Consider the following 57,671-nt stretch of genomic DNA (forward strand, 5'->3'; position numbering starts at 1 on the left):
TCTCTTAATGATCTTCTCGATGCTTCGTCAGCATCAAGCTAGGTCGGCTATATTACGCTTTATTTCTAAAGTGTCAACTGGTAATTTAAATTATTTTAAACTTTCTTTCTAAAACCCAACTCAATCATTCTTAACCAAGTCATTGTTTTATCAGAAGTTTTAATCTTCATCACCGCCGATGGATGTGCATTATAGGGCAAATATTTTACCTTGCAAGACTTTTTGCAAAAGAAATATATCAGGTGTTTATTTTTTGTTCATTTTTGCTTTTTCTACACACATTTTGAGCACATTTGCTTTAATACATCGTTTCAATTAACTGTTACTATACACCCATCGGCGATATAACAGCTTTTGCTTACTCAGATTTAAGCGCTAGGATTCTTTATGTATCAACAAAAATATCTTTGGGTGTGCCTTGTTTCTTTAGGATTCATCACCTCAACACATGCGACAATGCCTTCTACTGAAGAAGTTGCTCAAGAAGAAACTACTGAAGTTATTGCGGCAGATTCATCTTCTGAAACTAAAAGTAGTCGTTTGAATGCGCTTAAAGAATTAAAAAATGTAAAAGCCAAAGATTTAAAAGTGAATGCAAATGCTGCACAACCCGATGAAGTCAAAGACCCACTGCAACCTTTGAACCGTCAGATTTATGCATTCAACGATATGTTAGATCGTAATATCGCGCGTCCACTTGCGGTTCAATATACAAAGAAAGTCCCTGGTGAAGTGCGCGGTTCATATCGTCAATTTCGTAAAAACTTGGGTGAACCATGGAATGCGGTTAACCAATTGATTCAAGGTCGTCCTTTACGTGCCGCTAAAACTTTAGGTCGTTTTAGTTTAAATACGATTACCACTTTAGGCATGGCTGACCCTGCACGTCGTTTAGGTTTAGACACAGAAGAAGAAAATTTTGGTACAACCTTGGGCTACTACGGTGTCCCTTCAGGGCCTTATGTTATGTTACCATTTTACGGCCCAAGTACTTTCCGTGATGGTTTTGGCACACTTGTAGATGGTCAGGCGCGTCCACAAAAATACATTTTAGATGGCAATGACCGTTTATATTGGTCGGAGCAAGTTATGCGCGGCCTAGATACACGCTCGCAACTCTTGGATGTAGAACAAGTATTACAGGGCGATAAATATGCCGCGATTCGGGATATTTACTTGCAACGTAAAAACTTTGAAATTGCGGAAAAGAAAGGACTCGATGCCGACAGTATTTCGTTTGTAGATGATGAAACCGAAGAACTTTTTGATGATCAAGAAGAAATAAACCTGCCTGAAGAAAGCAAAGAATAATTTGTAAAACATTTTACTCAAGGTGAGTTTTTACTTTCCTTGAGTATTCAGGCATTGTTATAGTAACGCTTTGTTTAGGTTCAGGGTCAACACAAAACTCTATGTATTTCATTCAACCCACACGTGATATTCCATATCTAGAACAGGTGCTCGACACACTTCCTAGTGTGCAAATGATTCACATAGATGACATCAGCTTGTATGACCCAACCATTATTGCAATTGCCGATGTGCAAGATTATTTAACACATCAATGGAATTTACCCACGATTGTATTGGCCTTTGAAGATGAAGGCACAGCATTGGTGCAAGCATGGGAACAAGGCGCTTTAGCAGGTTGGTTGTGGAGTCGTTTACCAGAAAATCCACCACAAGCCTTACGCAAAATAGACGCACAATATAAACGCAATCAAGACAGCCGCGACTTACCTTCAGCTGCTGAACTACAAAAAAAATTACTGCCCAATCCTATCGAACTGTGCAACTACCGTGTAGATACGTTATTTAAGCCTTCGGCTTATTTGTCAGGCGATTGGTTTGATTACTGGAAAATCAGTGATAAAGAAATCATGTTCTATTTAGCCGATGTCTCTGGGCATGGTGTAACTAGTAGTTTACTAACGTCTTGGATGGCTGCATTTCATGGTCGCTCCAAAACACCACGCGAACTGATTAAGAAGCTGAACGGTATGCTGGTTCAAGAAAATATTGAAAAGCATATCACCATGATTAGTGGGATTTTAAATATTGAAACCCACGAACTGCGTTGGTCGAGTGCGGGGCATTATCCACCTGCCATTATTATCGAACCCAATCAAGCACCTAAAATTTTAAATACCAGTAGTTTTCCTTTGGGACTGACTGAAGATTTAGAAGTTGAGGAATTTGAGTGCGTATTAAATAAACAGGCGCGGTTTATTATCTGCTCCGATGGTGCGTTAGAACCTTATAGTGGTGGTTTGAATGAACAGTTTGAACAATTGGTCTTTCACTTGCAAAATCAATCATTCCAAGCCCCCGATCATGTAGCAGATGATATTGCGATCTTGAGTTTGTGTCGAACAAAATAACCAATAAATCAGCCAGTTAACTTCTCAACCCAAGATATACGACTGTAAGCCACTTGAGTCTATATAGTCGCTATGGGATAATTATCTAATCCTTCTCTGCAAATGGCATTTATATGTCAACAGGTCATGTTGAATATGCAAGTTTGAATGGAACGCATATCTTTAAGCTTTTTGGCGAAGTGCGTGCCCAATCTTGTATTAGTCTAGACAAACTACTCAGTAAAATTGAACAGCAATCTAATGTGGTGGGTGCAATTGTAGATTTAACCCAAACTACATTTATTGACAGTACAGTTTTAGGTGTATTGGCCAAGCTAGGCTTAAAACTGAAACAAATCCATAACATTCAAGCAGTTATGCTATCTACTAATCCAGACATTACTACGCTCGCCAATAGCATGGGCTTAGGACAGGTGTTTGTGATTTTAAATTACTGTGGTGACCCAACTGTCTGCACGCGTGAGCTGGTAGAAGAACACGTCACGCATAGCAATATGCTCACTACGGTATTAGATGCCCATAAAACCCTCATGAAGCTGAATGAAAACAACCAAAATATGTTCGAACCTTTGGTGAAACAGCTACAAAAAGAACAAGATAATCTCGATCAATGTGCTGAGCAAAATCAGCAGAACGCTTGATCTTCACTCAGGAATGCTTTGATGACTTTACTTTCTGTTGCTCAAATGAACTCACAAAATGATATTGAGGAAAACTTCAAAATCATTGAAACATTGATTCAACAAAGTAAAGCCGATGGTGCAGAACTGATCGTTTTTCCAGAAAACTTTGTTTGCTTTGCAGCAGGCAAACAATGCGAAACCGCGGCACAGTTTGAAAGTATTCAACAGCGTTTGGAACAGCTTGCACATCAATATCAAATCTGGATTGTGGCGGGTACATTGCCCTGCCCATATCGCCCTGATGGTTCAACAATTGCAGATGGTCGTGTGCGTACGGTCAGTTTATGTATTAGCCCAGAAAAAACTGAAGCACGTTATGACAAAATTCATTTGTTTGATGTGCAAGTTGGTGACTCTGTTGGTGGTTATCAGGAATCTAAGTTTTTTGAACCCGGCTCTGAAGTCGTTGTGGCGAAAACACCGTTTGGCAACATTGGCTTAATGGTGTGTTATGACTTGCGCTTTCCTGAATTGGCCTTAACTTTACGTGCGCAAGGCGCCAATATTTTAACTGCGCCATCGGCTTTTACTTACACCACAGGTCAAATGCATTGGCAATTGCTCTTGCAGGCGCGTGGCATGGACAGTCAATGTCAGGTTTTAGGTGCAGCCCAACAAGGTTGGCATGGTGAAAAACGTCAGACTTGGGGACATTCAGGCGCTGCCAATTCACGCGGACAGTTATTGTCAATGGTGCAAGACGAAGGTACGCAACTGATTACAGTGCCCTTTGATTTAGATGAACAAAGCAAAATTCGAGAGTCGATGCCGTTAATGCAGCATCGTCGTTTATTGCAATTTTAAAATTGAATTTCAATAAAAAGGGTTGATCAACAATATAGTGATCAACTCTTTGTATTTCTTATCTTAACCTTACTTTTTAGCTATTCAGCCGCTTCATTGGTCACGCGCAGCACTTCTTCCAAAGTGGTTTTACCTGCCAATACCTTACGCAATCCATCTTCACGAATCGAACCTGATTGCTGTCGTGCATAATCTTCCAGTTCATATTCCGCGGCATTGCCATGAATCAAACGGCGCATTGCTTCATCCACAGGGACAATTTCATAAATTGCAGTCCGCCCAGTAAAACCTGTATGTGAGCAATGTTCACAGCCTTTCGGTTGCGGAAGTTTTAAATCGCTTGCATCGGTCACACTTTTAAAGAGTTCTTGTTCAAAGTCATCTGCAGCATGCCATGTGGCGCAGTGCGAACATAAGGTGCGCACTAAACGCTGCGCGATCACCCCAATTAATGAACTTGACAGCAAGAACGGCTCGATGCCCATATCTTTTAAACGGGTGACTGCACCAATGGCCGTATTGGTATGTAGGGTAGACAGTACCAAGTGACCAGTTAAGGAAGCCTGCACTGCAATTTCGGCGGTTTCTAAGTCACGAATCTCCCCCACCATCACCACATCTGGGTCTTGGCGCAGCATGGCTTTTAAAGCACGAGCGAAGGTCATATCCACTTTGGTATTGACCTGTGTTTGCCCAATCCCTTCAAGTTGATATTCAATCGGGTCTTCTGCAGTCAAAATATTTTTAGAACCGTCATTCAGGTCTGACAAAGCTGCATATAAGGTCGTAGTTTTACCCGAACCTGTCGGCCCTGTAACCAAAATAATCCCGTGTGGTCGATGTACCAGTTGCTTTAAGCGCTCATAATCATTTTGCATCAGCCCCAAGTGCGTCATGTTTAAACGACCTGCTTGCTTATCCAGCAAACGCATTACCACCCGCTCACCATGCGAAGATGGCAGCGTTGACACACGTACATCGACCTCACGACCTGCTAGTCTGAGCGAAATACGACCATCTTGAGGGATACGTTTTTCGGCAATATCCAGTTTTGCCATGACTTTAATACGTGACACCAATAAAGGCGCAAGTTCACGGCGCGGTTGCACGATTTCACGCAACTGACCATCGACCCGCAAACGGACTGACAGTTTTTTCTCAAAAGATTCGATATGAATATCCGATGCGCCAACCCGAATCGCTTCAGACAGTAAAGCATTGATTAAACGTACAATCGGTGCATCATCTTCCTGATCCATCAGGTCTTCTGCTTCAGGAACTGAATCTGCCAAACTAAGCAAGTCAGGGTGATCTTCCAATCCCGCAGCGACTTGCTGCGACTCGCCTGTATCACCTGCAAAACTGCTGCTTAATAATTGGTGAAATTCCTGATCGCTACAAAGTTGATGCTGTGCAGGATGCCCCAAAAAACGACGCGCCTCCTGAATGGCAAGCATCGGCGTATTTTCACGACGTACAATAAAGGCATGATCGCCCTCATAACGAATTAACACCCCATGGCGTTTGGCAAAGCTATACGGTATTTGTAATTGTTTCAGTACTTGCATCAGCGATTATAATAATGATGAAAAAATTTAATTTGAGTGTACTCTAAGCGTATGACAGCGTGAAGTCTGTTTTCGCTGATTTATCAAGAAAGGGATAGGCCATTGTCACAAAATCATGAGATTTCAGAAACTGATTCGGCTAAATTAAAATGGTGGGGTGACTATGAGTTTGAGCTCAATCGTCCTAAAACGTGGCAATTTGGCTCACTCTTAGTACGTTTGACCCGTGGTATGCAAGAATGGCGTTTGGAATATTATCGCCCGCAGGTTCAATACGATTATGAACAGCAATGGCATAACATTGATGATCCTGAATTTGCCTTTCCACAACCTGTGAAAATTGAACGCTATATGTTCAAATCTACACAAAGTAAATTACAGCTCATGCCTCGTTTGGCAGACCGTTCAGTGGTGATTAAACCTGTCGATCCAATTTATATTCCTGCGGGGCAACGCGGCACCTTGTATATCAGCACACCGTTGTGGATGTCTGCCTTTGTCGATGGTCAACGTGAACCCATTTTTGATTTGCCGATTATTCGCCCGAAAGATACTTGGTTTGGCCCCAATCATCGTACAGGTGAAATTTGCTATGCCACAGCAGTCGATGGCCGTACCGAATTACATCAATTAAAACCACGTGCATTTCGTGCCGTCACGCCGATTGAATTTCACAACACCAGCAATCAACAATTGCGTTTTGACCGAATGAATGTGCCTGTGCCTGCGCTGCCTTTATTTTTCAGCGAAAGTACAGGTCGTTTATGGACTTCACAAATTAAAGTGATGCATGAAGGTTTAGACCGCCCGCCACGAATTCGGATTGAAAATCGCACCCCGCCACATGCAGGTGAAGTGACCTATTTGCAACCACCGCGTGAAACGGCAGGTGCTTTATTTAATATGTTTGATTCATTTTTCTAAGAGGATGTTATGGCAGATTCCAATATTTCCAAAGAAATCACCAACAGCCTCAAAGGAATTTTTACCAGTATCAATACAGATCGTCTGACCGAAATTTTGGTCGCAATTGTATTGTCTTTGATTGGTTTCTTAATTGCACGTTTTGTTTCCAATACTTTTGTACGCACTATTGGCGCACGTTTTAATGCGCATCAACGCTTAGTTTGGCGACGCGGGATTTTTTACTTTATTTTCCTGCTGTTTGTGATGGCGAGCCTGAAAGAAGCAGGCTTTAAACTCAGCGTGTTTTTAGGTGCAGCGGGTATTTTAACCGTGGCTTTGGGTTTTGCCTCACAAACCTCGGCATCCAATTTAATTAGTGGTATGTTCCTGATTGGCGAAGGTTCTTTTGAAGTGGGCGATACCATTCAAATCACCCTGATTCGCGGACACACCATTGAAGGTGAAGTGATCTCAATTGACTTACTTTCAGTTAAATTGCTGACCCAAGACAATATTTATGTGCGTTTACCCAATGAACAATTGATTCGTGCACCCGTGCATAACTTGTCCAAGTTTCCAATCCGACGTGTGCCCATTACCCTCGCGATTAATTTTCACGAAGATATTATTAAAGTGCGTGAAGTGTTGCTCAGTGTCGCCAATCAATATCCGCTCGTGCTGTCTGACCCTAAACCCGCGGTGACAGTTACAGCTTTCCGTGAATCTTCAATTGAATTGTTGTTTGCGGTGTGGTGTCAGCAAGAAAACTTTTTAAAGGTACGTGATGAAATGCAGGAACGTATCCGTAATGGTTTCCTAGACAACCAAATCGAAATTCCTGTACCCAAAATGGGTTTTGTTGATCATCCTTTATCGCGCCCTTTAAATAATGAAGAACTTGATCAATATGCCAATGCCCAAGCACTGAAACGAGAACCTGACTTAAAGTAATCGTTTCAGTCTTCGACACTTTGCCTCTAACTAAACTTGAGGATCTGCTCAAGCTTTGGAAGACGGCGAAGTGTTGTTTTTTGCGAGATCTGGCTCAGGAATTGGGGCGATATATGCAATCAGTAGCATACCTAAACCTGCAGCAAAGAATGACAGCACGCGCATTAAAGTTCCAATATTAGATAAATCTAAAAGCACCAATTTTAAGGTCACAATCACCAAAATACTGCTGCCTAAAATCCACAAGGCACGTAATTGTTTCAGACTGGCAATCCACATGGCGATACAAGCCAAACTCACCCAAAGCAAGGTCAAACTGAGCTGCACAGTGGCATCTTGCCAAACAGCAATTTGGTTGATTGGCGTTCCCAAATACAGATGTAAGGCACGTAATAGCACATAACTACTTAGCCACAGTAAACTCAAGACCATAATTACCGCTGCCAGGCCTTGGTCTAAATGGGTTTTGCGTTGCAGATTCAACATCCACAAAATAGCCACCAACATGGCTATACTGACCAAATCAAATGGATTCAAAATAGGCAGTACATAGCCGTAAAATGCGTGTTCAGTCAACAGTTGTGAACATAGCATCCACATCAACATGAAGATTAAATTGCTACGCGCATACCAAAATTTGCGCCAATCTGAATCCGGTTGTTGCCACCAACACCACGCCGCAAAGAGCAATGGTAAAATCACCACGCTGCTATACGGATGCTGTGGTAACAGCGTTAAACTCGCCATCGCCAAAATGGGTAACAGTCCTAAACTCAGCCATTCTTTGTCGCTGCGGACAGTCCATAAAGGACGCAACCACAACACACTGAGCACGCCTGCAAACAAGGCAAATAGCAGACGTTCAGTACCCGAAACCCAATGCACCGCTCCATCATAGCTACGGCTGAATAATAAACCTGCTGCAGTGAGCGAAACTGGCGTTAGACCTAACCATTTGGGCAATAGCCATGACCATGTCGCTTGACGAGAAAGTAGTACTTCGTTGATAAGTAAATAAATGACCACCACCGCCAAAAGCGTCTGTACGGTTGCAAGTTCTCCATCAAAGTAATCTAAACCTAACCATAGCCATAAACTGGTTGCAGACAACATCATTAAACACAGTACGCTCGTGGTTGCTGTGCTCAGTTGTTGTCTGAAAGCTGCACGGCTGTTGGAAAACACCACAACCGTGGCATAACTTAGGCTCAGTACCCAATAAATACTGCGCTCGAAATAAGGCAACTCTACTAAATAATACAGCCCAGATAAGCCCGCTACGGCAAACAAACCTAGTGCCAAATAACGGCTAATTTTAGAATATTGAATAAAGGCAAAAATAAACACAGCCACGCCTTGTAATGCCCAACCAATGACACTCCATTGTTCAGGCAGTAAAATAGGTGGAATCAACACACTAAAAATCAGCATCAAACTGAAATAACTTTGTGCAATAAATTGTGTCTGCCGATGCTGTTTGGTCAGCCAATACAAACCTGCAAAAACCACCGCAAATAACAAACTAAAGGCTGCCTGCTCTGCTGTTTCTTCAAAATACATCAGATATAAACAGGCATAACCGACAATGGGTGCGCCAAAAATCAAGGCAAGGTCTAAAATAGGTTTCAGCTGAAACGTGGCGACATCTTCCTGTGCCAAAAGCTGACTAAAGCGAAAACCCAACCAAATAAAAATAGCCGCATGCGCCAAAACTAAAAGCGTTAGCACCTGCCGTTCAAAGATATAACCATGATAAAAGGCATAGCTGCCACCCACCACAACCGTCATTAAAAACGCAATTTGATTTAAATATTTCCACGGACGTAAACTACTTAAAATGGCAACCGAAATATTAATCAGCAAATAATAGGCAATAAATTCAATGGCTGTTGCATTACGAACAGGTAAAGTAAACGGTGCGAAATACGCAATCAGCATTGCCATGAGGGCAAGTTCGACTGATTGTTGTTTTAAACTCAGCCAGAGCGTGAGCAACATCACCACAATAAAACACAGACTGGCGATAGCTAAATTTGGAATGACCAAATTGTAATAGGCAAAAAATAAGGTCAGACACAGCCCAGCCAACCCCAAACCTTGCACACCCAAAGCAAAGCTGCGATTTTTGTTGCGTAACAGATAACCGAATACTGTCACTGCTGCACTCACGCCAGCAACGAACAAAAGTTTCACTGCCAAACTAAATTGCCAATGTTCAGTAGCAAAACGTAGCAGTAACACCACGCCTATGAGTAACACTACAATTGCTGCTTTTAATACAGGATTGCCATGCAACAGCCATGATTGGGCTTGTTGCAATAAACTGTTACTTGATGCACCTGACTCTGTTGCAAAAGGGGCGGCAGACCTTGAGGATTTGGCTAAATCTGGAGCTGAATATTCTTGATGTAGATGCCCTTGATGTGGATGTTCTTGGTCTTGATATGAATCTGGATATGGATAAGAAACTTGAGCTGCTTGTTCCCGAACAGAATTCGGCTCGCTCGATAATGTGGAATCAGATTGAATAGCGATGGTTTCAGGTTGAGAAGCGGTTGATATAACACCATCATCCACATTTGCCTTAACTGATGAAAGACTTGCACCAACTTCAGATGTGTTGGCTAAAATATGCTCTGCGAATTGCGTTTGAGTCTTTCTCTCTTGAGCATTGGTCTTTTGGGGATAGCTCTTTTGAGCATGCGCCTGAAGCTTAGCAGCACTTTGTAATTGCTGTAATTGATACAGTCCTTGCTCCAAACGCTGCAACCATCGCAGCAACATAAAAAACCATGCACTTAAAGCAATCGATGCCAGTAAATACCAATCCAGCAATATCCCTAAAAAAGCAATCAAAGCCGCGATATATAAAGGAGTTTTAGAGCTTTGGCGTTGTACTTGTGACTGTGCATCCACAACCTGTTCCAGTGAGTTCTGCACTCGTCCCACAAAAAACATCACGCTGACCACCGCAGCAACTGCACAGATATAACTCAGCATCGGCACACCGAGCCACCATGCGCCAATTGAAATTATGATTAATAGCATGAACCAAATGATTCGAATTTCATTCTGCTCTGTCTGCATTGCTCTTCATTTTATTGATATTGTCATGGCTCCGATCATACAACAGACAGCACGATTCTGAATCAGGATTCATCAGCAATTCGGTAACTGTGCGTCTGCAACACTTGCCTTAAAAATCAGTTTCTGCGACAACTGCAAAAATCACGTACAATAAACTGCTTATTTGCAGAAGGAATCAATCCATGCCACCATTTGTCTTGGTCGATGGCTCATATTTTCTATTTCGTGCCTTTCACGCACTACCACCATTAACCACGTCAACTGGTTTACATACCAATGCTATTCGTGGCGCGATCTCTGCGATTCAAAAGTTGATGCGTCGTACTCAGCCTACTCACATGGCGGTAATTTTTGATACGCCTGAGCCGACTTTCCGTCACGAACTATCGCCAATTTATAAAGGTGACCGCCCAAGTATGCCTGAGGAACTTTCTCAGCAAATTCCATACTTACATGCTTTAATTCGTGCTTTGGGTATTCCACTTTACATGCTACCAGGCGCAGAAGCCGATGATATTATTGGAACTTTAGCCAAACGTGCCGAAGCCGAAGGACAGCAAGTACTGATTTCTACGGGCGATAAAGACATGGCGCAGTTGGTGACTGAAAAAGTTACCCTTGAAGACAGCTTCAAAGAAAAGCCAATGGATATTCAGGCTGTATTTGACAAGTTTGGCGTATGGCCGCATCAAATTATTGATTATCTGACCCTCATGGGTGATGCTTCTGATGGTATTATGGGCGTGCCCGGCATTGGCGCCAAAACTGCTGCAAAACTACTGGCCGAATATGGCTCGATTGGTGCGATTTTAGAAAATGTCGATCATATTAAAGGCAAAGTCGGACAAAATATTAAAGACAATGCCGATGGCATCGCGCTAGATCATCAACTCGCCAGCATTGTTTGTGACCTTGATCTGAACTTTGGTTATGCCGATCTAAAACTACAAGACCCTAATGTTGAAGCCTTACGCAATTTATATACCGAGCTAGAATTCCGTAATCAATTACAATCGCTCGATCATCCAAATAACCCAAATAACAGCAATTATCAACAAGCTGCAAAAACAGTCGCCGCACCGACAGCCAATGAAATTGAAACTGAAGATCAAGCCACGCAAAGCAGTGTTGATGATCAACTCGGTGCAGCAACATACCACACCATTTTAGATCAGGCGCATTGGGATGCTTTGCTGCAACGCTTGCAAACTGCACAGCGTTTTGCCTTTGATACAGAAACCACCAGTCTGGATTATCGCGTTGCAGAAATTGTTGGTTTTTCTATCGCGTTCGATGCCAAAGATGCCTATTACGTACCTTTGGCGCATGATTATGAGGGCGCACCACAGCAGCTCAACCGTGATCAGGTTTTGGCACAAATCAAACCTATTTTAGAAAATAATGCGGTGGATAAAATTGGGCATCATTTAAAATATGATGCGCATGTGCTTGAAAATCACGGTATTCATTTACAAGGTTGGTATTTCGATACCATGTTGGCATCTTATGTGCTTAACTCTGTCGCAACCCGTCACGGCATGGATGATGTGGCACGCTTATATTTAAGCCACCTGACCACATCTTATGAGCAAATTGCAGGCAAAGGCGTCAAGCAAAAAACTTTCAATCAAATTGAAATTGAAACGGCTGCGCACTACGCTGCAGAAGATGCGCATGTTACGTATCGTTTATATGAAGTGCTGTCTGCGAAGCTACAAAAGCATCCTGAATTGGTCAATATTTTGCACAACATCGAAATGCCTGTGGCGCGTGTGCTGACCAGTATGGAAGAAAATGGCATTCAGCTTGATCTGAAATTTTTAGATCAATTGGGTGTCGATTTTTCCCAAACCATGCAAGATTTGGAAAACCAAATTGTAGAATTGGCAGGTGAAAACTTTAATGTCAGCTCACCGAAACAAGTGGGCGAAATCCTGTTTGATAAACTCGGACTCAAAGGCGGCAAGAAAACCGCAACAGGTCAATACAGTACCAGTGAAAGTGTTTTGGAAAAAATTGAGCATCCGATCAGTAGTTTAATTTTAGACTACCGTGGTTTATCTAAACTCAAAAGCACCTATACCGATGGCTTACTGAAGCAAGCCAACAACGATACGCATCGAGTGCATACCAGTTATCACCAAGCTTTGACTGCAACAGGGCGTTTATCTTCTACTGATCCAAACTTACAAAACATTCCAATTCGTACTGAAATTGGTCGTCAAATTCGTAAAGCCTTTGTCGCACCTGAAGGTCGCGTGTTGTTGGCAGCCGACTACTCGCAAATCGAATTGCGTTTAATGGCACATTTTTCACAAGATGATGCCCTACTCGATGCCTTTAACCATGGACAAGACGTGCACCGCCGTACTGCGGCAGAAGTCTTGGGTATTGCCTTAGAAGACGTAACCTCAGATCAGCGTCGTCAGGCCAAAGCTGTAAACTTCGGTCTGCTCTACGGCATGTCGGAATTTGGCTTAATTCGTCAGCTTGGGTTTACCCGTGAAGAATCACAAAACTACATCAAGCAATACTTCCAGCGTTATCCGGGCATTTATGAATATATGCAACGTACCCGCCAAGTCGCGCTAGAACAAGGTTTTGTAGAAACTATTTTAGGTCGTCGCCTCTATACGCCAGATATTGCTGCACGTAATATGATGGTACGTAAAGCGGCAGAACGTGCGGCAATTAACGCGCCATTACAAGGCTCTGCAGCTGATATTATTAAAATGGCGATGATTGAAGTCGACAAAATGTTACCGCAAGCGCAAGCCAAAATGTTGCTGCAAGTACACGATGAATTGGTATTTGAAGTCGATGCAGATGCGGCAGATGAGCTCGCGCCGAAGTTGGCAGAAGTCATGCAATCTGTGGTGGAAATTTCTGTACCATTGGTGGTGGAAGTCGGAAAAGGCAATAACTGGGATGAAGCGCACTAAAGTCGTTGCGCTCTCTTTTTTCAGCACCTTCCTTCGCCTAGAAGGAGGTCAGGATGCAGGTTATTTGTATTTCTGAAGACTCATTAAGGTCGTCAGCCCAAACTTAAACTACAAAAAAAGGACTCGATTTGAGTCCTTTTTAATGTTTTAGGATAATGCGACTTATAAGCCAGTCAGCAATACAATCGCTACCTGATTCATAATAATTTCAGCGACATATAAAGCCAAAAATGCAATAATTGGCGACAAATCAATCATGCCCATGTTCGGCAATAAACGACGAAATGGTGCTAATAACGGCTCTGCCAACTCTTGAATCACCTCAATATACGGGCCACGAGATTGAGTAAACATCACCACCCAACTCAAAATAATGGTGGCAAAAATCAAATAACGACAGAAACGGATTAAATCCTGAATCATGGTCACAAAAGTCAGAATCAGTAAGTGAATTGGACTATTCGGCATCGCACCATTGAGATACATAACACCAAAAATTTTGAGTAGATACAACACCACCAACAAAGCCAAGGCTGCAGAGTTAACTCGACCTTTGCCAACCGTTGGAAAAATACGTCCAAATACATCTACAATTTTGGTGGCTTTAATGGTTGAAAGCACCACAGGGTTATAAGGACTCACCGCTGCCAATTGCATTAAGAAACGGAAGAATACGAGCAAAATCGCTACGTTAATGATAATGCCAAAAATTAGCGCAGAATTTGCACCCATACTTAAACTTTCCTAAAATTTAAATTCATTGTTTTTCAATAATTAAATACTATCACTCAACTCTTGCGCTAATTCTTGACTACGCGTTTTAGCAGCAGCCAATGCCGCCTGAATATTTTGTGAAATTTGCGCATGATCAAACACTTCAATTGCCGCTTGGGTCGTGCCATTTGGTGAAGTTACATTTTTGCGTAATTCTGCAGGTGTATTCGAGCTGGTAATTGCCATTTGTGCTGCACCCAAAGCAGTTTGTAACGTCAGTGCTGTCGCCACTTTTTCATCTAAACCTAAGTTCTTGCCTGCACGAATCATACTTTCCATCAAATAGAAGAAATATGCTGGCCCTGAACCAGATACTGCAGTCACAGCATCAATTTGCGCCTCAGAGTTTACCCAAATAGTTAAACCTGTCGCTGCCAAAACCTGACTTGCCAATTCACGGTCAGTGCTATTGACCTGTTCGGTTGCATACAAACCATGTGCACCTGTTTGCACCAAAGCAGGCGTATTTGGCATTACCCGCACTACACGTTCTGTACGTAATAACTCAGAAATCGTGGCAATTTCTGCACCTGCAACAATCGAGATCACTAATTTATCTGCAAATTGCCCCTGTAATGGACGTAACACCTGTGCCAAAACTTGTGGTTTTACCGCAAAAACCACAATATCAGCTTCTGCAATCGCAGCTAGATTATCGTCAGTCACATGTACATCTTTTTCTTGCAGAAGCTGACGTACTTGCTCTACAGGGTCTGAAACTGTAATACGTGTTGGCGGTAAACCTCTGGCAATCAAACCGCCAATTAAAGCCTGCGCCATGTTGCCACCGCCAATAAAACTAATATTACAATTCAATACTGCACTCATGATCCACGCTCTTCGTTGAGTTCTTTATTCGTTAAGAGACTAAATTCGGTTGCCATCCATCTGCGACACAATAGTCCGACTGTGCAAGCCAAAAGCCTTTGGGGCTAAAGACGCCTAGCATAACATTATCTAGGCTTAATATTTGAATTGTATGACGTGTCCACGGAAAAATTTGTGCTTCCTGAATGGCTTTTTTCAGCGGCCAAGCCCCTACCCGCCCATATAAATGGATTTTTTCGCCCCCCAAACGTGGGCGTAAAGTCAGGGTTTTATTTAATAAACTTGAACATAAACCAACTTTTGCTGGCTGCAATTGATAACAACCCGACCAAAGCTGAAAAGGCTGATCTGCCTGCAACAATAAATCCTGCTCTACCGCTTCAAAATGTTCCTCAGCTAAATACTCTGCTTTAGGCAAACGAAATAATTGTTGCTGATAACGCAGATAATAATAATCCTGACAATGTAACGCCGCTTGCGCATCAGCTTTGGCCTGAATCACTTCTCGCTGCAAACGCTCGACCATATCAAAACTTGGACGATATTGCGCTTGTCCTTTCATCCATGCCGATAATAGCTGACGTTGTCGTGGCAAAGACAATTGTTGTAACTGAATTAAATTCAACTGCGAGTCTGTGCCACATGCAGCTAAATCCTGCGCCAAAACTTCTGCCAAAATGTTTTCAGTATCTTGCATCAAGTTTGCAGTACGCGTCACAGCTTGCTGCATTTTAGGAAAACGCTGTTGCACGACAGGCCACAATATTTCTCTTGCCCAAGCTCGGTCATAATGCACATCCTGATTGCTTGGGTCTTGCACATAATCGAGCTTTAATTCAGCACTCCATTGGCAAATCTGCTCACGCGAAATATCCAATAACGGACGCCAAATACTGATGTCATCACGCACATCGACAGCTTGCATGGCAGCAAGTCCTTGCACACCTGCGCCTGAAAACAAACGCAGCAATACGGTTTCTGCCTGATCTTGCTGATGATGCGCCAATACTAGAACTTCGTTGCTATCTAAGTGCTGCATATAGGCCTGATAACGCGCCTGACGTGCCTGATTTTCTAAATTACCCTCAGACACACTGACTTTTTGCAGCACACACGGCACATTTAAATTTTGGCAGGTGGCTTGCACCAATGTGCCCCACGCTGCGCTTGGACTTTGCAATTGGTGATCAATATAAATCGCGCGTACTTTTTCAGGGCACAAAAACGACAAAAGATGCAGTAGCAGCATGGAATCCATGCCGCCACTACATCCGATTAAAAATTTTGTCTGTGCAGAAAAAGCCTGTAATTGGCTTAAGACGCTAGACCTAAATTGTCGCTGCCAAACTTCATTAAACGCTGGTAACGTTCTTCGCATCGTTGTGTTGCATCCATCGCTTGCAATTCATCCAAAGCTTCTTTTAACACATTTTTCAGACTGTGCATGACTTGTTCAGGGTTTAAATGCGCACCCTCACCTTCATCAACCACGTATTCTACAATACCAATCTTTTGCAGTTTTTCTGCAGTCAATGCCAATGCTTCACTGGCTTGTTCGGCTTTTTCTGCAGTTTTCCACAGAATAGACGCACAGCCTTCTGGCGAAATAACAGAGTAAATACTGTGTGACAACATCACCACACGGTCAGCCACACCAATACCCAACGCACCGCCTGAACCACCTTCGCCCAATACTGTAGCAATTACAGGTACTTTTAAGTTCGACAGTTGTGCCAAGCTGGTCGCAATCGCTTCTGCCTGACCACGTTCCTCTGCACCTACACCTGGGTATGCACCCATGGTATCAACAAAAGTGAAAACTGGCAGATTAAAACGCTCTGCCATATCCATAAGACGCTGTGCCTTACGGTAGCCTTCTGGATTACACATCCCGAAGTTGTGTTGTAATTTTTCGCGGGTACTGCGACCACGATGTTGACCTATCACCATGACAGGCTGACCATCAAAGCGTGCCAATCCACCGATCATTGCACCATCATCACCAAATAAACGATCGCCATGTAAGGCATCAAATTCAGTGAAAATTTCACCCACATAGTCTAGAAATTGCGGACGTTCAGGATGACGTGCAATTTGCACGGTTTTCCATGCTTTAGATTGAGCAGCTTTTTTCATAAGTCGACTGTTATCCCTAAATTAACCAAATCTTAATCGACAAATTGTTCCGACTGAATATTCAATTCAATGTCCCAATTCTTGAATTGCACTTGTTCATCGTGCAATTCAGCGACAAGCAATGGCCATTGTTTGGCATCACCCGACACGCTGAGCTGCCATTGTTGCGCATTGCGGATGCTTAATTCAATGGCAGGAAGCATCGCATCGCTACGACTTGCGTTGACCAAAACTGCAAGGCGAAGCAACAAACTTAAGTAAACAATTTTATTGCCACCCGCTTTCAGTGCTTCTGTTTTCGCGTCTTGGCGCAACTTTCGACGATGGTTGCCGACCAAATGCGAGAGATAGTTTTGGTCAATTTGTGAGAAACCGGGAATGTCCGAATGTTGCAATAAATATGCACCGTGACGATGATAACTGCTGTGACTGATGGCTAAACCAATTTCATGTAGGTACGCAGCACGACGCAATAAGTCACTATCTTCGTTATTTAATTTTAATGATTCTGCCACGCTGTCAAATAAATGTTGCGCAGTTTTCACCACACGTCCAGCCTGTTTCGGGTCTGAGTTATAACGCCCCATCAAGGCCTGTACACTGCGATCACGAATGTCTTCATGCTGGAAACGTCCCAACAAGTCATACATTACGCCTTCACGCAAAGCCCCATCGGAATACACCAGTTTATCGATATCTAATACATCAAATACCGCATATAAAATTGCCAAACCTGCTGGCAAAACTGCTCGACGGTCTTCTTTTAGACCATCAAATTCCATTTCTGATACGTGTTTAAACTTGAGCAAACGGTCTTTGAGTTTTTCTAAACCTTCACGAGTCAGATTTTCCTGCTCATTGCTCCAGCCCATATTTACCGTAATTTGACGACAGGCTTTAATGGTACCGCTCGAACCTGCAACGGTATCCCAACCTGCTTCTTTATAAGTATTGGCAATCGAATACAGTTCTTTACGCGCTGCAACCACTGCTTTTTCAAAACTGCTCTTGCTAATTTCACCATCGGCAAAATAGGCTTTGGTATAGGCCACACAGCCCATTTGTAAAGATTCGGTATGAATTGGCTCAAATTCTTCGCCAATAATCAACTCTGTCGAACCACCGCCAATGTCAATTACCAAACGACGACCACTATTTGCCATCGTGTGCGATACGCCTAAATAAATTAAACGGGCTTCTTCACGCCCTGCAATAATTTCAATAGGTTTAGGCAAAATTTCTGCGGCTTTTTGAATAAATTCATGTCCATTTTTGGCCTGACGCAATGCGTTGGTTGCCACAATACGCAAACGATTTGACTGCACCGCAGTTAAACGTCCTACAAAACGCGCCAAACATGCCAAACCACGTTGTTGAGCAGCTTCGGTCAAATTCTTATTTTCATCTAAACCTGCGGCCAACTGTACTTTTTCTGACATTGATGCCACTTTTTTTACTTCACCATGATCCACCCGTGCAATTGCCAAGTGAAAACTATTCGACCCCATATCGATGGCTGCGAGTAACTCTTCATCAATTAAAAAATCAGACATTCTTCAAACAAACCTAGACAGAATTGTGCCTAGAGTAATTCACATACACCTAATTTAAAAGCCATTTATCAGCACAATTTGACGACTATTTAAATTTTCTGCATATATGACAATTGTGTTACAGAATTAGCATTTTCGTTTAGCGTTATCGTCACGATCAATTAGACAAATTTGTATTTTGAATGGAAAATCCACAGATTCCCCTACTTTGTTCAAGATGGCTATGTAATACTAACTAAAGCTATCTTAAAAATTATTTGGAGCGTAATCCATGTCTGGCAACATCGTAAACACCACTGATGCAAACTTCGAAGCAGATGTTCTTCAATCGGATACTCCTGTATTGGTTGACTTCTGGGCTGGCTGGTGTGCGCCATGTAAAGCAATTGCACCTGTACTTGAAGTACTTGCAGACGAATACCAAGGCAAAGTTAAAATTGTAAAAGTTGATGTAACCTCTTGCGAACAAACTGCAGTGAACTACAACATCCGTAATATTCCAGCATTATTGATGTTCAAAAATGGTGAAGTGGTTGCACAGCAAGTCGGTGCAGCACCTAAATCTAAATTGACTGCGTTTATTGACGAAAATATCTAAGTCGATTGATCCATCGTCTATTTATAGAGATGATGAAAAAAAATACGCCACGCATTGGCGTATTTTTTTTGCCTACAAATTGACAAGTAGACGTTTCTCTCTTATATTGCATGCTCAGGAAACGCAGGATCTTTCATCCTCTTTCTGAAAAGACACAACACAAAAATGCCGCTCGGCAACAGAAATTGTTTTTCACATTTTTCAATCAAACAATGAATCAGTGCTCTGAATCGTTATTGTGCAAATACAATTGCTTTCATTTTATTGTATGAATGCGGCTAAATGTTGCTCCCTCTCTAACCTGTACCCCAGAATTTTAATTCTATCAGAACCTCTATGAATTTAACCGAACTCAAGAAAAAACCGATTGGCGAACTCATCAAGATTGCCGAGTTTATGGGCCTTGAAGGAATGGCGCGTAACCGCAAGCAAGACATTATTTTTGCCATCTTAAAGCGCCATGCCATGAATGGTGAAGAGATTTTTGGTGATGGCGTTCTAGAAATTCTCTCTGATGGTTTTGGTTTCTTACGCTCAGCTGCAGGTTCATACCTTGCTGGCCCAGATGATATTTATGTCAGCCCTTCGCAAATTCGTCGCTTTAACCTGCGCACGGGTGACACCATTACAGGTACGATTCGTCCACCAAAAGAAGGCGAACGTTATTTTGCTTTGCTCAAAGTCAATCAAATTAACTATGACACCCCTGAAAATTCACGTAATAAAATCTTATTTGAAAACTTAACCCCGCTTTTCCCAACAGAACAGTTGGTGATGGAGTTAGGTAATGGAACAACTGAAGACTTAACTGCACGTGTGGTAGATTTGGTTGCGCCAATTGGTAAAGGTCAGCGTTCAATTATTGTGGCTCCGCCTAAAGCGGGTAAAACCATGTTGCTACAAAACATCGCTCAGTCGATTGTTCGTAACAACCCAGAAGTGTTCTTGATTGTACTTCTCATTGATGAACGCCCTGAAGAAGTGACTGAAATGGAACGCACCGTGCGCGGTGAAGTGATTGCATCAACATTTGATGAGTCACCTGCTCGTCACGTTCAAGTTGCAGAAATGGTCATTGAAAAAGCCAAGCGTTTAGTTGAACATAAAAAAGACGTGGTGATTTTACTGGATTCGATTACCCGTTTGGCACGCGCCTACAACACTGTCGTACCTTCTTCAGGCAAGGTTTTAACAGGTGGTGTTGATGCGCACGCTTTAGAACGTCCAAAACGCTTCTTTGGTGCTGCACGTAATATTGAAGAAGGTGGTTCTCTAACCATTATTTCAACTGCACTGATTGAAACTGGCAGTAAAATGGATGAAGTGATTTACGAAGAGTTTAAAGGTACAGGCAACCAAGAGATTACCTTAGACCGTCGTATTGCAGAAAAACGTGTTTTCCCTGCCATGAACATCAAAAAATCAGGTACACGTCGTGAAGAGCGCTTAATGAGTGAAGATAATTTGCGTAAAGTTTGGATTTTGCGTAAATTGTTACACACTCAAGATGAATTGGCAGCAATGGAATTCTTGCTTGATCGCATGAAAGAAACCAAAACTAATGACGACTTCTTTGATCAAATGAAACGTAAAGCAGCCAATTAAACGGCTATAAATATTAGAACACCTAAAAAAGTCATCTTAAAACGATGGCTTTTTTATTTGGTTGACAAAATTTACATAAAGACACAATTGCACGCGGTATATGTAAACTTATTTTTAAGTAAATGATTATAAAAAAATATTTAGTAAAAACCTTTTAGTTTTTAGCCAGTTACCGTGCAACTCTCCAATCTAAAATGCCAAATTAATTGTTATTTTCTGTTAAAAAAGCACGTATTTTTCGCGTTTTTTTGCCTTTTTTTCAATCAACCTAGTAGCAATTCAAAAAGCGCAGTGATAGCATATTCGCAGACCAGTTAGACTGCGCCTGCGTTGTTAGTGCCTAACAAAATTTAGGAATAATAAAAGCATACAACAGACTAACGTCGGTTTTTTTTAATCTCATATTTTAGAGAGTGATGCCATGTTATTCAAAAAAATCGCTATTGCTGCTGCAGTTGCTACTACTTTAGCTTTCGTTGGTTGTGCTAAAAAAACTGAAGAAGCTGCTGCTGACGCTAACGCTGCTGCATCTGAAGCTGTTGTAGCTGCATCTGAAGCTGAAGCTGCTGCTGACGCTGCTGCTGTAGAAGTTGCTTCTGGCGCTGAAGCTGCTGTAGATGCTGCTGACACTGCTGCTGCTGCTGCAACTGACGCTGCTGATGCTGCTGTAGACGCTGCTGCTGCTGCTTCTGAAGCTGCTGCTCAATAATCGATACGATTATGCAGTACAAAAAGAGAGCCGATGGCTCTCTTTTTTATTTCTGAATATTTTGTCTAAAATTTATTTTACTCAGCACAATATCTCCAAATCGCTCAATCCATCTTTTTCAAGTAGATGATTCAGCATATAAAAGCATTTAACCAAAACACTTAACCCCATTCGGCATTTATTTCGATATAACCTTTTGGTTTCTCATCTCCACGCTCAATTCTTAGGTAGCGTCTTGTTCAGCTCTACAGTGTTTTCATTCATATCCATAGTTTGATTCAAGTCTCTCAATTGCAAGATCAATCACTATGTCTTGCTAAATCACAGCGTCTTTCTAAAATCTCTTATAAAAAGCATAAAAAAAAGCAGATCAATCGATCTGCTCATTTCCCACACGCTGGCGGAATTTCTGCCCTGCGCGGAATGTGACTACACGGCGGGCTGAAATTGGAATTTCTTCGCCTGTTTTCGGGTTGCGACCAGGTCGTTGACGTTTATCACGTAACTCGAAGTTCCCAAACCCTGAAAGTTTAACTTGCTCGCCAGAGATCAGTGCTTGGCTGATCTCATCAAAAAATAACTCGACCATTTGTTTCGCTTCACGGCGGTTTAAACTCGTGAGCTCACTTAAATGATCAGCCATTTCTGCTTTTGTTAATGCTGTCATGAAGCCCTCAATGTCGCTTGGTAAGTGTTTTCCAACACTTGCAGAATGTTATCCATACCAGATTTAATTTCAGCATCTTCAAGTGTACGTGTTGGATGTTGCCATAACAGAGCAAAAGCCAAAGAACGCTTGCCTTGTTCAACACCTTGTCCAGTATACACATCGAATAACCAAGTTGAGTCTAACAGCGCTCCACCCGTTTTTTCAATAAGTTGCTGAATTTCGCTTACATTTATCTTATCACTAATTAAAAGCGCAATATCACGTCTAACCGATGGAAAACGTGATAATTCTGTAAAATTAGATACATAAGTTTGCAAAACTGCTGTTTGATCCAGTTCTGCTACCCAAGCCGTGCCTAAATCCAGCTCATCTTCTAAAGATGGATGTAAACGACCAAAGTAACCAATAGACTGACCATCTACCAAAATTTCAGCAGATTGTCCAGGATGCAACCAAGTACGCTCTGAACGAACATACTCTACCTGCACACGACCTGCAGCTAAAATTTCTTCAATATCGCCTTTAAAATCGAAGAAATCCATAGGCTGAGCTTTAGCATGCCAAGATTCTGCATGTTTAGCACCCACCGCAATCAATGCCAAAGTTGGAATTTGCTTCAAGTCATGAATGCTTGCTGCATGTTGATAATCAAAACGTAAACCCAACTCAAAGAAACGCACACGGTTTTGTTGACGATTCACGTTGTACTGAACGCATGGAATTAAGCTGGATAACAACGTTGAGCGCATTACTGCCAAATCGCTTGAAATTGGATTCGCCAATGCCAACGGATTCACTGCAGGGTTTAATTGTTTTTCCAATTTTGCATCGGCAAAGCTAAAACTAATTGCTTCTTGATAACCTAAAGTCACTGCGGTTTGACGTAATTGCGCAACTTCAAACTGATCTTGGTATTTTGCTAATTGCACATCAATCACAGGCAAACTGATTTGAATGTTGTCATAACCGTGAATACGAGCAACTTCTTCAATTAAGTCTTGGTAAATTGCCATATCAAAACGATGTGATGGTGGTACAACGCTCCACTGACCTTCAGCTTGAACAGTAACTTCGCAGCCTAAACGAGTTAAAGCATCGGCAATAAATGTAGCATCAACGTGATAACCCAAGAGCTGATCGACTTGCGCTTGATTTAACGCAATTGCTTCACGTGTTGGCAATTGTGCTGCTTGTTCTGCCACTGTAATTGGACCAAATTCGCCGCCAGCAAATTCTGCAATCAGTTGTGATGCACGGTTCATCGCCAATAATGGCAATTCAAAATCGACACCACGTTCATAACGCTGTGAGGCATCGGTATGCAAACCATAACGACGTGCACGACCTGCGATATGCAATGGTGCAAAGAAAGCGGATTCAAGGAAAATTTCTGTGGTTTCATCACTTACCGCAGAAGATAAACCACCCATGATGCCCGCCATCGCCAATACTTTTGCGTCATCGGCAATCACCATCACATCATCTTGCAGCTCAACTTCTTGCTCGTTTAACAGCACCAATTTTTCTGCTGCAGTCGCTTGACGAACTTGAATGCCACCTTGAATTTTAGCACCATCAAAAGCGTGCATTGGCTGACCCAATTCAATCAAGACATAGTTGGTAATATCAACCAAAATACTGTGCTGACGGATACCTGAACGTGCCAACGCGCGCTCCATCCACTCAGGTGTAGCGGCTTTGGTATTTACATTTTTAATCACACGACCTAAATAACGTGGGCAGCCTTCCGTCAAACTTTGTACAGTTTTTTCATCCTGAATAGTTGCCGCTACTGCCTGAATGTCAGGTGTATTCACTGGCAATTGGTTAATCACCCCAATTTCACGGGCAATACCACGAATACTGAAACAATCACCACGGTTTGGAGTAATACTGATATCAATGACATGGTCATCTAGATCAAGATATTCACGTACATTCACACCTACAGGTGCATCTGCAGGCAGTTCCAATAAACCATCAAGTTTATCTTCAAGGTCAATTTCTGATGCGCCACAGAGCATCCCTTGTGATTCCACACCACGCAGTTTGCCTTTTTTGATTTTAAAGTCGCCTGGCAATACCGCACCAATGGTTGCCACAGGTGCTTTCATACCTACACGCACGTTTGGCGCACCACACACAATCTGCAACGGCTCACCTGAACCAATATTTACCGTAGTCACACGTAAACGATCTGCATCTGGATGCTGTTCAACCGTTAAGACTTCACCCACCACAACGCCTGTAAATGGCTTTGCTGCTGGTGACATATCATCAACTTCTAGACCCAGCATCGTGAGTTGATTCGATAAAGTATCGCTGTCAATGGCTGGGTTAACCCACGTGCGTAGCCAATTTTCGCTAATTTTCATACATTCATTTCCTGAATCTCCCCTACCCCCTCTTTAATAAAGAGGGGAATTCCCACACTTCTATTTATTTCGCGTAAGTCCCCCTTTTACAAAGGGGGATTTAGGGGGATTTTTAAAATTTAAAAATAATCTCTTTTCCCTCTCCTAATTTTAGGAAAGGTTGTTTAAAAAGTTTTAAGCAAACTGGCGCAAGAAACGCACATCATTTTGGTAGAACATACGCAAGTCATTGATGCCATAACGCAACATCGCAAAACGCTCTACCCCTAAACCGAAGGCAAAACCTTTATATTTTTCTGGATCAATGCCTGAAGCGCGTAACACATTTGGATGCACCATACCGCAGCCCAAAACTTCCAACCAGCGACCACGTTCATCCATAATATCCACTTCGGCACTTGGCTCTGTGAATGGGAAATAAGATGGACGGAAACGTACTTTTAAGTCTTTTTCAAAGAATTCGTTTAACAGGTTAATTAACAAACCTTTGAGTTCTGCAAAACTGGTATTTTCTGCGACGTATAAGCCTTCAATTTGATGGAACATTGGTGAGTGTGTTTGGTCTGAGTCGCAGCGATACACACGACCTGGACAAACAATACGAATAGGCGGCTGTTGATTTTCCATGGTGCGAATTTGTACGCCCGACGTGTGGGTACGCAATAAATGATTCACATCAAAATAGAAAGTATCGTGCATGGCACGCGCAGGGTGATGTCCTGGAATATTCAACGCTTCAAAGTTGTGATAGTCATCTTCAACTTCTGGGCCCGTTGCCACGGTAAAACCTGCTTTGGTAAAGAATTGGCAAATACGTTCCTGTACCTGCGTAACTGGGTGAATACTGCCGATGCTTTGACCACGACCTAGCAAAGTAATATCAACGGTTTCATTCGCCAGTTTTTGTGCCAAAGCCGCTTGTTGTAATTCAGTTTGACGCGCAGTTAATGCCGCATTGATTGCTTCACGCACAGCATGAATTTGTGCACCAAATTCTTTACGCTGTTCAGGGTCCATTTTACCTAGTGCTTTGGATTGTTCCGCAAGCTGGCTTTTTTTCCCCGTAAATTGCACTCGCACCTGGTCGAGTGTAGCAAGGTCCTCTGCTGCTGCAATTGCAGCGAGCGCTTCATTGGTCAGGGCTTCCAGTGACATAGTAACTCTCAAAAGCAACAATTTAGAAATAATTTAAAAACCCCGTATTCTAACAGTTTTTAGTCGCTTTGATGAAGCTTCGATGTAATGAAAATTAGATTAGCATCTTGAAATACAAAAAGTATAAGATAAAGCCAATCACCACGAGATCTCAACATTATGGCGCTCGATCAGATTTGGAAACAGCAACTTGCCCTTGTGACTTATGGCAATGAATATTTGGCTCAAGATTTAAGTTTTAATCATTGGCTCAAGCATCAAGTGTTTAACCAGCATCAAATTCAGTTTCGTGATTTATTGTCACAACATTTACTGGCACAACACTTTCAAATCTGGTTAGAGCATCTTAAACAACAAGGTGTGCGACGTTTAAGCCTACATCAGGCAAGTATTTTAAATGATGAAAAAAACCCCAATCCAAATGTAGAGTTATTGCCTTTTGCACACTTTATTGTGAGTCACGAGGCACAGCACAAATCTGCTTGGATTTTCGGAAAAGAGCTTGCAGAATGGTATACCGCAGAACAAGATTATATGGCGCCTGTTTCCCAACAGAGCGAGCTACGTCAGGAAGTCATGTGGCGCTATCAATTAAATCACAAACTCGCCAAACAGCTCGATGCAGATTTTGCCTCTCCAAACTGGGATGAAATTGATCGCTTTATTCGCTCCGAATTATTTTTAAATCCTTGTGCTACAGAGTTTGTTGAACCAGAGCAAAGCGCTAAACCTTATTTCGGTGTAGATCTTACTCAAAACGCAACTGAAAGCATGTACCCAACTTTGGCGTTAATTCCCGCAGACTACCCTGCTGCCTATGCACATCAGATGCTGTATCGTTTAGATGCACTGGATCAACACATTCAGAATAAAATCCAGCATCCTTATCATGCCGATGGCACAGAACTTGAACCAAGCGAACAACTCAATTTACGTCATTTTTCTCAGAAACTTGAAGATTTACACGCCAAATTTATCACCAAGGTTGCGAACCATTATCAGACCGCACAGCTCACGCCAGTGCAAACACCTGATCCTTTTGAATCAACGCCTAGCCAAGTACAAAACATCGCTTCACCACAAATACCAACACCTGCAGCTACGCATAAAGTGGGTACATCTGCCGTGATTAAACTGATTTTAATGACTGTGGTTATTTGTGCAGCTGCCTATTATTTTGGTTTATAAGCTTAGGGGCTGTTGACAATTCGTCTATGTTTGCGACAACGCATATTTTTTAGCTGATATAAGGCATGGGACAGGAAATTTAGTCATTCTAAATGACCGGCACATAACGCAATAGCAGCAAAAAATATGCTTGTCCTTCGCTGCGCCTTCCGCTGCAAACAAAGCAGTGCTTGTTTTTGCTCAGGCTGTGGCTAAAAATTTCTCAGATTGAGTTATGAAACTTGGCAGAGACCCTAAATTTCAGGCATAAAAAAAGACCGCAAATGCGGTCTTTCTTTTAAGTCATAAAGACTTATGCAGCTAATGCATCTTTAGCTTTTGTAGCTAAAGCAGCAAATGCAACTGCGTCATGCATAGCGATGTCAGCAAGTACGCGACGGTCGATAATCACTTGTGCTTTTTTCAAGCCAGCGATCATACGGCTGTACGATAAACCATTTTGACGAGCGCCCGCATTGATACGCGCAATCCATAAAGCACGGAATTGACGTTTCTTTTGACGACGGTCACGGTAAGCGTATTGACCTGCTTTGATTACCGCTTGGAACGCTACGCGATATACGCGTGAACGAGCACCATAGTAACCTTTAGCACGAGCAAGAATTTTTTTATGACGGCGATGAGCCTGTACACCACGTTTTACACGAGCCATTTATAATCTCCTTAGATGTATGGGCACATAGCACGAACAGCAGCAACGTCACTCACGTGAACCATTACACAGCCGCGCAATTGACGGATACGTTTAGCAGATTTTTTGGTCAAAATGTGGCGTTTGAACGCTTGTTTACGCTTGAAACCGTTAGCAGTCGCTTTGAAACGTTTAGCTGCACCACGGCGAGTTTTTAACTTAGCCATAACAACCTCTTTAAACACCTGTTCGGCACGTCTGCACCATTGCAAAAACGACCTGCAGGTAAGGGAGCGAGTATTCTAAAGCATCTTTGCTTAAAACAAAAGCATATTGGCTAAATAAAAAATGATCATTACCTCACTCATTTGCCGTAATTCAACTCAGGAAAAAATACTGGAATTGTGAACACCCACTACAATTCAAAATAAAGCTAAAGCTCTGTCAAAAATTGTGCAGATCAACACCCTAAAAACTTGCAATAAGTTGCGGATTACCCTTGCGATTATCCACAATTCCATCAATACTTCGCCTCGTCTTGTGTGAGATAAAAAAGACCGTAATATGATGAAAACATCTTTATATATAACTCTATTGCTTGGACTCAGTGCGACGCATCTTTTTGCAAAACCACCGCAGCAGAAATCGACACCAAAAGCCACACTCGAAGTACAAAAAAGTGCTGCCTTGCCTGCTCATCTCACCACACGCTTAGCATGGCGCAAGTTTCCACAACCCAAATATAAAAATGAAGATTTAAATCAACAAAACCGAGCTGCAATTGTGCGTATTTATGCAGATGAAACCGGCAAAATCAGTCAAGCCACTATTCAAGAAAGTACAGGGCTGAAAAAATTAGATGATGCCTTATTACAAGCGGTTCGCACTGCTGAAATTCAACCGACCTATGTAGAAGATACTGCCGTACCGACCATTGGTTTTCAAAGCTTTAATTTAAGATTTCAGGATAACCAGCACGAAGATTGCCAGTTTGATTTTCAATCTAAACAATGGTTAGCACAGCAACAACAGCAAAAAGTTCAATTTAAGTATCGTAGTCAACCACAATTAAACTTAAGTGCGGAAGATTTAAAAAATCACTCACGTAAGTTAAAGTTTCAATTCAAAGTAAATAAGCATGGCGAAGTGAAACGTGTGAAATTGACACAAGGTTCGGGACAATACGCACTTGATCAACAAGTTTTAGCTGCAGTGAAAGCTGCTCAAGTAGATGTACCGCGTCAATTTTGGCTGTATAAAAAGTCAAAATTAAAAGATGAAATTTATTTTGATTTAAACACGTGTGATGCTCAAGAACAGTCATAAGTGTCTATAAATAATAGGGGTTGCTTGCTTAAACCCATGTATAAACAAAATAAATAAACAGATAACGCCCGATTTTGGCTAGACTCACCATCAACACAAAACGGGCAAAATGTTCTTTCATTAAACCTGCAATCAGCGTAATTGGATCACCAATAATCGGCACCCAACTGAGCAGTAAAGACCAAAACCCATATTTGGCGTAGGTGTGCTGTGCTTTTTCTAATTGTGTAGCCGAAACAGGAAACCACTTTTTATCTTTATAATGTTCGATCTTGAGTCCCAAATACCAGTTCACACAAGAACCTAAAATATTGCCTAGACTGGCAATGCTAATCAGCCAAATGGGTGCATAGCTGCCTTCATATAACAGCCCCAACAACACAGCTTCGGACTGTAAAGGCAATAAAGTTGCCGCACCAAATGCAGATAAAAATAAACCAAACAGCGTCCAAAGCATAGACGATTTAAAGCCCTAAAGCCTGCTTGGTTTTACGATATTCCCAGCTCGCCCAAAAAATACTAAGCAAAATAAGTGCCGCACGTGCCCATGCATAACGCTGAGTAACAGGCTCAATCGCAGCACGTAAAACCTGTTGATCTGTGCTATTTAAAGCCACAATCATATTCTGCACATGAAATGCTTCGATCACAAATAAGATCAAGCAAGACACAATGCCCAAAATAATGCTCCAATACACTTTGGCATTTTGCTCAACAATCTTGGTAAAGTTTAAAAAAAATTCTTGCATAGCTCATCCAATAAAAAAGCCACCTGAAAAAGTGAGGTATCAGGTGGCTGGCATCTTAGCATAAAAGTAGATTTAAACTTGAATCGCGAGTGCTTTCTGCACTGCAGGGCGCGCAGTCAGCCGTGTAATATAGTCTTGTACATACGGATAATCTTCCAGCGAAATATTTTGCCAGTCATGACGTAACGCCCACGGCAAAATAGCCATATCAGCAATTGAATATTCGCCCGCCACGTACTTTTGCCCCATCAACTGCTTATTTAACACGCCATACAAACGCTTGGATTCATTGATATAGCGTTCAATCGCATAAGGAATTTTCTCTGGTGCATAACGGCTAAAATGATGATTCTGTCCTAACATTGGACCAAAACCACCCATTTGCCACATGAGCCACTGCTCTACTTCAACACGCTCCTGTTCATCGGTAGAATAAAACATGCCAGTTTTGCGCCCTAGATATTGCAAAATTGCACCCGACTCAAACACAGAGATTGGCTCACCACGCGGACCGTTCTGATCGACAATTGCAGGAATTTTATTATTGGGCGAAATTTTTAAAAAATCTGGCTGAAATTGATCATCTTCTGAAATATTGATGGGGAAAATTTGATATTCCAAACCCATTTCTTCAAGTGCAATACTAATTTTATGACCGTTGGGGGTGCCCCAATAATAAAGATCAATCATGTTTTATCCTTCATTACTTTTTTTGCTTTTTGACCAGCATTCTTCTACTGCGGTTTTAGTTATAGCATGTTTTTAAGCGTTTGTTGCGTGTCGCTGCGTAGAGTTTTTTTATCGAATGGCATATCTCATAAACATGAAACATAGATGCTCACTTTCATCACGCAAAAAAAAGCACCGCCAAGGTGCAGTGCTTCTTTTGTTCAGGATGGGATTACTTTTTCTTTTTAGGACCAAGCAACATACCCATTTGACGACCTTCCATTTTTGGTGCTTGTTCAACTACACCATATTCAATTACATCTGCTTCAACTTTTTTCAATTGAGCCAAACCTAACTGTTGGTGAGCCATTTCACGACCACGGAAGCGTAAAGTGATTTTTACCTTGTTCCCTTCTTCAAGGAATTTGATAATTGCACGTAATTTTACGTTGTAATCACCAACATCAGTCGCAGGGCGGAGCTTGATTTCTTTCACCTGTACTTGATGTTGTTTTTTCTTCGCTTCTTTCTGCTTTTGCTTTAGATCAAACAAATGCTTGTTAAAGTCCATGATTTTGCACACCGGTGGTTCGGCATTTGCCACAATTTCCACCAAGTCAAGGTCAACGCTTTCTGCTGCGCGTAATGCATCAGCCAAGCTTACAATACCTTTTTGCTCACCATTTTCGTCTACAAGACGGACTTCTTTTGCACGAATTTCATCATTCAAAGCAGGACGGTTAGATTTTCCGCCCTGTTGATTACGGTCAGGCTGTTTAATCGCTGTTACTCCACAATATACCGGCCGCGTTCTGCGACGGCTGTTTTCACTAGGTCAATGAAAGCATCAATTGACATAGTACCCAAATTTGTTCCTGAGCGAGTACGCACGTTTACAGTACCCTCTTCCACTTCACGGTCCCCAAGTACCAGTAAGTATGGAATACGCTCTAATGTACGCTCACGAATCTTAAAGCCGATTTTCTCATTTCTCAAGTCAGAAATAGCACGAATACCGTTTTCTTTAAGTTTTGCGACGACCTGTTCACTTGCAGCAGCTTGTGAATCGGTAATATTCATGACACAAGCTTGCACTGGCGCTAACCATGGTGGCATAAAGCCTGCATAGTGCTCAATAAGTATACCAATAAATCGTTCAAAGCTGCCAAGAATTGCGCGGTGCAACATTACAGGCTGATCACGATCATTGTCTTCAGTGACATAAGATGCCTCTAAACGCTCAGGCAAGTTAAAGTCACACTGAATTGTACCACATTGCCACACACGACCTAAGCAGTCTTTCAGTGAGAATTCAATTTTCGGGCCGTAGAACGCACCTTCACCCGGTTGTAACTCCCATTCCAGACCTGCAGCATCCAAGGCATCAGCCAAAGATTTTTCTGCCATATCCCAAAGTGCATCATCTCCCACACGTTTTTCAGGACGTGTAGACAGTTTCATTTGCACCTCTTCAAAACCGAAATCTTTATAAACATCTAAAGTCAGTTTGATGAAGTCTGCAACTTCTGGCCCAATTTGTTCTTTGGTACAGAAAATGTGGGCATCGTCTTGAGTAAAGCCACGTACGCGCATAATGCCGTGCAGTGAACCTGATGGCTCGTTACGGTGACATGAACCAAATTCTGCCAGACGAATTGGCAAATCACGATATGACTTTAACCCTTGGTTAAAGACTTGTACGTGACATGGGCAGTTCATTGGTTTTACTGCATAGTTACGGTTTTCAGAATGGGTAGTGAACATATTGTCTGCGTAGTTGGCAGCATGTCCTGATTTTTCCCATAGCGTGAAATCGACCACTTGCGGGGTACGAATTTCTAGGTAACCGTTGTCTTGTTGTACTTTACGCATGTACTGCTCAAGTACTTGGTAAATCGTCCAGCCATTTGGATGCCAGAACACCATGCCTGGTGCTTCTTCTTGCATATGGAACAAGTCCAAAGCTTTACCAATTTTACGGTGGTCACGCTTTTCTGCTTCTTCAATACGTTTGATATACGCTGCGAGCTGTTTTTTGTCCGCCCAAGCCGTACCATAAATACGTTGTAACTGTTCGTTTTTCGCATCACCGCGCCAATAAGCGCCTGAAATTTTGGTGAGTTTGAACGACTTTAAGAATTTAGTGTTTGGAACGTGTGGACCACGACACATATCCAAATAGTCTTGATGATAGTACAAGCCCATTTGGGTTTCGTTTGGCATGTCTGCAATCAAACGTAATTTATATTCTTCGCCACGCGCTGTGAATTCTGCAATTACTTCATCACGCGGGGTCATTTTTTTCACAACATCATAATCTTGGTCGATGAGCTTTTTCATACGCTCTTCGATTGCTGCCAAATCATCTAACGTAAATGGACGAGGCATCCAGATGTCATAGTAGAAACCTTCTTCAATGACAGGGCCAATCACCATTTTCGCTTCAGGAAAAAGCTGTTTTACCGCATGCCCCACCAAGTGCGCACATGAGTGACGGATAATCTCTACGCCTTCTTCATCTTTAGGCGTAATAATTTGTAGGGTTGCGTCTTCGGTAATTAAATCGCAGGCATCGACCAAACGATCATTCACACGTCCAGCAACTGTATTTTTGGCAAGACCCGGACCGATGCTTTGAGCAACTTCCATCACAGATACGGCTTGATCAAACTGTTTTTGATCGCCATTTGGCAAAGTGATAATAGGCATAGATAAAAATCCTTAAGGAGTGATGCCCCGTACCATGGAGCATATCACCGCGAGATTATGATTAAGGGAGACCCTCAAAAGATAAAAACGGTGTATAAATAAAAAGCGCCTTAAATTTTACACGGCTTGCGTACAGGTTTAAACCTTTGTGTACTAAAAAAGCCAAAGAATCGGCATTTCAGCTGTTTTTATTCCCTAAAGGTTGCCCACGGCGTGAATTGTCCATGTTGATAGGCATACACCGCTTCAAACTGTGGCAACACCGCCTCACTCTGTTGCGGGCGTAAAAATACATAATCATCTATTTGGATGCGATGCTGTTTGGGTACTTGAATCAACTCTTGATTGCTACTGCGTCCGTATAAAGCATGTGGATGACTGCTCTCAGGATAAACATAATCTGCCATCCAATAGCCACCATAAACAAAAACGGCTTGATTGGATTGTGGCAAATAGGACTGCAAACGATCTAAGCCTGGCACTTGTACCGCAGCCAATACCTTTAAAACAGGTGTTGCAATCCACAAAGCCGATTGCAAATCTGACAAGATTTTTAAATCAAAATCACTGGGTTTAAGCAACATCGAACCAAAAGCCAGATCATTACATTCACTGTGCTGACAATGCTGCATAAATGTCAGGCTACCACCACCGTTAAAACACAAGTCATCCTGCCACAACTTTGGAAAATGATGCTGAATCAGTTGTTTATAATTTCTATATTGCTGCTGTGAGTGTTGATAGGCTTTGGCTTGTGCATGAAATACATTTGGTAATTTCACCACATGCGCATCGTACCCCATCAAACCTGACAGTTTTAAATGTTGTGGATGCTGCTGAATCAATTCCAGCATTTGCATAAATCCAGCATGATCTTGCGCCCCACCACGATGCAAACCGATATCAATTTCAAGATTAATATTCAAACAAAGCTGGCGTTGTTGTGCCAAATGTAAATACTGTTGTAAACGTGCAGGTTGATCAACCAACCATTGTAAATGCAATTGGATATTCTCAGCAGACGCCATCACCTGCTGATAAAAAGCATCTACCGCACGTATTGGCATTGGCTTGCCAAACAGTACATCTGCTTGTGGAAAGTGCTGCATCACTTCATACAAATGTGGCAGATGAAACAACATAAAACGCTGCGTATTCAGACTTTGGCTTGCGTGTTGCAATATCTCCAAACACGCTAGCGATTTCACCACCAGTCGTGGTTGCAACCGTGCAGGCAAATGGGCTGCAACATAATCCAAGTTATGCTGAAAACGTGCCATATCCACAATCAGTTGCGGTGTTCCTGTACCCTGTTGCTGCAAACTGTGGGTGAGTTGCTGAAAATAATCACTTTGCATGTCACGCTCCCTAATTGAATGCTCTTATTTTGCGATTGCTTGAGTTGTTTATTGAACATCACGCTGCACTCAAACTTGGAATCGTGAAAATTTGTCTTAAATATGGATTAATCCATTTTTGCTGTGGATCAAGCTGCTCACGAAGTTGCATAAAATCATCCCATTTTGGATATAACTCACGTAATTGATCCGCTTGCATACTGTGCAATTTGCCCCAATGTGGACGTCCCTGATATTTTTGTAAAATCGGTTCGACCCATTTAAAAATATGTTGGCAATCTTGTTTATAAAATTGGTGGATTGAAATAGACACCGAATCCCGTCCATAAAAAGGACTCAGCCAAATATCATCGCCTTTGACATAGCGAAACTCGATTGGGAAAAACATGGCGACACGCTGTTGTTTCAAAACCGCCAATAATTCTTCTAAACACGCCAAACCTTGCTCGGCAGGCAATTGGTATTCCATTTCGTTAAATTTGGTATTGCGTGGCGTTGGGAAAATTTGACTCGACCAATCGACATGAGTACTCGGTTTGATAAACACGCCCAACAAAGATTGTAAATACGGATTTAACTGTGGAAAAACACGGGTTATTTCCGAACAAAAATTTAATAAACGGTCTTCTGATAACCAATATTGCGGACGAGGATCCGTCAATCCTCGGCTCTCATCTAAGGTTTTTAAAATCACCTGATCACTGTGTAAAAATGCCCAAAACTCAATATGGCGATGTTGATGCTTCCAACGGTCTATATATTGATAAATATCACTCAAGGCACATAAACGTAGCTGCTCTTTGAGTTTATAGCGCGAACGGTTTTGTAAAGTGATTTTGGTCATCACCCCAAAACTGCCCAGCGCGACCCGACCTGCCTGAAAAATTTCAGCATTGTGTTCAGGTGAACATTGCAACACCTCACCCTCTGCTGTGAGCAGTTCAAAATCAGTCACCAAAGCCGATAGACAAGGTAAATCCACACCTGTGCCATGTGTTCCTGTTGCAACCACACCTGCCAAACTCTGATGATCAATATCGCCCTGATTTTGCAGCGCCTGATGAATCGGAGCTAGACATTCACCCAGTTTGTACAGCCGAGTCCCTGCATGTAAGGTGCATTGCTGCTTTTGTGCATTAAATTGATGCACCCCCTGAATATGATCTAAATTCACCATCACATCATCGGTTGTGGCTAAGGGGCTAAAGGAATGCCCTGCTCCGACCATTCTAATTTTGTCGTGCTTTCGCACAATTTTTTTCAGTTCATCTACATTTTTCGGCTGTAAAAAGTCTGGATAGGCTGTTTGCTTTCCAGACCAGTTACTCCAACGCTGTTTCATAATCCTTCCTTTTTCTGCGTGGCATTTATTTTTATTGCAGTTTGTTTTGCGTTACTTTTTAAAGTACCGCATTAAAAAAATAGAGACACATGGATGAGATAAATGACCTCTCTATCCATATTGATTTAGATTAACCTCCTGACTAGTACATGATTTAGAATATGTTTCACATGGAACAATGTATAAAAAAACTACAATTCATTTAGCGCATTAGCTTTCAAACTGTCACGATATGTTCTTCTTTCTAATTCATCCAAAGGTACAGCGGGCGGTAATAACGATGCTGTATCGCGTTGTGGAATAGGCAAATTCAATTGCTCTGCGAAATATTGAAATTTAGTTTGCAACGCTGCCAAAGTCCACTGTCCATATAAAGTGTGACCACCTTCATAGGCTTGTTGTTGATATTCCTCGAAGGTGGTCACATAGCCCATATAATCATTGCAATATGAAGCCAACCATACTTTTTGAGTCGATTCCAATTCTTGTTGTACGGTTACTTTGAGCCGCTTAGCTGCAACAGTAGTAATTTCCCCAGGACAGCACAGCAAGGTTAAGTCGCCAATTTTAATTAATTGTAATGGCACTACATTCGGTACCAACAAGCTATGATCAATTGCGCCTACACTGGCCTGCTTGTTCATTTCTGCAATCAGTTTGTCTAAAAATTTAGGATAATGATTCAGTGGCTTGCCAAAAATGGTTTTAGAACCACATTCCAGCACAATATCTTTGGGGCCTTGTGAGGCATATAGCTGTTGATAATAGGTATAATCTGCGGCTTGAGGATTACTCAACTTTTTCTTTTTCACTCGCTGCGCTAACCATTGCATACCTTTAAAAATCGGTTGTGCCACACCTGCACCATCTACAGGTGTTCCTGCAAAAAATGCTGCACCATGACAGGCTGCACTGGTTTTTGCATCTGTTTGCCCCATCGCAAATTCAACTGGAATTTCAATATTGCTTAAATCGACATAATGGCACACAGCATCTAAAGCTCCCATTAACGGCGTACCTCTATGTGCCAAAGCTTTCAGTGCCAATTCACTTTGATAGCGGCCATTTTGCTGCGCATATTCGTATTCTTTTTCACCACAGATTGCAGCGCGTATCTGTGACTGTTCAGGCCCATGATAATGCGGTGAAACATCACCAGCAGCAGCCTGCGCAAAAATAGCGACAGGATTTTTCACTCCACGCTGCTGTAATACCCGTTCTGTGCAAGTTGCAGCATAGCCTTTATTGTCACCATCATGCGCACTCAAACGACTGCTTAAACAAGTCGCATGCACGCCAAATAAAGATAAGACAGCCTGTAACGCACCCTCTCTATAAAAACCAAGCAATTGCATGTCACGATCAACCGCCAAATGACATTGCTCAGGATTTTTTCGGCTGATATCAGGGTTACGGTTGTAAGAGTCCAAAGCACGATTCCATGCCACTGGAGTGTCTTCATCAAAGCAGCCTTTACTCATGTAAATATCGGTTTTTTTCTGTGTGGCTAAGGCTTTAATTACACTACTAACAATTGCATCGACTACTGCATTTAAATGTTCGGGTACAAAGCCTGGAGTTGGCATATTATAGAGGGCTTCATAGCCGCAGCCGCCAGGTGCAGAATGAGTATGCGTTGCCATCAATACCAAACGCTGCGGCTGAAAACGCTCCCCCAGTTTACGCTGTAAACGCTGTATCGCTAAATGACGCATGGCATAGGTCACACACCCCATATCCAGACAGCAAAAAATTAATAAGTCATTGTCTAAGGTTCGAATACAAATACTGCGGGCAAATAAAGCTGTTCGTTGTTCATAGGCACGATGTTTCCAGTTGCCATAACCAAACATGGCAAGCCCTTTTGGCTGAATATGAATTTCCTGTTTATCCCAACCCACCAAATACATTGCAATCGTATTCCTTTTCATCTATACAATCAGTCATGACGCTGATCAACGCCATTAAACAAAATTGCATCACGGCAAATAAGGGTCAAAGCGACAATGGCATGGGGGGATAATCGGACTTATGTCAGCAACTTCAAACTACTTGCTGCAGCACGTGCCGCCTGCCTTATTGTCAGGTCTGATTCATTACGCCAAAGAACAACAGATCCCCTATCAACCATGGTTTCAGGGAATTTCTCAAGATCTTGATCAAATCGTCCAAGGCAATGGTTTTGTTTCATTTCAAGATATTTGCAAAGTGGTGACACGCGCCCTGCAAGACACTCAATGTGCACATTTAGGCTTAGAAATTGGACGTGACAAGGGGCTGATTTCCATGGGCATGCTCGGTTTTGCCATGGTGTCCAGTCAAAATGTTGTAGAAGCCTTACAGACAGGACTGCAGTACCATCCCATTTCAGGCAGTGTGATGGATTTAGAGTACGATTTTTCCTCGACCTCTCCTACACTGGTGATGAAAGAGCGTTATCCCACGGGGAACTTACTGCGCTTTTTTTGCGATGAAGTCCTCTCCAGTATTGTTAGCTGCTTAGACGTCATGCTTGGCAATCATCAAGATTTGGTCGAAGTGCATTTTAGTTTTGCCCAACCCGACTATTTAGAGGCTTATCAGGTGCATTATCAATGTCCTCTGCACTTTTCATCATACATGAATGCTTTGGTGTTCCGACCAGAGATTTTAGGACGCCAAATTAAAACCTCTAGTGCCGCCAATTACAGCACCGCCCTGCGTGTCTGCCAACAAGCGTATCAGGATATGCAGGCGATTAATCAACAGCAATATGCACACGTGTTGAGTTATCTAATCGAACAGCATTTACCTCAGCACTTTGATATGCACCAAGCGGCACAACATTTTCAAATGAGCGAAAGACATTTACGCAGACAATTACTTGCCGAAGGCTGCAACTTCCAAAACCTGCGCCAACACGTTTTGGAAAATAAAGCCAAACAACTGCTACAACAGCCTTTGAGCATGACTGAAATTAGCCAACAACTTGGCTTTAGTGAATTACGCGAATTTCGACGTGCATTTAAGCGTTGGACAGGTCTCAGCCCATCACTCTATAAAAGCCAAATGACAGAATAAGTTAATATTTTCCAATAAGCTACTATTTTTATTGAATAAAAAATAGCTGCTAAATTTTACTTAAACTATTTTTTAAATTTACTTACAAGCGATTCAAAACAAAAACAACAGATTTTCGACTAAAGCATAACTGCAAAGCTGTCATAAAATCCCTATCTTTTTAAGTTGGATAAAATAACGACACATATTATGGAGAATAACAATGGTCAGCGCATACGATGAATTACCGCGTACCCCTGCGAACTTTGTCGCCTTGTCCCCGTTACGTTACTTAGAACGGGCAGCTTATATTTACCCGCACCAAAACGCGATTATTCACGGTTCACGTCAAATTACCTGGCGCGAAACTTATTTGCGCTGCTGCCAATTTGCACATCAACTTCAAAATTTAGGCATCAGCAAAAATGACACTGTTTCGGTGCTGCTTCCGAATGTTCCTGCCATGCTAGAAGCACACTTTGCTGTGCCAATGGCGGGTGCAGTGCTGAACACACTAAACACTCGTTTAGATGCCAAAACACTGGCGTTTATGCTCGATCATGCAGAATCCAAAGTGCTTTTGGTTGACCCTGAATTTGCGGCTTTGGCACAAGAAGCCTTAGCGATGGTCAATCATGAAATTTACGTGATTGATGTCAACGATGCAGAATATGAGCATGCTGCCAATGCCCTTAGCATCGGACAGATTGAATACGAAACTTGGCTGGCTGAAGGTGACCCAAATTTTGAATGGCATTTGCCACAAGATGAATGGGATGCAATTAGCCTGAACTATACGTCTGGCACGACAGGCAACCCGAAAGGCGTGGTCTATCATCATCGCGGTGCCTACATTAATGCAGCCAGTAATATTATTGCCTGCGGGATGACCCCACGTGCAACCTACCTATGGACACTGCCCCTATTCCACTGTAATGGCTGGTGCTTTGCATGGACGATGGCAGCCAACGGTGGCACAAATATCTGCTTACGTAAAGTCGACCCTGAACTGATTTTTAAATTAATTGCAGAGCACAAAGTCGATTATTTCTGCGGTGCGCCAATTGTCTTGTCGATGCTCATCAACACCCCTGAGGAGAAAAAGACCCAGTTTGATCACCGTGTTGAAGTGATGGTTGCGGGTGCTGCACCGCCAGCAGCAATTATTGAAGGTATGCGCAATATTGGCATTAACGTAACTCACGTTTATGGCTTAACTGAAACCTATGGCCCATCTGCGCTGTGTGCTTCTCAAGCAGGCTGGAGCGACCTATCCATTCAAGAACAAGCACAATTACATTCGCGTCAAGGCGTGCCTTATCCGCTGCAAGATGGCATGAAAGTTTTAGACCCAGAAACCATGCAACCTGTACCAAAAGACGGCAAAACCATGGGCGAAATTATGTTCCGTGGCAATATCGTGATGAAAGGCTATTTGAAAAACCCAGAAGCCACCGCAGAAGCATTTGCAGGTGGCTGGTTCCATACGGGCGATTTAGCTGTCTGCCAACCCGATGGCTACGCCAAAATTACTGACCGCTCTAAAGATGTGATTATTTCAGGTGGTGAAAATATTTCTTCACTCGAAGTGGAAGAGGTGTTGTATCAACATCCTGCAATTTTGACTGCTGCAGTGGTGGCAAAACCAGATCCACGTTGGCAGGAAGTCCCGTGTGCCTTTATTGAACTGAAAGAAGGCAAGCAGGTCAGCCCTGAAGAAATTATTGCCTATTGCAGTCAACATTTGGCGCGTTTTAAAGTACCAAAGGATGTGGTGATTACTGAAATTCCAAAAACATCGACAGGTAAATTACAAAAATTTGTACTGCGTGAATGGGCCAAAGAGCGTTCAGTCGGTGAGTTTGGCTAAAATTTGAAAATCTCTATATTAAGACCAAATAAAAACGACTCGTCATGAGTCGTTTTTTTGTGCAATCATCAGCTCACGCTATCTATCTTCTTAGATAAGGTACGCTAATCTAGCTTTCTGACAATAAAGCCACTTGCTGCACATAGTTAAACAACTTGAGTTTAGATGCTTCAAGTTCTTCCGCAGACACTTCCTGTTTCATATCACGGTGGATACGCAACACATGCTGACGCAGTGTATGACGTTCAGCCGCTTTATAGGTTTTACTAAAATCATTAATCACAGGGTCGCCGTCTTTAATAATTCGTTCCACCCAACGCTGTAACTGTGCGGTTTTTTTCGCACCTTGTTGCGGTGTCAAATAAGACAAAATTACGCTTTCATCTTCATTACGCAACAATTTACCAATACGCTGACACTGACGACGACGTGCTTCATGTGAAGTAATGCTTTGCAATTCCAGTAAAGCATCAATTAAACGCTCTTCTACTGGAAGTTTCTGAATTTGTTTGGCGCTTAACTGCGCCAATTGTTCGCCCAGTGCAGCCATACGTTGTACGGCTTTTTTCTGTTCGGTTTTACTTGCACGCCCTTCTAAAGATTCAAAGTCATCTTCGGTAAAACGTTGCGGTCGACGTGCCACGATTAATCTGCCTCGTAAAATTTTGCTGCAAACAGTGCTTGAATATCAGATAAAGCTTTTTCTTCATCTGCACCATCAATCACCAAGCGTAAAGTAGTTCCCTTGCCTGCACCTAACATGAGCAAGGACATAATATTTTTGGCATCAACCAATTTGTCGCCTTTACCAATTTGGATTGACGAACGAAATTTGGTGGTCACTTCAATCAGCTTCCCAGATGCCCGTGCATGTAAACCTAGTTTATTAATTACGTCAACAGTTGTGTCAATCATGACCAGTGCTTCATTTCTCGGTGTAAGACTTGAATAGACCATTTTGCCTCAAGTGCTTTTTTTAGTCTATCTACGATATAAACGGAACGGTGTTGCCCACCCGTACAGCCAATTGAAATGGTGATGTAGTGTCGATGTCCTTCGGCAAAGGCTGGCAACCATTTTTCTAAAAACTGATGGATGTCCTGAAACATTTCATGGGTTTGCGGACTTTGTTGCAAAAATTTCTGCACAGGTGCATCTAAGCCTGAATGTTTTCTTAGCTCCAAATCCCAATGTGGATTGGGCAAATGACGCACATCAAACACATAATCGGCATCTAAGGGGATTCCGTGCTTATAGCCAAAGGATTGTAAAATTACAATCAATTTGTCAGTTTGCCCAAGCTTAGACAACAACACATGTTTTAAATCATGCACGCTTTTGTCAGTGGTATCAATATGAACCGTAGAGCGGAACTGAATCGGCATCAACAAGTTTTTTTCTTCTTGAATACATTCATTCAAGCTTTTAAAACGGCTAGAGAGTGGATGCGGACGGCGTGATGCGCTAAAACGGGCAATCAATTCCTGATCTTGCGTGGTCAGATAAATAATATCGACTGAACCATGCTTTTGCAGTTGCTCAAATACCAAATCAAACTCTTGCAAGTCGGCACGGGTACTGCGTACATCTACCCCCAATGCCAACTGTTCCAAGTTATTTTCCTGATCCAGTTTATCCACAATTTCGGGAAGCAATGCCAAAGGTAAATTATCAATACAGTAATAACCCAAATCTTCCAACACTTGTAATGCCGAAGATTTTCCTGAACCCGATTGACCTGTCACGATCAAAATACGTTTCATGGCATGCAACCCTTCTATTGCCAGCTATGCAGAATGTTTGACCTGCAAATTATCAATTAAACGTGTATTGCCCAATTTTGCTGCAACGAACAACACCAGATCTTCACTAAATGCTTCAATTTTCTGCAATTCTGTTGTACGCGCCTCTACATAGTCCACAACAAAGCCTGCTGCTGTCAATGTTGCTTTAATATTCGCTAACACTTGTGACAAAGTTTCACCTTGCTGTAATGCTTGTGCAGCAGCCTTTAAACTTTGATAGATTGTCGGTGCAATTTGACGCTGTTCAGCGCTCAAATACCCATTGCGTGAACTAAGTGCCAAACCATCTGCTGCACGTACAATTGGCACACCAATCACTTCTAGCGGAATATTCAAGTCACGTACAAACTGACGAATGACTGCCAGTTGTTGATAGTCTTTTTCACCAAAGAAAGCATAGTTTGGCTGTACCATATTGAATAACTTGGTCACGACCACCGCAACACCATCAAAGTGTCCAAGACGCTGCAAGCCACACAAGTCTGCCGTAATCTCACTCACTGAAATATTGGTCAAACGTGGTTTGTTACCATACATTTGCTCAACTGAAGGCGCAAAAATAATGTCGCAACCGACCTCTGCCAACAATTGGCTGTCTTGGTCTAAAGTTCGCGGATAACTGTCAAAGTCTTCATTAGGGCCAAATTGAATTGGATTGACAAAAATACTGACCACCACCACATCACATATTTTTTTCGCTTCGCGCACCAAGGTCAAATGCCCTTCGTGCAAATTGCCCATGGTCGGAACAAAACCAATGGTTTTACGCGCAGCGCGTGCAGGCTGTAATGAAGCCGCTAAGCCTTGAATTGTGGTTTCAGTTTTCATATTACAACTCGACTTGGAAAGTTTGTTCACGTGCTGGGAAAGAACCATCTTGAACTGCAGCATGATAGGCTTTAAACGCATCCAAAATGGCAGTTTCACCCGCTTGTTCTTTCATAAAGTTACGTACAAATTTTGCGACACGACCAAAAGTCAGCCCCAGCATGTCTTGCACCACTAGTACCTGACCGTCAGTGTCTGCACCTGCACCAATCCCAATCACTGGAATTTCAGGGAACAAGGCAGAAATTTCTTGACCTAGCTGTGCTGGCACACATTCTAGTAACAGAATCGCCGCGCCTGCTTCTACCACAGCTTTACAGTCAGCAATCAGTTTATCTGCAGCTTCGCGGGTACGTGCCTGTAATTTATAACCGCCAAATACATGCACCGATTGTGGCGTTAAACCTAAATGTACACAGACAGGAATACCATTACGGGTCAGTGTTGCAACGGTTTCGCTGAGCCATGCACCACCTTCCATTTTGACCATTTGTGCACCCGCTTGCATCACCTCTTTCGAGCTTTGCAATGCATCATTTAAGGTGGCATAACTCATAAATGGCAAGTCAGTCAAAATAAAAGCATGTTGATTACCACGACGCACCGCCGCAGTATGATAAGCCATATCCGCCACGCTGACAGGCAAGGTTGAGTCACGCCCCTGAATGGACATCCCCAAAGAATCGCCAATTAAAATCGTATCAATTTCAGCAATTTCCATTGCTTTCGCCATGCTTGCATCATAGCAAGTCAGGCAGGAGAATTTTCGACCTTCCGCTTTAAATTTTCTTAGGTCACTTAAACTAATCATGAAAATATTCCTCTATGGAAAAAGCATCACGCATGCTTAATTTAAAACTTTATAGCCCTGCCCAATTGCTGGCATCTACAACAGTTAAGCTCGGATGTTCAAGCAATGGCGAGTGTTTTAATAATTGTCCCTTAACGCTTAAGTTAGCATCCAAATCTAACAACGGGATGACGACAAAATCACGTTCTAACACCCCCACATGCGGTACAGTCAGACGTTCATTTTGAATGTTGGCATCAGCATAAATCAACAAGTCTAAATCTAGCGTACGCTCACCCCAATGACGTAAACGCACCCGACCCGACTCTTGTTCAAAACGCTGTAATTCATCTAACAATGCCAAGGCTTCAAGTTCGGTATCTAAACGTACCACAGCATTCAAATAATTAGGCTGATCTTGTGGCCCCATTGGTGGGCTTTGATACAGTTTAGAAGTCTGCACTTGCCCCAAAGTTGCCAGTTTTTGCACCGCTTCAGTCAAAATTTGACGCGAATCGCCCAAATTACTGCCTAAACCAATATAGGTGATGTTGCTCATTGTGTTGGCCCAAAAATCACTTGGCTTAAATCACGTTGCACACGTTTACGTTTTAAAATCGGATGATCTGCACCAATACCTGAACCGTTTGCTGTAGCAGTCAATTGCGCCCGATTTTCTTCATACTGTTTGGCTTTACGCGCACGTCGACTACGAGGCTCAGGCTCATTCACCAAGGGTTCAATCTGCATATCGGCAGCATGTGTTGCTGGTGCCACATCAACAGGTTCTTGCGCTGTTTTACGGCGGCTCTTGGCACGTAATCGGTTATATTGGGCAATCGCACGTTCTTTTTCATCGGTGCTCATAAGCTGGTAGGCATCCCACCACTGACCCATTCCTAAAGTCGAGCTATCGCCTGCTTTTTCACGCAGTAATAAAAAGTCAAAACCTGCACGGAAACGCGCATGCCCAGACAATGCTTCAATTTGCTGTGGTTTCGGTTGCAATAAACGGGTTTGCATTTCCCAAACTTCACGAATAAAAGTTTCAGCAAAACGAGGAATAATGGTACGTGTCGCCTGACGTTTCAGTACATCTAAACCTGCTTGGGCTCGCGCTTCGGCTGCCACCACACCTTTAGAAAGATAAAAGTCACAACGCTCTAAAAACGGTTGCCACAACAGCACCGCATAGAAAAATGCAGGGTTGATGGTTTTACCAATCGTAATCCGTTGATCGGTATTTTTTGCTGCACGTTCAATAAATGAGTTGATGTCTGGCTTGATGTCGGCAAATAACTGACGCCAAATACCAAACTCAATCAACATCGGCAGGACTTTATTTAAATGTCCCATCGTAAAGAGTTTTTGCGACTCATCATATAAACGGTGTGGCGATACATCACGCAATAACTGCGTCATTTCAGGCGTAAAAATTTTAAGAATTTTTGGATCAATATTGAAATTTAATTTGGCAGCAAAACGCAAAGTACGCAGCATACGCACTGGGTCTTCTTCAAAACGTAAAGTTGGATCGCCCAATAAACGCAAGTTTCTGTGCTTTATATCATCTACGGCATTGCAAAAATCTAACACGATGCCTTTGCGTGGCTGGTAATACAACGCATTGATTGAAAAGTCACGACGGGCAAAATCTTGCTCGATTGTGCCCCAGTTATTATCGCGCAGAATCATCCCCGCCGCAGAAGTCACAGTTTTTTTCGGTGGCGCACGGAAAGTGGCCACTTCAATTAGTTCACGCCCTGCATAGACATGCGCCAGCTCAAAACGTCGTCCAATAATTCGGCAACGTCGTCCGAAAACTTCTTTCACTTGTGAGGGTGTGGCATTGGTTACGGCATCAAAATCCTTCGGATTTAGCCCTAACATTAAGTCACGAACTCCACCACCGACGATATAGGCTTCATAGCCTGCTTTGGTTAAAGCATCTAGAACATCTAAAATGGAAGAAGGTAATTGAGCGGTAGATAAACCACATTTTGACGCGCGCAAAGTTTGCAAAAGACGCTGTCTCCTACGTCTGAACGTAAAACAGATAAGATGTCGCTAATCATATCTCTAACACAATCAAAGGGCAATTTGATTCACATGCTAATTTTGCAATGTGCAGTGCTAAAATTCTGCTTGCAGCTACAATGCCAACTTGTGTTTATTCTTGGCAAATAAGGCAGACCCAATCCCTTTGACTTGCTGAAGTTCTTCAATACTTTGGAATTTTCCATTTTGTTTTCGGTATTCCACAATCGCTTGTGCTTTTTTCATGCCCACCCCAGACAATTGCTGCAATTGTTCTAGTGAAGCGCTATTTAAACGCACTTGATTTGTATGCGCACTTTGCTGAGTAGGACGTGCTAAATAATGTTCTGCGCTTGATGATGTGGTTTGAGCCGCACTTAAACGCTGATCTTGCGCGGCTTGCTGCGCTTTCCATTTTAAATAGTTTTGATCATAGCTGTGCCCACCCACCTGCGCAGGCTTAGATTGCACATTTTGTGCTGTAGTCCATACACTGATACTGCATAACAGCAATGCAAGCCAGTACTGCCATCCGAAAGAAAAAAAGCGAAAAGAAACTTTTAATTGCTGCGATATATTCATGTTGCCGCAAAACCTGTCATTTTAATTGTTGTTTTGCCTGCTCCCAAAGTTGATCCATTTCTTCTAAAGTCATATCTTCTATTGTTTTTTGTTGTAATTCGGCCTGATCTTCAATGTAAGCAAAGCGTGTTCTAAATTTATGAATTGTGCCCAATAATGCCAACTCACTGGACACGCCAAGTTTACGCCCAACATTGATTAAAGAAAACAAACAATCCCCTAACTCATCCTGTATTTCATCGGATTGTTGCTGTTGAATCGCCTGTTGTAATTCTTGCAATTCTTCTTCTAACTTGCCATACGCATCTTGCACGGTATGAAAGTCAAAGCCCAATTGTGCCGCATGCTGCTGAATTTGCTGTGCCTGCACCAAAGCGGGTGCATGTTTCACCTCATCTAAACGTGACTTTGCTTTACCCTGTTTTTCTTGTTGTTTGATGGTTTTCCATAAGGCAGCGACATCTTCTGCGCTGAGCTGCGCAAACTGTTCTGCCTGAAAAACATGTGGATGCCGACGAATCAATTTATCGCAAATGGCTTGCACCACATCCTGAAAATCAAATGCGCCTTGTTCGCTATACATTTGTGCCTGAAACACCACTTGCAACAACAAATCACCCAGTTCATCACGTACATCATCCACCTTGCCTGAACGCACTGCTGCTTCAACTTCATAAGCTTCTTCAATTGCGTATTGAGTCAAACTTTCTGGGGTTTGTTTTTGATCCCACGGGCATTGTTGACGTAACTGTTGCATGATTGAAAGCAATTGCTGCATGGGTTGTTCCTTATTTCAATTTATTGCACGAATGCACCATTTTTTTGTTATGCTCAGACGGCAAGGACGATATGCACAACAAAAATAACATCAGGGAGCAAGTTCAAATGCACAGTATCTTGATTAGTGGCGCTGCACAAGGCATTGGTGCGGCAATCGCACAATTGTTTTATCGGCAAGGTTACCGTGTCGGTATTTATGATATTCATCTCACACAAGCACAGCAATTGGCAGAACAATTGGGTGAGCGTGCGCATGCAGGTTTGCTTGATGTAGCAGACTATGCCAGTTGGCAAGCTGCATTATCCGATTTTTGCCAATGGGCAGGTGAATTGAATATTTTGGTGAATAATGCAGGAATTCTCTACTCAGGCGCATTTGAAGACACACCCATAGAAGCGCATCATCGGACTATGGCAGTGAATGTGAATGGTGTATTAAACGGTTGTCATGCGGCTTTGCCTTATTTAAAACAAGCAAGTTTTGCACGGGTGATTAACCTGTCTTCGGCATCTGCGATTTATGGACAAGCCGATTTAATTTCTTATTCTGCTTCCAAATTTGCAGTACGTGGCATTACGGAAGGTTTAGATATAGAGTGGCAAAAATACGGCACTCGGGTCTTAGATGTCATGCCGCTATTTGTACAAACTGCAATGGTGAAAGATATGGATGCAGCCACCATTCAAAACATGGGCGTGCATTTATCGACAGAAGATGTCGCCCAGGTGGTGTATCAACAAGCGACGGTTAAAGATTCGATTCTGACCAATACGCATCGTGCGGTCGGTTTAAAAGCCAAAACCCTAATGCAACTTTCGAGTATTAGCCCACAATGGTTAAATCGTCTGTCGAATAGCTTGTTGGCGAAGCGTCATTAATTCTACATCTATCTATATTTAAATTAAGTTGCTCAAAAAAAATCCCGAATTCACATTCGGGATTTTTTAATCAAACGCGTCAAAATTTAAGCCTTAGCCTCGCTTAAACTTCTTCTCGGCTTTCTTAAACTTCTGCACATAACGACGACGACGTGCCGCAGTACGCTCATCCACTTGTGACTTACGCCCTTCAAATGGGTTTTCAGAGGTTTTAAATTCAATTTTTACAGGTGTACCTTCTAGCTTATAGACTTTACGGAACACGTTTTCTAAATAACGACGGTAATCTGCAGGAGTTTTATCGACCTTATTACCATGAATCACGATGGTTGGCGGGTTCTGTCCACCCATGTGTGCATAACGCATTTTAATAGCGCGACCTTGCACTTTAGGTGGATGGTGTGCATCTGTTGCGTCATTCAAAATTTGCGTCAATTTGGCAGGTGACACTTTTAAGTGCGATGACTCATACGCACGGTGGATAGATGGATATAAGTCACCCACGCCTGTACCATGCAAGGCAGAAATCAGGTGGATTTTTGCCCATGGAATAAAGTCAAAACGACGCTCAACATCTAACTTACATTGTTTGCGATCATATTCGGACATATTGTCCCATTTGTTAATCGCAATCACCATGGCACGCCCTGCTTCAAGTGCGTAACCAATTAAGTGCAAATCTTGCTCGACAATACCATCACGTGCATCAACCACAATCACCACCACGTGTGCATCTTTCATGGCTTGCAAGGTTTTCACAATCGAGAATTTCTCGATCATTTCATCGACCTTACCTTTACGACGCACACCTGCAGTATCAATCAAGGTGTATTTACGTTCGTTGCGCTCAAACGGAATATAGACTGAGTCACGTGTCGTACCTGGCTGATCGTATGCCACTACACGTTCTTCACCCAATAAACGGTTAACCAGTGTCGATTTACCCACGTTTGGACGTCCAATAATGGCTAAACGCAAACCTGTGTCTTGATCATGTGCATCTGGGTTTTCATCTTCAGGAACATCTGCCAAAACGTCTTCCAGCATTTGCTGAACGCCTCGACCATGGCTGGCAGCCACTTGCAATGGCTCGCCCATACCCAGTTTAAAGAACTCAACCAAAGCGGCTTCGGCATGTACGCCATCTACTTTGTTCGCCACCAAGAATACTTTTTTGCCCAAAGTACGCAATTCACGCGCAATTTGCTCATCCGATGCCAACAAGCCTGCACGTGCATCGACCACAAAAATGATCATATCGGCTTCATGGATGGCTGTTTTAGATTGTTCAGCCATGTAAGAGTCGATGCCACCTTCACTTTCGCCAATACCGCCAGTATCGACCACAATGAAAGATTTATTTTGATAGGTTGCATCACCATATTTGCGGTCACGTGTCAGACCTGCAAAGTCAGCAACAAGTGCATCACGGCTCTTGGTAATCTGGTTAAACAGCGTTGATTTTCCGACGTTCGGACGACCAATGAGCGCAATTACGGGTTTCATAGATTAACCTTTATTCAAGATCAGTCAGTTTCAATGGTCTGTACATCCGAAACTGTGGAAGAAAGAACAGAGTATGGATGTTGGGTTCAGCGTTGCGACCACGCAAACGACAGAGAGAACATCGACCACTCTATTAAATAAAAACACGGGGCATTGATGATTCAATTACCCCGCGTAAAAATACGGACAACTATTTTAGCATAAAAGTCAGAACAAAATTAGCGGTTCTGCCAAACGCTTAATGCGCCCTTTTGCGTTGCGACATAGAGTTGATTGTCAATTACACGCAATGAACGGACTTCGCCATTGGTTTTTGAATGTCCAACCAGTTGCCCTGAGCTTGGATCAATGAGGTGTAAAACACCATCTAAATCACCGACCACTAAATATTGTCCAAACAACACAGGATTAGATAAACGACGGTTGAGCAAACTGTCATTTTCCCAAAGTGCTTGTCCTGATGTGATTTCGTAAGCTGCAATTTTACCATCTGCAGTGCTGACAAATACACCATTCCCCGCAACTTCTGGACGTTTGGTACTGCTTGCATCTTCACTCCAAATCACTTGTTGTGAAGCCAAGTCCAATACGGTGACCTGACCTTGGTAGCTTGTGGTCACCAAGAATTGACCAGCAACCACTGGGTCGCCATCAATGTCATTTAAGCGTTGAATGTCTGAACGGCCTTCACTAATGGCAACGCGGCGCTGCATACGTGGTACGCCTGTAACAATATCCAGTGCATAGACATAGGCATTTGCAGAAGCAATCAGTACAGTACGTGAATCGAGCGCAACGGGTGCCGCCATGCCACGTAAGCTAAATTGTACGTTTGGTAAATTGTAAGTCCAAACCAACTGACCTGTTTCGGCATTGTGTGCATATACCGTGCCGTCATTACTTACAGTCACCACACGACCCGCCTGAATTAACGATGGCGCAAGAATTGCACCTGTTAACTGTGCAACCCACTTTTGCTCACCTGTTTGCTGATCTAAAGCAAACAATTGTCCTTTACTGTTTCCTGCAACCACAATGCCATCAGCAGCATTGACACCTGCAGTTAAGCCTTGCTTAGACACTTGTTTTTGCCAAAGACGTTGCTTGCCTTGATAGGCTGCCATCTCACCTTTAGGATCAACAGTATAAATTACCCCGTTTTCGGCATCTAATTGCAGGCGTAGTGGATCGGCTGATGTAGTCGATGCAACGCTTTGTGAAAATACAGGAACTAGACTTTGAGCTTGCTCAAGTTTTGGCAGTGGATTTGGCTTAACTTCTGCAACTTTAATTTTATTGGTAGAACACCCCGCCAAAGCAAGGGTTAAAACGGTCAGTGCAAACGGTATTTTATACTTTCTATTCATTAGCTCTCATCCACTTGTGTTTCTAATACTGGGCGTTCAATTTCAGGATCATCCACCAAAACACCAACACTTTCGAGTTTTATTTGTAAAATTTGACGTTCTTGTTTACGTTCCACCAAAGTATCCCATGCACTTTGATAGGCTTTTTTGGCATTTTCACGGTCATTTTTCGCGACATAAACATCGCCACGCGCTTCATCTGCAGTCGCTTTAAATGCAGGATCAGTCACCGCGGCCAAACTTTGAATAGCTTCATCGTATTTCTTTTGCGCCAACTGTGCATAAGCCAAACGCAACTTAACCAATTGCACTAAGCCTTGGTCTTTTACTTTAGAGTTTTCAACTTTCTTTAAGGCTTTTTCTGCGGCAGCAAAATCTTGCTGATCGTAAGCGAGTTTAGCCATTAAGAATTGAGTTTGAATAGCTTGCGCAGAATCAGGGGCTTCTTTCACAATTTTATCGGCAGTTGCAGACAATTGACTGAAGGCATCTGGATTGCCTTCTGCTGTACGTGCATCATCCATCAGTTGTTGCACTTTAGCAGTATTCATTTGCTGCTCTGCCAAGGTTTTTTTCTGCCAATATTGCCATCCGAAAAAGGCAATCAACGCAATTAAAATCCCGCTAATCATGGCTGAACCATATTTTTTCGCAAACGATTTTAAACTATCAAGTTGTTCGTCATCACTCAATGCGCTCATTGGATTACCCTTTTCCTTATGTTATTTGGCTTATTGTGAAGAAAATTTTTCAATGATGAAAGGCACAATTTTGGTCACTGCAACAGTCGTTTGCTCAGCAGTTGCCAAGGTTTTCACTGCCAATTGCTGTGCTTCCGCTTCGCGCTCACCAAAAATCAAGGCATAGATTGCACCTGATTGATCGGCTTTTTTCATTTGGCTTTTCATTGAGCCTTGTGAACCAACTTTTAAGCGAATCTGGCTGCCCGCTTGTTCGAATTGGTCACGAATTTGCTCAGCTAAAACCAACGCCTTGCCTTGAGTTGTTGGATCTGCCAACAAGAATACTTCACAATCACGTACAGGCGTATTGTCTTCGACTTGCTCAAGCAACAACAATAAACGCTCAATGCCCATGGCGAAGCCCACGGCAGGTACAGACTGATCTGCCTTACCTTTCAACTGCCCAACCAGACCATCATAGCGCCCGCCTGCACAAACTGTGCCTTGCGAACCTAAATGCGTGGTTGTCCATTCAAAAACGGTTTTATTGTAATAATCTAAACCACGTACCAGTTTTTGATTAATCACAAACTCAATGCCTGCATCGGTTAAATACTGCTGTAATTGGGCAAAGTGATTCAGCGTATCTTCACCCATAAAATCATGCAATTTTGGAGCATTTTCTAGGATGCTTTGCGTTTTAGCATCTTTCGAGTCCAAAATACGCAGTGGGTTAGTACTTAAACGACGCTGTGAATCTTCGTCTAAATCGGCTTTGTGCGCTTCCAAAAACTCAACCAAAGCGGCACGATACGCTGCGCGCTCATCCGACTCACCCAGCGTATTCAACTCTAAGCGGACTTTATCGGCAACGCCCATACGTTTCCATAAACGCGCAGTCATTAAAATAAGTTCGGCATCCATATCGGGTGTTGCAACGCCAAAAGTTTCCACACCAAATTGGTGGAATTGACGATAACGACCTTTTTGTGGTTTTTCATAACGAAACATTGGGCCGATATACCACACGCGCGGTGTCGCACCACGTAGCAAATTGTGCTCTAACATGGCACGTACACAACCTGCAGTTCCTTCAGGACGCAAAGTCAAAGACTCAGGCGGATTGCCCTTGTCTAAGAATGTGTACATTTCTTTTTCAACAATATCGGTCGCATCACCAATTGAACGCTTAAACAAATTGGTTTGCTCAACCATCGGCAAACGAATTTGTTGATAACCATAAGCATCCATTAAAGATGCTAAATGTTGCTCTAGACGTCTCCACGCAGGTGTTTGCGTTGGAAGAATGTCATTAAAACCTTTAATTGCAACAATTGAACTCATGACTTACTCAGAAAAATTTGTACGAATAATCTCTTTAGATTTAGCTTCTTCAAGCTCTGTAACACGCTGACGAACCATGCTTTCGATTTCATCAACGAGTTGATTGGTATCAATTAAATGGCTCTTTTCACCATTACGATAAACCAATGAACGCGGACTTGCGCCCACCACACCAATATCAGCTTCTTTAGCTTCGCCCGGGCCATTCACTTTACAACCAATGACCGATACATCCATTGGAGTACGAATATCTTCCAAACGCTCCTCCAATGCCTGCATTACAGAAATGACGTTAAATTCCTGACGTGAACAGCTTGGGCAGGCAATAAAGTTAATCCCGTTAGAGCGTAAACCTAAAGATTTTAGAATATCAAAACCGATTTTAACTTCATCTTCAGGTTCTGCCGCAAGTGAAATACGCATGGTATCGCCAATGCCTTCCATGAGCAGACCGCCCAAAGCAATTGCAGATTTTACGGTACCTGTACGGTAAATACCTGCTTCAGTTACGCCCAAATGTAATGGATTATCAATTTGTTGTGATAACAAACGATAAGCATCCATGGTTAAAAACACATTCGATGCTTTGACTGAAACTTTAAATTCCTGAAAATCTAGACGGTCTAAAATATCAATATGACGCATGGCAGATTCTAGCAATGCTGCGCCTGTCGGCTCGCCATATTTTTTCTGAATATCTTTTTCTAGCGATCCCGCATTCACACCAATCCGCATAGAAATATCATGATGTTTGGCAGCAGCTACGACTTCACGAATTTTAGCTTCCGAACCAATATTACCCGGGTTAATCCGCAAACAGTCTGCACCCGCATCAGCAACTGCCAACGCAATTTTATAGTCAAAGTGAATGTCTGCCACCAACGGCACAGATACTTGCTTTCGAATTTCACCAAATGCAGCTGCGGCTTCCATGGTCGGTACAGAAACACGCATGATGTCTACACCCGCATCTACACAACGCTGAATTTGCGCCACGGTTGCAGCAACATCGCAGGTTTCCGTATTGGTCATACTTTGGATGCTAATGGGCGCATCACCACCCACATAGACAGAACCCACACGAATTTTACGGGTCGGACGGCGTTGAATTGGATTTACAATCATGATATCGCTCTACCTTGCTGCATTATCGAGATAAACGGAATTCTGCTTTTCCGTTCACAGTATATGGCGATAATGAAATCGACTCATTGTTCAAACTTAATGACACAGCAGTCGCATCATCTAAGCGAATTTGAAATGGGGCTTCGCCTTGTAAATTTAAAGTAGAGGCTTGACGTCCTGTCGCTAAAACATTGCCAGCAGAGTCAACAATATGCACTGAAGTTGGACGAGCAAATTGCAAATTCAGCTGATCGCCCGAAGCAAGTGCAGGCGTGCTGCCTGTCGCATTGTCAGAAATGATTTGCACATCGGATTGCAGTACTGCAATTTCAGGTTCTGCACCCTCTTGACCAGACGACATCCAGTTTTGAATTAGCGCGACCAATGCCCACAACAACAGCAATACCGCCACAATCACAGCGATACGTGTGAGCCACTTTTTATTGCGATCGCGGTTAGAGCCTGGCAGTTTTCCCATAATTTTGATGGGTGAATTGTTCAAGGCGTGATTTGGCAACAACCCTGTATCGTTGGCATAAATTTCATCAAAACGCTGAATAATGGCTGAAGCATCGACCTGTAAATATTTGGCATAGGTACGATAATAACCTTTAATAAAGGTCGCTTCAGGCAAAGCGGTATATTCGTCTTGCTCTAGCGCCATCAGCGTTTTTAATGGAATTTTCAAATCTTTTGAAACATCATCCAGTTCGCGTTTTTGATTGACGCGAATTTGACGAAGGTACTCACCTGGACGTTGAACATTTCCTAATGCATGGGGTACAGGCGTTGTCCCCTGTGTGGGTTGCGGTGAATTAGGATTTACTTCCATACGGCCTCAGTACTGTACTGTAATTGCAAATAACGTTGGTATTCTTGGCTATTGGGAAATAATGCACGCAGCTGGTTCACTAAAACCTGAGTTCCCAATTGATCGCCATTGGCACGTGCTAAACGAATCCCAATCCATAAGGCACGCGCACCCTGATTTTTTTGCCCCACAGCACGTACAAATTGTTCATACAATTGTCGCGCGGGTGCAAATTGTTGTCTTAAATATAAAATTTCCGACAACTCTAACATTGAAACATAAGAATCGCGATTGGCTTGCAAGGCTTGTTTGAATGACTTTTCGGCATTCTCTATATCGCCTAATTTCAAGTAAATACGACCTACATTTTCCAATGCTCTAAAGCGTTGATCATAACCCAGTGTTGCACCTGCAATACTGAGCTGCTCAATCGCATCATTATAGCGTTCTACTTGATATAAATACGTACCATAGTTGTTACGCGCTTGTGCATTTTTTGGGTCAGCGGCAATGGCACGCTTAAAATACGCATCGGCTTTTTCTAAATTCAGCTTGCTGCCTTCTTGTTGCAGCAACACGCCCATCATCATATTAGCGGTGGAATCACGTGAATCGCTTTCCAAAGCTTGATCAAGTGCGCGTTTGGCTGAGTCTAAATCGCCATTTTTTAAGTATTCTGCTGCCAACTGCGTACGTACTTGCACCGCTTTTTCAGGGTCTTTTTGCCCTAAGGTTGGAGCTGTGGTTTGACAAGCTGCAGCAAAAATTGCCGAAATACAAACAGTTGTAATTTGTGCGATTTTAAATACAGGCTTATTCAATGGACATCCCCTTTGCGTCTTCGTTCGATGCAAGTTACTTATCTATAAAAGTCATTATCCTTGCGAGCGTATGATTTCATTTTGCGCTGCAACTTTCTTTTTCCACTGTTCGGCACGGCGGGTGCGGTCTGCCACTTGTCCGACCAATTGCCCACACGCGGCATCAATATCATCACCACGTGTCTGACGAATCGTACACACAAAACCTGCATCAGACAAAGTTTTTTGGAAAGAAATAATTCGATTTCGGCTTGAACGTCCATACGGCGCGTGCGGAAATGGGTTAAATGGAATCAAATTAATCTTGCTTGGTAGGTTCTTGAGTAGCTTAATCATTTGCTGCGCATGTTCAGGATGGTCATTCACTCCATCTAACATCACATATTCAATAGTCACGTGTTTACGCGCACTTTCATTGCCATCTTTTCCAATATAACGCTGACAAGCTGCGATTAATTGTTCCAATGGATATTTTTTATTGATTGGAACAAGTTCATCACGCAGTTCGTTATTGGTGGCGTGCAAAGAAATTGCCAAAGCCACATCAATATCTTGTGCCAATTGGTCAATTTTAGGTACAACACCCGAGGTAGATAAGGTTACACGACGCTTAGACATGCCATAAGCAAAGTCATCTAGCATAATGCGCATGGCGTTCAAGACGGCATCGTAATTCAACAACGGTTCGCCCATACCCATCATCACCACGTTGGTCACAGAACGCTCACGTTCAATCACAGGCACATCTTCCATATAGGAATAGTTTGCCATCCACAACTGACCAATAATTTCGGCTTGGGTTAAGTCACGCTGAAAACCTTGTTTACCCGTAGAACAAAATGAACAGTCCAGTGCACAACCTACTTGCGATGAAATACACAGGGTTTTACGTGAGCCAGTTTTGTCTTCGGCAGGAATCAGAACGGTTTCGACCAATGAGCCTTCACCATCACCGACACGGAACACCCACTTACGCGTACCGTCTTTAGAATAGTTTTTATGCACCACTTCTGGCGCTTTAATTTCACAAATCTTTTCCAGTTTTTCACGTAACTTGCCCGAAATATTGGTCATTTCGGCAAAGTCTGTAACAAAAAACTGGTGAATCCATTTCATCACCTGCCCTGCACGGAATTTCTTTTCGCCTAAGTCTTCAAAGAATTTTTCCATTTGTGGACGTGACATGCCAAGGAGATTCACTTTCTCTGCAGTCGCAGACTGTGCAGGAGCGGATGCAGATGCTTGCTGAACATCTGTCGCAGATGCAGCGAGGACTTCTGTACTCATGTGTGTATTACCTAAACCATGTCTAAAGATGAAAGGAGATGCTCAAGAGGTGAGCAAGGGTTTATTCAGAAAATAAAAATTCGGAGAATAAAAAACCAGATAAGCATAATAACACTTATCTGGTTTGAATACTGCGTATTAACGAGTACGTGGGCAAACTTCAGTTTGAGCAAAGAAGTAGTTTACTTCACGCTCTGCAGATGCAACTGAGTCTGAACCGTGAGCAGCGTTTTCGTCGATGCTTACAGCGAAATCTGCACGGATTGTACCAGGAGCAGCTTCTTTAGGGTTTGTCGCACCTAAAATTTCACGGTGAGCAAGAACTGCGTTTTCACCTTCAAGAACTGAAACAACAACTGGACCAGAAGTCATGAACGCAACTAGGTCACCAAAGAAACCACGTTCTTTGTGCTCAGCGTA

General features: G+C 42.6%; 53 protein-coding genes (1 of these 53 running past the window's edge). 15 read left to right on the plus strand and 38 right to left on the minus strand.

Annotated features, from left to right (window positions below):
• Window positions 1–387 precede the first annotated feature (387 nt).
• The 4 genes from FTT71_RS08205 to FTT71_RS08220 all read left to right on the plus strand — a co-directional run bounded on the left by FTT71_RS08205 (window position 388) and on the right by FTT71_RS08220 (window position 3,868).
• A complete protein-coding gene (locus FTT71_RS08205; RefSeq protein WP_180160859.1) occupies window positions 388–1,311 on the plus strand; it encodes a VacJ family lipoprotein in 924 nt (307 codons plus the stop codon).
• 101 nt (window positions 1,312–1,412) lie between these two features.
• On the plus strand, window positions 1,413–2,381 hold the full coding sequence (gigA, locus tag FTT71_RS08210) for an RsbU family protein phosphatase GigA (protein WP_096902424.1): 969 nt from the start codon (window positions 1,413–1,415) through the stop codon (window positions 2,379–2,381).
• Between the two features lie 113 nt (window positions 2,382–2,494).
• A complete protein-coding gene (gene gigB / locus FTT71_RS08215) occupies window positions 2,495–3,022 on the plus strand; it encodes an anti-anti-sigma factor GigB (protein WP_004975187.1) in 528 nt (175 codons plus the stop codon).
• Window positions 3,023–3,043: 21 nt separating this feature from the next.
• Window positions 3,044–3,868, plus strand: coding sequence for a carbon-nitrogen hydrolase family protein (locus tag FTT71_RS08220; protein ID WP_004975186.1), 825 nt, complete (start codon window positions 3,044–3,046; stop codon window positions 3,866–3,868).
• 80 nt (window positions 3,869–3,948) lie between these two features.
• On the opposite strand, the gene gspE is transcribed toward FTT71_RS08220, so the two are convergent.
• The gene (gspE, locus tag FTT71_RS08225) at window positions 3,949–5,436 is read right to left on the minus strand and encodes a type II secretion system ATPase GspE (RefSeq protein WP_004975184.1); all 1,488 of its coding nucleotides are present in this window, start codon (window positions 5,434–5,436) and stop codon (window positions 3,949–3,951) included.
• 102 nt (window positions 5,437–5,538) lie between these two features.
• Between gspE and FTT71_RS08230 the strand changes: the two genes are divergently transcribed.
• Together FTT71_RS08230 and FTT71_RS08235 are read left to right on the plus strand one after the other, a co-directional pair.
• Window positions 5,539–6,360 (plus strand): hypothetical protein, encoded by an 822-nt coding sequence (locus FTT71_RS08230; RefSeq protein ID WP_004975182.1) that lies wholly within the window; start codon window positions 5,539–5,541, stop codon window positions 6,358–6,360.
• 9 nt (window positions 6,361–6,369) lie between these two features.
• Complete coding sequence (locus FTT71_RS08235) at window positions 6,370–7,293, plus strand: mechanosensitive ion channel family protein (RefSeq protein ID WP_096902425.1); 924 nt, start codon at window positions 6,370–6,372, stop codon at window positions 7,291–7,293.
• Between the two features lie 48 nt (window positions 7,294–7,341).
• Here FTT71_RS08235 and FTT71_RS08240 read toward each other — a convergent pair whose 3' ends face one another.
• Complete coding sequence (locus FTT71_RS08240; RefSeq protein ID WP_180160860.1) at window positions 7,342–10,380, minus strand: DUF2339 domain-containing protein; 3,039 nt, start codon at window positions 10,378–10,380, stop codon at window positions 7,342–7,344.
• A gap of 182 nt (window positions 10,381–10,562) precedes the next feature.
• Between FTT71_RS08240 and polA the strand changes: the two genes are divergently transcribed.
• A complete protein-coding gene (polA, locus tag FTT71_RS08245) occupies window positions 10,563–13,322 on the plus strand; it encodes a DNA polymerase I (protein ID WP_180160861.1) in 2,760 nt (919 codons plus the stop codon).
• A 162-nt stretch (window positions 13,323–13,484) separates the two neighbouring features.
• On the opposite strand, the gene FTT71_RS08250 is transcribed toward polA, so the two are convergent.
• The 5 genes from FTT71_RS08250 to ppx are packed head-to-tail and all read right to left on the minus strand — an operon-like array spanning window position 13,485 to window position 18,613.
• Window positions 13,485–14,054 (minus strand): YggT family protein, encoded by a 570-nt coding sequence (locus tag FTT71_RS08250; protein WP_180160862.1) that lies wholly within the window; start codon window positions 14,052–14,054, stop codon window positions 13,485–13,487.
• Window positions 14,055–14,096: 42 nt separating this feature from the next.
• Window positions 14,097–14,924 carry a pyrroline-5-carboxylate reductase gene (gene proC, locus FTT71_RS08255; protein WP_180160863.1) on the minus strand — a complete coding sequence of 276 codons (828 nt, stop codon included), beginning with the start codon at window positions 14,922–14,924 and terminating at the stop codon, window positions 14,097–14,099.
• A gap of 31 nt (window positions 14,925–14,955) precedes the next feature.
• The gene (gene tilS, locus FTT71_RS08260; protein ID WP_180160864.1) at window positions 14,956–16,302 is read right to left on the minus strand and encodes a tRNA lysidine(34) synthetase TilS; all 1,347 of its coding nucleotides are present in this window, start codon (window positions 16,300–16,302) and stop codon (window positions 14,956–14,958) included.
• Window positions 16,239–17,060, minus strand: coding sequence for an acetyl-CoA carboxylase carboxyltransferase subunit alpha (locus FTT71_RS08265; protein WP_004975170.1), 822 nt, complete (start codon window positions 17,058–17,060; stop codon window positions 16,239–16,241). The genes tilS and FTT71_RS08265 overlap by 64 nt, the downstream gene beginning before the upstream one ends.
• A 32-nt stretch (window positions 17,061–17,092) precedes the next feature.
• Window positions 17,093–18,613, minus strand: a complete 1,521-nt coding sequence (ppx, locus tag FTT71_RS08270; protein ID WP_004975167.1) for an exopolyphosphatase — start codon at window positions 18,611–18,613, stop codon at window positions 17,093–17,095.
• A gap of 271 nt (window positions 18,614–18,884) precedes the next feature.
• On the opposite strand from ppx, the gene trxA reads away from it, so the two are divergent.
• The 3 genes from trxA to FTT71_RS08285 all read left to right on the plus strand — a co-directional run bounded on the left by trxA (window position 18,885) and on the right by FTT71_RS08285 (window position 21,525).
• Window positions 18,885–19,211: a thioredoxin gene (gene trxA / locus FTT71_RS08275; protein WP_004975164.1), complete on the plus strand. Its 327-nt coding sequence runs from the start codon at window positions 18,885–18,887 to the stop codon at window positions 19,209–19,211.
• Window positions 19,212–19,547: 336 nt separating this feature from the next.
• Entirely contained in the window at window positions 19,548–20,816 is a 1,269-nt protein-coding gene (rho, locus tag FTT71_RS08280; RefSeq protein ID WP_004975162.1) for a transcription termination factor Rho, read from the plus strand.
• A 421-nt stretch (window positions 20,817–21,237) separates the two neighbouring features.
• On the plus strand, window positions 21,238–21,525 hold the full coding sequence (locus FTT71_RS08285; RefSeq protein WP_004975160.1) for a hypothetical protein: 288 nt from the start codon (window positions 21,238–21,240) through the stop codon (window positions 21,523–21,525).
• 370 nt (window positions 21,526–21,895) lie between these two features.
• Here FTT71_RS08285 and FTT71_RS08290 read toward each other — a convergent pair whose 3' ends face one another.
• The 3 genes from FTT71_RS08290 to pheS form a co-directional block, all read right to left on the minus strand.
• On the minus strand, window positions 21,896–22,192 hold the full coding sequence (locus tag FTT71_RS08290) for an integration host factor subunit alpha (RefSeq protein ID WP_004649746.1): 297 nt from the start codon (window positions 22,190–22,192) through the stop codon (window positions 21,896–21,898).
• Entirely contained in the window at window positions 22,189–24,570 is a 2,382-nt protein-coding gene (pheT, locus tag FTT71_RS08295) for a phenylalanine--tRNA ligase subunit beta (RefSeq protein ID WP_104852457.1), read from the minus strand. Before pheT ends, FTT71_RS08290 begins: the two co-directional genes overlap by 4 nt.
• A 174-nt stretch (window positions 24,571–24,744) precedes the next feature.
• Window positions 24,745–25,725, minus strand: a complete 981-nt coding sequence (gene pheS, locus FTT71_RS08300; RefSeq protein WP_180043980.1) for a phenylalanine--tRNA ligase subunit alpha — start codon at window positions 25,723–25,725, stop codon at window positions 24,745–24,747.
• Between the two features lie 159 nt (window positions 25,726–25,884).
• Here pheS and FTT71_RS08305 point away from each other — a divergent pair, with 159 nt between their 5' ends.
• Window positions 25,885–26,913: a hypothetical protein gene (locus tag FTT71_RS08305; protein WP_167846241.1), complete on the plus strand. Its 1,029-nt coding sequence runs from the start codon at window positions 25,885–25,887 to the stop codon at window positions 26,911–26,913.
• Between the two features lie 292 nt (window positions 26,914–27,205).
• Here the strand turns inward: FTT71_RS08305 and rplT are convergent, their stop codons facing one another.
• The gene (rplT, locus tag FTT71_RS08310; protein WP_004975153.1) at window positions 27,206–27,565 is read right to left on the minus strand and encodes a 50S ribosomal protein L20; all 360 of its coding nucleotides are present in this window, start codon (window positions 27,563–27,565) and stop codon (window positions 27,206–27,208) included.
• A gap of 11 nt (window positions 27,566–27,576) precedes the next feature.
• Window positions 27,577–27,771, minus strand: coding sequence for a 50S ribosomal protein L35 (rpmI, locus tag FTT71_RS08315; RefSeq protein ID WP_004975152.1), 195 nt, complete (start codon window positions 27,769–27,771; stop codon window positions 27,577–27,579).
• Window positions 27,772–28,111: 340 nt separating this feature from the next.
• Here rpmI and FTT71_RS08320 point away from each other — a divergent pair, with 340 nt between their 5' ends.
• On the plus strand, window positions 28,112–28,870 hold the full coding sequence (locus FTT71_RS08320; protein WP_026438356.1) for an energy transducer TonB: 759 nt from the start codon (window positions 28,112–28,114) through the stop codon (window positions 28,868–28,870).
• A gap of 28 nt (window positions 28,871–28,898) precedes the next feature.
• Here FTT71_RS08320 and FTT71_RS08325 read toward each other — a convergent pair whose 3' ends face one another.
• The 8 genes from FTT71_RS08325 to FTT71_RS08360 form a co-directional block, all read right to left on the minus strand.
• Entirely contained in the window at window positions 28,899–29,327 is a 429-nt protein-coding gene (locus FTT71_RS08325; RefSeq protein WP_004975149.1) for a YqaA family protein, read from the minus strand.
• Between the two features lie 7 nt (window positions 29,328–29,334).
• Window positions 29,335–29,619 carry a hypothetical protein gene (locus FTT71_RS08330; protein ID WP_180043977.1) on the minus strand — a complete coding sequence of 95 codons (285 nt, stop codon included), beginning with the start codon at window positions 29,617–29,619 and terminating at the stop codon, window positions 29,335–29,337.
• A 72-nt stretch (window positions 29,620–29,691) separates the two neighbouring features.
• The gene (locus tag FTT71_RS08335) at window positions 29,692–30,309 is read right to left on the minus strand and encodes a glutathione S-transferase N-terminal domain-containing protein (RefSeq protein WP_180043975.1); all 618 of its coding nucleotides are present in this window, start codon (window positions 30,307–30,309) and stop codon (window positions 29,692–29,694) included.
• A gap of 211 nt (window positions 30,310–30,520) precedes the next feature.
• Window positions 30,521–31,069 carry a translation initiation factor IF-3 gene (gene infC, locus FTT71_RS08340; RefSeq protein ID WP_081402479.1) on the minus strand — a complete coding sequence of 183 codons (549 nt, stop codon included), beginning with the start codon at window positions 31,067–31,069 and terminating at the stop codon, window positions 30,521–30,523.
• A gap of 5 nt (window positions 31,070–31,074) precedes the next feature.
• Window positions 31,075–32,997 (minus strand): threonine--tRNA ligase, encoded by a 1,923-nt coding sequence (gene thrS / locus FTT71_RS08345; RefSeq protein ID WP_004975142.1) that lies wholly within the window; start codon window positions 32,995–32,997, stop codon window positions 31,075–31,077.
• Window positions 32,998–33,185: 188 nt separating this feature from the next.
• Window positions 33,186–34,355, minus strand: coding sequence for an alanine racemase (locus tag FTT71_RS08350; protein WP_178318757.1), 1,170 nt, complete (start codon window positions 34,353–34,355; stop codon window positions 33,186–33,188).
• 58 nt (window positions 34,356–34,413) lie between these two features.
• Entirely contained in the window at window positions 34,414–35,697 is a 1,284-nt protein-coding gene (locus tag FTT71_RS08355; protein WP_167846245.1) for a D-arabinono-1,4-lactone oxidase, read from the minus strand.
• A 191-nt stretch (window positions 35,698–35,888) separates the two neighbouring features.
• Window positions 35,889–37,607 carry a neutral/alkaline non-lysosomal ceramidase N-terminal domain-containing protein gene (locus FTT71_RS08360; protein WP_180043991.1) on the minus strand — a complete coding sequence of 573 codons (1,719 nt, stop codon included), beginning with the start codon at window positions 37,605–37,607 and terminating at the stop codon, window positions 35,889–35,891.
• Between the two features lie 121 nt (window positions 37,608–37,728).
• On the opposite strand from FTT71_RS08360, the gene FTT71_RS08365 reads away from it, so the two are divergent.
• Window positions 37,729–38,757 (plus strand): AraC family transcriptional regulator, encoded by a 1,029-nt coding sequence (locus FTT71_RS08365; RefSeq protein WP_004975134.1) that lies wholly within the window; start codon window positions 37,729–37,731, stop codon window positions 38,755–38,757.
• Between the two features lie 202 nt (window positions 38,758–38,959).
• Window positions 38,960–40,606, plus strand: coding sequence for an acyl-CoA synthetase (locus tag FTT71_RS08370; protein ID WP_180050482.1), 1,647 nt, complete (start codon window positions 38,960–38,962; stop codon window positions 40,604–40,606).
• A 109-nt stretch (window positions 40,607–40,715) separates the two neighbouring features.
• Here the strand turns inward: FTT71_RS08370 and yjgA are convergent, their stop codons facing one another.
• The 9 genes from yjgA to mazG form a co-directional block, all read right to left on the minus strand.
• On the minus strand, window positions 40,716–41,249 hold the full coding sequence (gene yjgA / locus FTT71_RS08375; RefSeq protein WP_004975130.1) for a ribosome biogenesis factor YjgA: 534 nt from the start codon (window positions 41,247–41,249) through the stop codon (window positions 40,716–40,718).
• 2 nt (window positions 41,250–41,251) lie between these two features.
• A complete protein-coding gene (locus FTT71_RS08380) occupies window positions 41,252–41,521 on the minus strand; it encodes an HPr family phosphocarrier protein (RefSeq protein WP_026438354.1) in 270 nt (89 codons plus the stop codon).
• Window positions 41,518–42,369 (minus strand): RNase adapter RapZ, encoded by an 852-nt coding sequence (gene rapZ / locus FTT71_RS08385; protein WP_104852463.1) that lies wholly within the window; start codon window positions 42,367–42,369, stop codon window positions 41,518–41,520. The genes FTT71_RS08380 and rapZ overlap by 4 nt, the downstream gene beginning before the upstream one ends.
• A gap of 24 nt (window positions 42,370–42,393) precedes the next feature.
• Entirely contained in the window at window positions 42,394–43,239 is an 846-nt protein-coding gene (gene panC / locus FTT71_RS08390) for a pantoate--beta-alanine ligase (protein ID WP_131260754.1), read from the minus strand.
• A 1-nt stretch (window position 43,240) separates the two neighbouring features.
• Window positions 43,241–44,050: a 3-methyl-2-oxobutanoate hydroxymethyltransferase gene (panB, locus tag FTT71_RS08395; RefSeq protein ID WP_004975120.1), complete on the minus strand. Its 810-nt coding sequence runs from the start codon at window positions 44,048–44,050 to the stop codon at window positions 43,241–43,243.
• A gap of 49 nt (window positions 44,051–44,099) precedes the next feature.
• Window positions 44,100–44,588: a 2-amino-4-hydroxy-6-hydroxymethyldihydropteridine diphosphokinase gene (gene folK, locus FTT71_RS08400; RefSeq protein WP_004975118.1), complete on the minus strand. Its 489-nt coding sequence runs from the start codon at window positions 44,586–44,588 to the stop codon at window positions 44,100–44,102.
• Window positions 44,585–46,051, minus strand: coding sequence for a polynucleotide adenylyltransferase PcnB (gene pcnB, locus FTT71_RS08405; protein ID WP_180160865.1), 1,467 nt, complete (start codon window positions 46,049–46,051; stop codon window positions 44,585–44,587). Before pcnB ends, folK begins: the two co-directional genes overlap by 4 nt.
• Window positions 46,052–46,180: 129 nt before the next feature.
• Complete coding sequence (locus FTT71_RS08410) at window positions 46,181–46,648, minus strand: ComEA family DNA-binding protein (protein ID WP_096901517.1); 468 nt, start codon at window positions 46,646–46,648, stop codon at window positions 46,181–46,183.
• Between the two features lie 16 nt (window positions 46,649–46,664).
• Window positions 46,665–47,426, minus strand: coding sequence for a nucleoside triphosphate pyrophosphohydrolase (gene mazG, locus FTT71_RS08415; RefSeq protein WP_004975111.1), 762 nt, complete (start codon window positions 47,424–47,426; stop codon window positions 46,665–46,667).
• Between the two features lie 107 nt (window positions 47,427–47,533).
• Between mazG and FTT71_RS08420 the strand changes: the two genes are divergently transcribed.
• Entirely contained in the window at window positions 47,534–48,307 is a 774-nt protein-coding gene (locus tag FTT71_RS08420; RefSeq protein ID WP_004975109.1) for an SDR family oxidoreductase, read from the plus strand.
• Between the two features lie 93 nt (window positions 48,308–48,400).
• On the opposite strand, the gene der is transcribed toward FTT71_RS08420, so the two are convergent.
• The 9 genes from der to ndk form a co-directional block, all read right to left on the minus strand.
• Window positions 48,401–49,813 carry a ribosome biogenesis GTPase Der gene (gene der, locus FTT71_RS08425; RefSeq protein WP_004975107.1) on the minus strand — a complete coding sequence of 471 codons (1,413 nt, stop codon included), beginning with the start codon at window positions 49,811–49,813 and terminating at the stop codon, window positions 48,401–48,403.
• Between the two features lie 218 nt (window positions 49,814–50,031).
• Window positions 50,032–51,180 (minus strand): outer membrane protein assembly factor BamB, encoded by a 1,149-nt coding sequence (bamB, locus tag FTT71_RS08430; protein ID WP_180160866.1) that lies wholly within the window; start codon window positions 51,178–51,180, stop codon window positions 50,032–50,034.
• A complete protein-coding gene (locus tag FTT71_RS08435) occupies window positions 51,180–51,881 on the minus strand; it encodes a tetratricopeptide repeat protein (protein ID WP_131260757.1) in 702 nt (233 codons plus the stop codon). The genes bamB and FTT71_RS08435 overlap by 1 nt, the downstream gene beginning before the upstream one ends.
• Window positions 51,882–51,911: 30 nt before the next feature.
• Window positions 51,912–53,207, minus strand: a complete 1,296-nt coding sequence (hisS, locus tag FTT71_RS08440; protein ID WP_004975101.1) for a histidine--tRNA ligase — start codon at window positions 53,205–53,207, stop codon at window positions 51,912–51,914.
• A 3-nt stretch (window positions 53,208–53,210) separates the two neighbouring features.
• Window positions 53,211–54,332, minus strand: coding sequence for a flavodoxin-dependent (E)-4-hydroxy-3-methylbut-2-enyl-diphosphate synthase (gene ispG / locus FTT71_RS08445; RefSeq protein WP_131260758.1), 1,122 nt, complete (start codon window positions 54,330–54,332; stop codon window positions 53,211–53,213).
• A 22-nt stretch (window positions 54,333–54,354) separates the two neighbouring features.
• Window positions 54,355–55,164 (minus strand): RodZ domain-containing protein, encoded by an 810-nt coding sequence (locus FTT71_RS08450; RefSeq protein ID WP_004975098.1) that lies wholly within the window; start codon window positions 55,162–55,164, stop codon window positions 54,355–54,357.
• Window positions 55,155–55,943: a type IV pilus biogenesis/stability protein PilW gene (gene pilW, locus FTT71_RS08455; RefSeq protein ID WP_371971077.1), complete on the minus strand. Its 789-nt coding sequence runs from the start codon at window positions 55,941–55,943 to the stop codon at window positions 55,155–55,157. The genes FTT71_RS08450 and pilW overlap by 10 nt, the downstream gene beginning before the upstream one ends.
• Window positions 55,944–56,018: 75 nt before the next feature.
• Window positions 56,019–57,251 carry a 23S rRNA (adenine(2503)-C(2))-methyltransferase RlmN gene (gene rlmN, locus FTT71_RS08460; RefSeq protein WP_004975094.1) on the minus strand — a complete coding sequence of 411 codons (1,233 nt, stop codon included), beginning with the start codon at window positions 57,249–57,251 and terminating at the stop codon, window positions 56,019–56,021.
• 138 nt (window positions 57,252–57,389) lie between these two features.
• A protein-coding gene (gene ndk / locus FTT71_RS08465) for a nucleoside-diphosphate kinase (protein WP_004975092.1) crosses the window boundary here: on the minus strand, window positions 57,390–57,671 show its 3' portion. The gene runs 150 nt beyond the window's last position; the window shows 282 of its 432 coding nt (coding positions 151–432); its start codon lies off the right edge, out of view — the gene reads right to left on this strand; the stop codon is at window positions 57,390–57,392.

It is taken from the genome of Acinetobacter sp. YH01004, from assembly GCF_013420455.1.
GTDB classification, from domain to species: Bacteria; Pseudomonadota; Gammaproteobacteria; order Pseudomonadales; family Moraxellaceae; genus Acinetobacter; species Acinetobacter towneri.

Bases quoted from the DNA above. Each gene is read 5' to 3' on its own strand.
- FTT71_RS08320 (WP_026438356.1), top strand. From the start codon at position 28,112: ATGAAAACATCTTTATATATAACTCTATTGCTTGGACTCAGTGCGACG.
- thrS (WP_004975142.1), bottom strand. From the start codon at position 32,997: ATGCCTATTATCACTTTGCCAAATGGCGATCAAAAACAGTTTGATCAA.
- rlmN (WP_004975094.1), bottom strand. From the start codon at position 57,251: ATGAGTACAGAAGTCCTCGCTGCATCTGCGACAGATGTTCAGCAAGCA.
- polA (WP_180160861.1), top strand. From the start codon at position 10,563: ATGCCACCATTTGTCTTGGTCGATGGCTCATATTTTCTATTTCGTGCC.
- rplT (WP_004975153.1), bottom strand. From the start codon at position 27,565: ATGGCTCGTGTAAAACGTGGTGTACAGGCTCATCGCCGTCATAAAAAA.
- proC (WP_180160863.1), bottom strand. From the start codon at position 14,924: ATGAGTGCAGTATTGAATTGTAATATTAGTTTTATTGGCGGTGGCAAC.
- gigA (WP_096902424.1), top strand. From the start codon at position 1,413: ATGTATTTCATTCAACCCACACGTGATATTCCATATCTAGAACAGGTG.
- FTT71_RS08365 (WP_004975134.1), top strand. From the start codon at position 37,729: ATGTCAGCAACTTCAAACTACTTGCTGCAGCACGTGCCGCCTGCCTTA.
- FTT71_RS08360 (WP_180043991.1), bottom strand. From the start codon at position 37,607: ATGTATTTGGTGGGTTGGGATAAACAGGAAATTCATATTCAGCCAAAA.
- FTT71_RS08305 (WP_167846241.1), top strand. From the start codon at position 25,885: ATGGCGCTCGATCAGATTTGGAAACAGCAACTTGCCCTTGTGACTTAT.
- FTT71_RS08450 (WP_004975098.1), bottom strand. From the start codon at position 55,164: ATGGAAGTAAATCCTAATTCACCGCAACCCACACAGGGGACAACGCCT.
- FTT71_RS08330 (WP_180043977.1), bottom strand. From the start codon at position 29,619: ATGCAAGAATTTTTTTTAAACTTTACCAAGATTGTTGAGCAAAATGCC.
- hisS (WP_004975101.1), bottom strand. From the start codon at position 53,207: ATGAGTTCAATTGTTGCAATTAAAGGTTTTAATGACATTCTTCCAACG.
- FTT71_RS08370 (WP_180050482.1), top strand. From the start codon at position 38,960: ATGGTCAGCGCATACGATGAATTACCGCGTACCCCTGCGAACTTTGTC.
- mazG (WP_004975111.1), bottom strand. From the start codon at position 47,426: ATGCAGCAATTGCTTTCAATCATGCAACAGTTACGTCAACAATGCCCG.
- trxA (WP_004975164.1), top strand. From the start codon at position 18,885: ATGTCTGGCAACATCGTAAACACCACTGATGCAAACTTCGAAGCAGAT.
- folK (WP_004975118.1), bottom strand. From the start codon at position 44,588: ATGAGCAACATCACCTATATTGGTTTAGGCAGTAATTTGGGCGATTCG.
- FTT71_RS08285 (WP_004975160.1), top strand. From the start codon at position 21,238: ATGTTATTCAAAAAAATCGCTATTGCTGCTGCAGTTGCTACTACTTTA.
- gspE (WP_004975184.1), bottom strand. From the start codon at position 5,436: ATGCAAGTACTGAAACAATTACAAATACCGTATAGCTTTGCCAAACGC.
- panB (WP_004975120.1), bottom strand. From the start codon at position 44,050: ATGATTAGTTTAAGTGACCTAAGAAAATTTAAAGCGGAAGGTCGAAAA.
- FTT71_RS08355 (WP_167846245.1), bottom strand. From the start codon at position 35,697: ATGAAACAGCGTTGGAGTAACTGGTCTGGAAAGCAAACAGCCTATCCA.
- rapZ (WP_104852463.1), bottom strand. From the start codon at position 42,369: ATGAAACGTATTTTGATCGTGACAGGTCAATCGGGTTCAGGAAAATCT.
- FTT71_RS08265 (WP_004975170.1), bottom strand. From the start codon at position 17,060: ATGAAAAAAGCTGCTCAATCTAAAGCATGGAAAACCGTGCAAATTGCA.
- tilS (WP_180160864.1), bottom strand. From the start codon at position 16,302: ATGCGAAGAACGTTACCAGCGTTTAATGAAGTTTGGCAGCGACAATTT.
- FTT71_RS08410 (WP_096901517.1), bottom strand. From the start codon at position 46,648: ATGAATATATCGCAGCAATTAAAAGTTTCTTTTCGCTTTTTTTCTTTC.
- FTT71_RS08335 (WP_180043975.1), bottom strand. From the start codon at position 30,309: ATGATTGATCTTTATTATTGGGGCACCCCCAACGGTCATAAAATTAGT.
- FTT71_RS08240 (WP_180160860.1), bottom strand. From the start codon at position 10,380: ATGCAGACAGAGCAGAATGAAATTCGAATCATTTGGTTCATGCTATTA.
- FTT71_RS08250 (WP_180160862.1), bottom strand. From the start codon at position 14,054: ATGGGTGCAAATTCTGCGCTAATTTTTGGCATTATCATTAACGTAGCG.
- FTT71_RS08435 (WP_131260757.1), bottom strand. From the start codon at position 51,881: ATGAGCGCATTGAGTGATGACGAACAACTTGATAGTTTAAAATCGTTT.
- FTT71_RS08380 (WP_026438354.1), bottom strand. From the start codon at position 41,521: ATGATTGACACAACTGTTGACGTAATTAATAAACTAGGTTTACATGCA.
- FTT71_RS08350 (WP_178318757.1), bottom strand. From the start codon at position 34,355: ATGCAAAGTGATTATTTTCAGCAACTCACCCACAGTTTGCAGCAACAG.
- gigB (WP_004975187.1), top strand. From the start codon at position 2,495: ATGTCAACAGGTCATGTTGAATATGCAAGTTTGAATGGAACGCATATC.
- pheT (WP_104852457.1), bottom strand. From the start codon at position 24,570: ATGAAAATTAGCGAAAATTGGCTACGCACGTGGGTTAACCCAGCCATT.
- FTT71_RS08235 (WP_096902425.1), top strand. From the start codon at position 6,370: ATGGCAGATTCCAATATTTCCAAAGAAATCACCAACAGCCTCAAAGGA.
- der (WP_004975107.1), bottom strand. From the start codon at position 49,813: ATGAAACCCGTAATTGCGCTCATTGGTCGTCCGAACGTCGGAAAATCA.
- FTT71_RS08290 (WP_004649746.1), bottom strand. From the start codon at position 22,192: ATGACAGCATTAACAAAAGCAGAAATGGCTGATCATTTAAGTGAGCTC.
- rpmI (WP_004975152.1), bottom strand. From the start codon at position 27,771: ATGGCTAAGTTAAAAACTCGCCGTGGTGCAGCTAAACGTTTCAAAGCG.
- FTT71_RS08325 (WP_004975149.1), bottom strand. From the start codon at position 29,327: ATGCTTTGGACGCTGTTTGGTTTATTTTTATCTGCATTTGGTGCGGCA.
- FTT71_RS08220 (WP_004975186.1), top strand. From the start codon at position 3,044: ATGACTTTACTTTCTGTTGCTCAAATGAACTCACAAAATGATATTGAG.
- pheS (WP_180043980.1), bottom strand. From the start codon at position 25,725: ATGTCACTGGAAGCCCTGACCAATGAAGCGCTCGCTGCAATTGCAGCA.
- rho (WP_004975162.1), top strand. From the start codon at position 19,548: ATGAATTTAACCGAACTCAAGAAAAAACCGATTGGCGAACTCATCAAG.
- bamB (WP_180160866.1), bottom strand. From the start codon at position 51,180: ATGAATAGAAAGTATAAAATACCGTTTGCACTGACCGTTTTAACCCTT.
- panC (WP_131260754.1), bottom strand. From the start codon at position 43,239: ATGAAAACTGAAACCACAATTCAAGGCTTAGCGGCTTCATTACAGCCT.
- FTT71_RS08420 (WP_004975109.1), top strand. From the start codon at position 47,534: ATGCACAGTATCTTGATTAGTGGCGCTGCACAAGGCATTGGTGCGGCA.
- FTT71_RS08205 (WP_180160859.1), top strand. From the start codon at position 388: ATGTATCAACAAAAATATCTTTGGGTGTGCCTTGTTTCTTTAGGATTC.
- ppx (WP_004975167.1), bottom strand. From the start codon at position 18,613: ATGTCTGATTTTTTAATTGATGAAGAGTTACTCGCAGCCATCGATATG.
- ispG (WP_131260758.1), bottom strand. From the start codon at position 54,332: ATGATTGTAAATCCAATTCAACGCCGTCCGACCCGTAAAATTCGTGTG.